Below are 56846 nucleotides of genomic sequence, written 5' to 3' on the forward strand. Positions count from 1 at the left end.
TCAGCGCCCGGGCGACCTGCGTCCGGCCCGCCCCGACCGCCGCCCGGTGCAGCCGGGCCCCGACGCCCTCCAGCCGGTCCGGGTCCGCCGGTGCGAGCTCGGCCCGCCCCTCCTCGCCCACGGCGCCGCGGCCGACGTAGTCACCGGCCGCGGCGAAGGTCCCGTACGAGCCGAAGGCCACGAAGAGCCCGCCTCCGCATGCCGGGCAGTCGAGTTCGTACTCCTCGTCGCACACGCCTTCCAGCTCCCGCGACCACACGGGAACGCCCTCGAAGGCGAGGACAGAGCCAAGGGCCTCAAGGCCGGCATCTACCTGCCCGCCGGGCTGGAGAAGGAGGCGTACGGCGCCGGCCAGGTGCCGATCTGGAACGCCGACGGCTGCACGACCGCCGACATCGTCTACGGCGACCTGCGCACCACCAACGGCTGGGACAGCTCGTACAAGCTCGACTTCTCCCAACCCTGCACCCAGAAGTACACCGACTCCCAGGCACAGCTGCTCGCCGGCTGGGGCTACGACTTCCTCAAGCTCGACGGCGTCGGCGTCGGCCCCGGTTCCGGCAAGAGCGGCGACCAGTACGACAACGTTGCCGACGTGGCCGCCTGGAACAAGGCGATCGCCGGCACCGGCCGCCCGATCCACCTCCAACTGTCCTGGTCCCTCCGGTCACGCTGAAGGCGGGCAGCAACTCGGTCACCTTCGACAGCGGTACGGGCTACGCCCCGACATCGACCGCATGGACGTCCCGAAGCCGTCCTGACCGCGTGCGAGTTCTGGGAGGCGGACACGTGGCGTACGGTGACAAGGTCTGGACCGTGAGTCTGAAGCCGGGGGAGTCCGTAGCGTTGGAAGGACCTCACACGGTGACGGGCCGCCTCGCGCGTGCGGGCCGCGCAGCCGTCGTCCTGCTGCTGGCCTCCGCCTGCCAGTCCGCGTCCACGCCGGCCAAGGTCTTCGACGTCCCGGCCGGGACGGTCACCTGGGCAGCGAGTGCCGACCGCTTCGGCGAGGCCGCCGCCGACCGCGGCTACCGGCTGGTCGTGCACACCAGCGTCGGGGGCCGCGATCCGCGGATCCGGCTCTCCAACGCCTTCGGGGACCGGCCGGTGACCTTCGGCAGCGTGTACGCCGGCCTCCAGAAGGAGGGCGCCGAACTCGTCCGCGGCAGCAACCGGAGGCTGACCTTCGGCCGGGCTCGCTCGGTCACCGTCCCCGCCGGCGAGACCGTGCTGAGCGACCCGCTGCCGGGCAGGCTGCCCGCCGAGAGCAACCTGGTCGTCAGCATCCACACCTCCGACGCGGCGGGCCCGGCGACCGGGCACTGGATGGCCATGCAGACGTCCTACGCCACCCGGGGCGACCACACCGTCGAGGAGAGCGCCGCGAACTGGACGCAGACCAGCGGTTCGTGGTTCTACCTGGACGCGGTGTCCGTACGGGCCGGGGCGGGCACCGGAGCCGTCGTCGCCCTCGGCGACTCCGTCACCGACGGCTGGCAGTCCACCAGGGACCGGAACCGCCGCTGGCCCGACCACCTCGCCCGCCGCCTCCAACGGGCGGACACCTCCGTCAAGGGCGTCGCCAACGAGGGCATCGCCGGCAACAAGGTCCTCGCCGACGGTGCCGGACACAGCGCCCTGAACCGGCTGGACCGGGACGTGCTCTCCCAGCCCGGCCTGCGCACCGTGTTCCTCTTCGAGGGCGTCAACGACATCAAGGCCCACACGGGCGTCACCGCGGACGACCTGATCGAGGGCTACCGCGAGATCGTCGACCGGGTGCATGCGGCCGGCAAATGCGTCGCCGCGGCCACCGTCGGCCCCTTCAAGGGCTGGTCCGAATGGGACCCGGACGCCGAGGCCGTACGCCGGGACGTCAACGACTTCATCCGCACGAGCGGCGAGTTCGACACCGTCACCGACTTCGACCGCATCCTCCGCAGCCCCTCCGACCCCGAGCGCATCCACTCCGCCTTCGACGGCGGCGACCACCTCCACCCCAACGACAAGGGGATGCAGGCGATGGCCGACGCCGTCGACCTCAGGAGCCTGGACTGCGCCGACCCGCTGCCGTAGCTCAGGAAGAGGGTCCGCGGCCCGATCCACTCGGCTCCGGAGTGATCAGGCCCTCCCGGTAGGCGACGGCCACCGCCTCCGTACGGCTCGCCGCGCCCAGCTTGGCGAGGATGTTGGAGACATGGACGCTCGCCGTCTTGCCGCTGATGAACAGCTCCTCGCCGATCTGCCGGTTGCTGCGGCCGAGGGCCAGGAGCCGCAGTACGTCCTGCTCGCGGGCGGTCAGGATCGCGGCACGGTCGGCCGCGGACGGGGTGTCCGACAGACGGCCGCGGCGGATCAGGGAGTCCAGCTGCGCGAGCAGCGGGGCCGCACCGAAACGGACGGCCGTGTCCCGGGCCGCGCGGGCCTGCACGGCCGCCTCCTCACGCCGGTCGGCCGCCAACAGGGCCTCCGCGAGGCGCACCTGGCAGCGCGCCCGCTCGTACACGTCGCCGAAGTCGAACGCCTCGACCGCCATCGCCCAGGCCGCCACGTCCGGCCCGGACTCGGCCCGCGCCCACTCCGCCTCCGCGCGGGCCAGCCACGCCTGCCCCTCCGGCCCCTGCGGTGTGCCGTCGCCGCGTACAACCGTGACGCGGGCCAGATCGCGGAGTTCGGTAGCCGTGGCCACCCAGCCGCGCGCCCCTGCCTCGTCCCCGGAGCGGCGGAGCGCGACGGCCCGGTCGGCCACCGCGGAGAGCGCGAGGGCGGCCAGCCGGACCGTGACGTCCGGAAGGCTGCCCGCGTCGTCGGTGAGGGCCGCGACGGTGGACCGCATCCGCTCCACGGCCGCCTCCGGCTGCCCCCGCTGCGCCGCCGCGTCGGTCAGTACGATGCCCGCGACGAGCATGCCCATCCAGTCGAACGGCCCCTCCAACAGGGCGCCGGCGCGGTCGACGGCCTTCAGGTCACCGCGCGCCAGCGCCACGTACAGGGCGGGGCCGACGGTGTATCCCGCGGCCGCCGGCAGCACCTCGGCGTCCGAGGCGGCCGCGCCGGCGCACTGGTCCCAGCGGCCCAGCGTGTACAGCACCAGCAGCCGGAGATAGCGCATCTCCAGCGGATACGGCGACGACAGCAGCCCCGCGCGCCGGGCCCGGTCCAGCCCCTCGGTCAGCCACGGCAGACACTCGTCGAGGTCACCCGACTCGAAGCAGCCGACGGCGAGGTTGAACAGGGCGCGCATCTCCACCGGCGCGTTGCCCGAGCCACGCGCGAGGTCCCGGGCCTCCCGCAGCCGCTTCCGGCCCTCCGGGGTGCGGCGGCCGCCCCCTTCGAGACCGGCCAGGGAGACGAGCAGGTCGGCCCGGGCGTCCGTCACGTCCAGTTGCTCGGCGATGGCCAGGGCCTGCCGGGCGACCCGCAACGCGGTCTCGTTCGCACCGACCTGACGCGCCGCCATGACGTGCGTGGCCGCCGCCCACACCCAGGTGCGGGACGGAGGATCGGCGGGGATCAGGGCGAGCGCCTCGCTGCTGTAGGCGAACGCGGCGGTCAGATTGTCGACGGTGATCAGGTTTCCGGCGAGCGTGTACCGCACCCGGGCGGCCAGCTCGGAGTCCGCGTCCTGGCCGATGCCGGCGAGCGCGGCGCGGGTCAGGGAGACCGCCCGGTGTGCCTCACCGGCGTGCGCGGCCGCCGCGGAGGCCCGCAGGGTGAGGGTCACCTGGTCGACGCCCTCGCCGGTGGGCCGTGCCGTCGCTTCCACCGCCGACCACAGGTTCAGGGCCGCTTCGAGGTGCCGTAGCTCCTCGGCGGGCGCGCCGACCCGCTGGGCGTGGTCCGCGGCCTCCAGCGAGGCGGCGAGCGCCTCGGGCAGGTCGTGGCTCTCCCGGTAGTGGTGGGCGCGCTCGGCGGCGCTCTCGGCCCGGCGGCCCCGACCGGCGAGCAGCCGGGCGAACGCGCCGTGCAACCGGGACCGTTCACCCGGGAGCAGATCCGCGTACACCGCCTCGCGGGCCAGGGCGTGCCGGAAGGCGTACGTGTCGCCGTCCCCGGGAATCAGCAGCTGCCGCCCCAGGGCCTCGCGCAGCGCCGACTCCAGCTCGTCCTCGGGGAGCCTCACGGCCTCCCGCAACAGGTCGTGCTCGACGCGGCGCCCGGCGACCGCGGCCGTGCGCAGCACCTGCTGGGCGGTGTCGGACAGTTGCTCGAAGCGGATGAGGAGGACGTCGGCGAGACCGCTGGGAACCCCGCCGGCGTCCGTCTCCGTGGCCGCGACCAGCTCCTCCGCGTAGAAGGCGTTGCCCTCGGCGCGTTCGACGATCCGGCGGACCGTGGCGTCCGGCAGCGGACGGTCCTGCACCGCGCGCACCAGCCGCGCCACCTCGGCATCCGCCATGGGCCGCAGTTCCAGCCGCTCGACGGCGGGCAGCCGCACCAGCTCCGCCAGCAGCGGACGCAAGGGATGGCGGCGGTGCAGGTCATCGGCGCGATAGGAGGCCAACACCGCCAGCCGGTGCGTGGGCGAGCCGCCCGCCGCCCGCTGGAGGATGCCCCGGCTGAGCAGGAACCGCAGCAGGTCCCGGGAGGACTGGTCGGCCCAGTGCAGGTCCTCCAGGACGAGCAGCAGGGGAGCGATGTCCGCGAGGTCGGCCAACAGCCCCGCGATGCCCTCGAACAGCCGCAGCCGTCCACCCACGTCCCGCACGGCGTCCGTGCCGCCGCCCAGCAGCCGGTCGACCACCGCATGCCCGGCGAGAGCGCCCGCGAACCGCTCGTCGCCCGCGAGCACCCCCAGGATCTCGGTGAACGGCAGATACGGCAGACCGACGTCACCGAGGTCGACGCAGTGCCCGGTGAGCACCGTCATCCCGGCCCGGGCGGCCTGCCCTGACACCTCGTCCAGCATCCGCGTCTTGCCGACACCGGCGTCCCCGGCGATCAGCACCGCCCGCGCCTCACCACCCCGGGCACGCTCCAGCAGGCCGAAGAGGCGGGAGAGTTCTTCTTCCCGGCCGATGAGCGGTGTGATGAACGAGGTCTGCGACACGCATCCATCCTGGCACGCGGAACCGACAACGCCCCTGCCCAGCAGGGGTGGGACTCAGCGCAACGTCTCCGCCCAGTTCGCCGGCACCCGTCCCGCGGGCCCCGGCACCGGCTGGTCGGCGGGATGGCCGGCCGGCGGCGCGAGTTCCGGCCCGGCCTCGTACAGTTCGTTCGTCGCGAAGTTCCAGTACCAGCCCTCACCCGGCTCGAAGCTCTGCACCAGCGGATGACCGGTCTCCCGGAAGTGCCCGGTGGCGTGCTTACCCGGCGACGAGTCGCAGCAGCCGACATGGCCGCACTGGGCACAGCGCCGCAGATGGAACCACCAGCCACCGGCCGCGTCGCACTCCACGCACCCGGCACCGCTCGGCGGAACGCCGGGCTCTACTCCGTCGATCGCGTTGTCGCTGGTCATGCCGGCTCCTCGGGTGCGGTGTCGGACTCCGCGGCGGCGAGCGGGAGAAGGACCTGGAAACGGGTGTCGCCCGGCTCGGACTCGACCTGGAGCGTGCCGTGGTGCTTGTTGACGACGATCCGCCAGGAGATGTCCAGGCCGAGCCCGGTGCCCTCGCCCACCGGTTTGGTGGTGAAGAACGGGTCGAAGATCCGGCCGCGGACGTCCTTGGGGATCCCGGGGCCGGTGTCGCGGAACTCCACCAGCAACCGGTCGTTGTCGAGGGCCGTCCGCACGGTCAACGTGCCCTCCCCGCCGGTGCCGTTGATGGCGTGGACCGCGTTGTCGATCAGGTTCGTCCACACCTGGTTGAGTTCCGCCGGGTACGCCGGGATCCGCGGAACCTCACGGTCGTACTCCTTGACGACCTTGATCCGTGATCCGATCTTGCCCGACAGCATCAGCAGGGTGCTGTCGAGGAGTTCGTGGACGTCGGCGACCTGGTACGGGGCCCGGTCGAGCTGGGAGTACTGCTTGGCGGCGCCGACCAGATGGGAGATCCGGGTGGTGGAGTCCTCGATCTCGTCCAGCAACAGCTCGGTCTCGACCGTGTAGTTGAGCCACCCGATCGCGCTCGGCAGGATGTCCTCGTCCACGGCCGCCGCGACCTGGTCCAGCCAGTCGGTGTCGAGCCCGGCCTGGACGAAGGTGGGGGCGATCTGCCAGCCCTCGGGGATCTCGTGGTCGTCGAGCCAGTCGGTGAGGACGTCCTCGCGGTCCGAGGCCTCCAGGGGGCTCAACGACGGTGCCTTGGCGACGCGTTCGGCCGTGCGTTCCTGGATGTCGATGAGGTTCGCCAGAGCCTCCGGCGAGAACGAGCCCGCGGAGATCACCCGCAGCTTGTGCCGCATCTTGCCCACGCGCTCGCGCAGTGTCGCGGTCGCCCGGACGGCCGCCGCCGCCGGGTTGTTGAGCTCGTGGGTGAGTCCGGCGGACAAGGAGCCCAGCGCCAGCAGCCGTTCGCGCTGCCCGATGGCCCGTTGCGTGCTCTTCGCCCCGAAGAACAGCCCCTCCAGCAGATGCACCGCCATCGGGAACCACTCCCTCATGAAGCTCGCGAACCTGTCCGCGGGCAGCACGAAGAAGCGCGTCGGTTCCGTGACGCGCATCGAGTTGACGTACCTCTGCTGCACCCGGTCACCCAGATACGCCTGCATCGACCCCGAGTACACCCCGCGCTGGGAGGTCCGGTTGACCTCCACGTCGTCGCCGCCGACCCGGCGGGAGAGCACGACCGTGCCCTCGATCATGACGTAGAAGCACGTGGCGGGCTCGCCCTCGGTGTAGACGGGGCCCGGCTCGAACCTCTCTATCCGCCCTTCGCTGCACAGCCTCCCGATCTGCTCGGGGGACAGCTCCTCGAACAGGAACAGCGAGCCGACCTCCTGCGGGCTGCACGGCATCACCTGCCCGCTCACGACTGCTCCAGATACCGGTGGACGAGCATCACGGCCATGGCTCCCTCTCCGACGGCGGACGCGACCCGCTTCGCGGACTCGGCACGGGCGTCGCCCGCGACGAACACGCCGGGGATGCTGGTCTCCAGGTGGTACGGCGGCCGGTCCAGTTCCCAGCCGGCCGGCGGCCGTCCGTCGGCGGTCAGGTCGGGCCCGGTCAGGATGAACCCTCGCTCGTCGCGCAGCACCGTGCCGTCGAGCCAGTCGGTCAGCGGGGCCGCGCCGATGAACACGAACACCCACTGGGCGTCGACCAGTTCGGTCCGCCCGCTGTCGACGTCGCGCAGCGTCAGCTGCTCCAGGCGCCCGGAGCCGTGCGCGGCCTCCACGACCGTGCGGCAGCGCACCGAGATGTTCGGCGACTCCTCGATCTGCTGGATCAGGTAGTGCGACATCGACGCCGTCAGCGACTCCCCGCGCACCAGCAGGGTCACCGACTTGGCGCCCCGGGCCAGGTACATCGCCGCCTGCCCCGCGGAGTTGGCGCCGCCGACGATGTACACGTCCTGGCCCTGGCAGGAGGCCGCCTCGGTCAGCGCCGAGCCGTAGAAGACCCCGCAGCCCGTCAGGTCGGTCGTGCCGGGCGCCTCGAGCTGACGGTAGGACACGCCGGTCGCCAGGATCACGCTGTGCGCGGCGATGGCCGACCCGTCCGAGAACCGTACGATGCGCGAGGCGCCGTTGATCTCCAGTCCCGTCACCTCGCGCGCGCTGAGGATCTCGGCGCCGAACTTCGTCGCCTGCCGCCGGGCCCGGTCGGTGAGCTGGGCTCCCGACACGCCGTCGGGGAAGCCGAGGTAGTTCTCGATGCGTGAGCTCTGCCCGGCCTGCCCGCCGGTCGCCGACCGTTCCACGAGCACGGTCCGCAGCCCCTCGGAGGCCCCGTACACCGCCGAGCCGAGCCCGGCCGGGCCGCCGCCGATGACGACGAGGTCGTAGAAGTCGTCCGCGGGCGTCGTGGCCAGCCCCACCCGCGCGGCCAGCTCGGGGGCCTCCGGCTCGACCAGGGCCGTGCCGTCCGGGGTGATGACCAGCGGCAGCCGCTGCGCGTCCTGCCCGGCCGCCGCCAGCAGGCGCTGCCCCTCGGGCTCGTCCGCCGAGTACCAGCGGTACGGCACCTGGTTGCGGGCCAGGAACTCCCGTACGTCCGAGGAGCGCGCCGACCAGCGGTGTCCGACCACCTTGGTGGCCGGCACCGGCCGGTAGTCGCTGCTCCGCCATGCCTCCAGGAGGTCGTCCAGGACCGGGTACAGCTTCTCCTCGGGCGGGTCCCACGGCTTGAGGAGGTAGTGGTCGAGGTCCACGACGTTGATCGCGTCGATCGCCGCGTTCGTGTCCGCGTACGCGGTCAGCAGCACCCGCCGGGCGCCCGGATACACGTCGAGGGCCTGTTCCAGGAACTCGATGCCGTTCATCTGCGGCATCCGGTAGTCCGCCAGGATCACGGCCACCAGGTCTCCCCGCAGCTTCAGCTCACGCAGTGCCTCAAGTGCCGACTCGCCGGACTCGGCGCGCACGATCCGGTACGACTCGCCGTAGCGCCGTCGCAGATCCCGTGCGACGGCGCGGGACACTCCCGGGTCGTCGTCCACGGTCAAGATGACGGTCCGCGCTGCGTCCGCGGCCTGTGTCATACGTCTCCCACCCCGAGGTCGGACTCACGGCACGGTGAACCCAAGGTTGTGCGGCCACCTGGCCGGTTCCCGCCCATCGTATGTTCGATCGTGCCGCTTCACTCACGTATGCGGGTGCCGGCCGGGAGGTCAGCCCCGGCGTGGCCCGAGCACGCAGAACTCATTGCCCTCGGGGTCCATGAGGGTCACCCACGGCTGCTCGCCCTGGCCGACGTCCGCGTGCCGCGCGCCGAGGGCGAGAAGGCGAGCCACCTCCGCCTCCTGGTCGTCCGGCCGGAAGTCGGGATGGAGGCGGTTCTTGACCGTCTTGCCCTCCGGTACCTGTGCGAAGAGGAGTCCGGGGAGGCGGTCCTTCTCGGGCCGGATCTCGAACTCGTCGGGAAGGTCGCCCACGACCACCCATCCCAGCGCCTCGGCCCACCAGCGGCCCAGAGCCGCCGGATCGGCCGCGTCCACGACAACCTGCTCCCATTCCAAGGTCATGGCGGCCAGCCTAGGGAAAACTGGGTACCGGGCAAGAGGATCACGACACTGGGAGGCCGACAGCATGAAGCGCCCGATCACGGCAGGGGTCGACGGAACCGAGGAGAGCCTGGCAGCGCTGGCCTGGGCGGCGCGGGAGGCGGTCCGGCGGGACCTGGCGCTGCGGGTGGTGCATGCCTGGCGGTACGAGCCGCACGAGGTGGTGGAGGCGGCGGACCCCGAGGTGCAGGCCGGATGGGCCAAGGAGGCGGTGGGCGAGGCCGCCCGCACGGTCACCGAGCGGCACCCCGGCCTCGAGGTGTCCACGGACGTGGTGGCGGGCGCCGACGTGGACGCGCTGGTCGCCGCGGCGGCGGAGGCCGAGATGCTGGTGCTCGGCTCACGCGGGCACGGCCGGGTGGTCGGCTTCCTGGTCGGCTCGGTAGGCCAGCAGGTGATCGTGGAGGCGGCACGGCCGGTCGTCCTGGTGCGGGCGGGCGACGCCCCCTCCGGCGAGGCCGTCGGGCGTGAGATCGTCGTGGGCCAGCAGGGTGACCCGCAGGACAGCGCCGAGGTGCTGCGGTTCGCGTTCGAGGCGGCCGCGGCGCGCGGCGCGACCGTGCGCGCGGTACGGGCCTGGACCCTGCCGCCCGTCTTCGCCTACAGCCCGGGTTCGCTCAAGCTCCTCGACGAGGCCGGCGGCCTCGAGCCGTACGAGAAGAAGGCCCTGTCCACGGCACTGCAGCCGGTGCGGGACCGCTTCCCCGACGTGCCGGTCGTCGAGCACGTGGAGATGGGCAGCGCCGGGCAGGTGCTGCTGTCGGTGGCCGGAGACGCCCAGCTGGTGGTCGTGGGGCGCCGCGCCCACCGTACGGCCGTCGGCGCCCGCATCGGCTCGGTCGCCCATGGCGTCCTGCATCACGCGGGCTGCCCGGTGGCCGTGGTGCCGCACGTCTGAGTCAGTCGGCGGAGGGGGTGGGCAGGAGCGTCTCGCGCGCGGTGGGAAGGATGTTGTTGATGTAGTCCTGGACGACGGTGTCCAGCCCGATGTCGTGCTGGGCCCGCTCGGACAGGTACCAACGGTGTTCCAGCAGCTCGTGGTAGATCTCGGCCGGGTCCATGGAGCCGCGCAGTTCGAGGGGCACGGCCCGCACGGTGGGGCGGAAGACGTCCCGCACCCAGCGGTGGGCGAGCACCTCCGGGCGGGCCGCCAGCGGGTCGCCCGGGGCGTAGTCGTCCTGGGTGGCCATCCAGGACTCCAGGTCGCCCAGGAGCCGGCGGGCCTGGTTCTCCTCGGTGTCCAGGCCGGTCAGCCGCAGGAGCTGGCGCTGGTGGTGGCCGGCGTCCACGACCTTCGGTACGAAGGTGACGGTGTCGCCGTTGGAGGAGTGCTCGATCTGCATCTCGGCCACGTCGAAACCGAGCTCGTTCAGACGGCGGATACGGCGCTCGATGTAGTGGTACTTGCCCGCAGGGTAGACGGACGTGCGGGTCAGCTCCTCCCACAGGCCCCCGTAGCGCGCGCAGATCTCCATGCCGAACTCGATCGGGTCCACGGAGGGGTGCAGGGCCCCGGACGCCTCCAGGTCGAGCAGCTCGCCGCTGATGTTCACCCGGGCCAGGTCCAGGTCGTAGTCGCGCTGCCCGGGGCTGAGCTGCGGGTGCAGGTCACCGGTCTCCGCGTCCACCAGGTACGCGGCGTACGCGCCGGCGTCGCGCCGGAAGAGCGTGTTGGACAGCGAGCAGTCGCCCCAGGCGAAGCCGGACAGGTGCAGCCGCACCAGCAGCACCGCCAGCGCGTCCATCAGCCGGTGCATGGTCGCGGGCCGCATCGTCGTCTCGAACATCGACCGGTACGGCATCGAGCCGCCCAGGTGCCGGGTGATCAGCACCGGCTCCAGCGGCGCGTCCCCCGCGGCGGTGCGCCCGGTGACCACGGCCAGCGGATCGACCGCGGGGATGCCGAGCCGGTCCAGGTCGCGCAGCAGCTCGTACTCGCGCAGAGCCGGGCGCTCGGCGAGCTCCTTGACGGCGATCACCTCGTCGCCGGCGCGGGCGTAGCGAACGACGTGGCGGGAGATGCCGCGCGGCAGAGGCACCAGGTACTCGTCGGGCCACTCCTCCAGGGGGAGGTGCCACGGCAGTTCGAGCAGGAGCGCGGGGTGCTCCGGGTTGGTCGCGCTGATCTGCAGTGCCATGGGCCGTGTGTCCTTGTCTTGCGTCGCGTACTGCCTCGCCGGTGATCGTCACCTCACCTTAGAGCGCGCGCTCTAAGGCCTGAAGTGCCGCTTCACGGACCGGACCGCGGTGCGCGGGCCCGTGCCCGGGCAGCAGCAGGTCACCGGCCAGTCCTTCGAGCACGTCCAGCGAGGCCACGGCACGGGCCCGCTGGTGGTGGAACATGTCAGGCAGCAGCTGCGGACCCTTGGTCCGCGAGGTGGGGTGACCGCTCACCAGGGCGTCGCCCGAGATCACCACCCCGGAGTCCGGGAGGTGGAAGGCGGCGTGTCCGTCGGTGTGGCCGGGCGTGTGCACCGGGACGGGCCGCCCGGGCAGGTCGAGCGGTCCGGCCGCCGGGAACGACTCGGGCGAGGCGACCGGGACGGGGACGGTGCCGCCCGAGCGGATCGCGTGCACGGCCCACGGCAGGACACCGGGCCGCCAGCCGTTCCACAGGACCGTCCCGACACTCACCTGGTGCAGGAACTCCCGCCGGGCGTGCGGCACTTCGGCCTCGTGCAGGTAGACGGGCATGCCGTACGAGGCGCGCAGGTACTCGGCGGAGCCCAGATGGTCGTTGTGGGCGTGCGTGATCAGCACGGCCGTGACCGCCTCCGGTGAACTGCCCACCTCCGCAAGGGAGGTGAGGAGCTGCTCCCGGTCGCCGGGGTAGCCGGTGTCGACCAGGGTGGCGGAGTCGCCCTCCGTGAGGATCACCCAGTTCGTGTTGCTGCCGTGCACCAGATAGGTGCCGTCGGCCACGTGCTGCACGTCCGCCCGCATGGATCGTCCCCGCCCGGTGAGGTACCTGCTCGACGGGGACAGCCAAGCAGATGATCACCGGGGCGGAATCGGCGGGTCCGGGGACTGGGCGCGCCCCGCTCGGAGGAACGAGGCTGCCTCCGGCACCGTCCGCCGGAGGCAGCCCCCGCGCGCGCCTTCGAAGCGGCCGCCTCTCCGCCCCGGCGCACGCCGCCCTCGGTTGTCACTGCACGTCGTGCGGGCGGAACTGGATGCTGATGCGCGGTCCCGTGGCGCGCGTGGACTTGGGGATGGAGTGCTCCCAGGTCCGCTGGCAGGAGCCGCCCATCACGATCAGGTCGCCGTGCCCCAGTGGCCGCCGGACCGTGTCCCCGCCGCGTGCCGGACGCAGCAGCAGGTCACGGGGGGTGCCCACCGAGAGGATCGCGACCATCGTGTCCTGGTGGGCACCCCGCCCGATCCGGTCGCCGTGCCAGGCCACGCTGTCCCGGCCGTCGCGGTAGTAGCACAGCCCGGCCGTGGTGAAGGGCTCGCCCAATTCCTCGGCGTAGCGCGTGGACAGCGCCTCGCGGGCGTCCGTCAGCAGGGGGTGCGGCAGTGCGTCGTCCGCCCCGTAGAACGCGAGCAGTCGCGGTACGTCGACCACGTGGTCGTACATCTTCCGGCGCTCCGCCCGCCACGGCACCTCGGCGGCCAGCTGTTCGAACAGTTCGTCCGAACCGCTCAGCCAGCCCGGCAGCACGTCGATCCAGGCGCCGAGGCCGAGCACGGTACGGCGGACCCCGTCGAGGGGGCCGAGGCGGAGCTCGTCGGTCTGGTCGAAGAGGGAGCCCTGGAGGTGCCTGGTCATGAAATCCAGCGTACCTCTTAATCGAAAAGATGTTCTAGATGAGGCTGCGGCACGGCCGGGTTCGGCGGAGACCTTTCGATACGTTGGTGTATCGGATACATTCCCGTATCGAACGGAGGTCGAACGTGGTGGTGGAGGAGGAGACGACCAGGCGTGTCACCAAGCGCCGCGTCCGCACGCGGGCCAACCTGCTGGACGCCGCCTTCGCGGTGTTCGCCGCCAAGGGCTTCGGGCGGGTCTCGATCGAGGAGGTCTGCGAGGCCGCCGGCTACAGCCGGGGCGCCTTCTACTCGAACTTCGACAGCCTGGACGAGCTGTTCTTCGCCCTGTACCGGCAGCGAGCCGACCTGATCGCCGCCCAGGTCGCCGAGGCCCTGGCCCTGGACGGACCCGAACTCGACGTACCGGCGTCCGTGGACCGGGTCACCGAGGTGCTCCTGCTCGACGTCGACTGGCTGCTGGTGAAGACGGACTTCCTGGTGCACGCCGCACGAGACCCGGCCGTCGCTCACTCCCTGCTGCAGCACCGCGAGCGGCTGCGACGGGCCATCGAGGACCGGCTCGCCCGGGCCACCGGACACACCCCACTGCCCGCCGCGCTCGGCGGCATCGACGGCGCCGCCCGCGCCGTCGTCGCCGCGTACGACGGAGTCACCACCCAACTGCTGCTGGACAAGGACGTCGAACGCGCCCGGGTCTGGCTGGGGCAGTTGCTCACCGCCCTGCTGACCGACGGCAGCGGCACACCCGAACGAGACTCACTCAGACCCCAATGAGAAGGGCAGCGGTCGCCATGGATGCGGACGTCATCGTCGTCGGAGCCGGACTCGCGGGCCTGGTCGCCGCGCACGAACTGACCAGCCGGGGCCGCAGGGTCGCGCTGGTCGACCAGGAGAACGCCGCCAACCTCGGCGGACAGGCGTTCTGGTCCTTCGGGGGGCTGTTCATCGTCGACTCCCCGGAACAGCGGCGCCTCGGCATCAAGGACTCCTTCGAGCTCGCCTGGAACGACTGGCAGGGCAGCGCACAGTTCGACCGGACCGACGACGAGGACTCCTGGGCGGTGCTCTGGGCGCGCGCCTACGTCGAGTTCGCGGCGGGCGAGAAGCGGTCCTGGCTGGAAGGGCACGGCATCAAGTTCCTGCCGACCGTCGGCTGGGCCGAGCGCGGCGACCTGACGGCCCACGGACACGGCAACTCCGTACCCCGCTTCCACATCGCGTGGGGCACCGGCACCGGGGTCGTGGAGCCGTTCGTCGAGTACGCCAAGCAGGCCGCGCGCGACGGGCTGCTCACCTTCCACCACCGCCACCAGGTCGACGAACTGGTCGTCGAGGAGGGCGTGGCGCACGGCGTCCGCGGCACCGTGCTGGCCGAGGACAACTCCCCTCGCGGTGTCGCCTCCAACCGCGACCGCCTGGGCGACTTCGAGCTCACCGCCCGGGCGGTCGTCGTCACCACCGGCGGCATCGGCGCCAACCACGACATCGTGCGCCGCTACTGGCCGGAGCGGCTCGGCACCCCGCCCGCCGAGATGGTCACCGGAGTGCCCGCCTATGTCGACGGCCGGATGCTCGACATCAGCGCGAACGCCGGCGCCCGCCTGGTCAACCGCGACCGCATGTGGCACTACACCGAGGGACTGCAGAACTGGGACCCGATCTGGCCCGGCCACGGCATCCGCATCCTGCCCGGGCCGTCCTCGATGTGGTTCGACGCCCTCGGCCGCCGCCTGCCCGAGCCGTGCCTGCCCGGCTACGACACCCTCAGCACGCTCAAGTACCTGCGCACCACCGAGGACATCGCGGACCACGACCACTCCTGGTTCATCCTCACTCAGAAGATCATCGAGAAGGAGTTCGCGCTGTCGGGCTCCGAGCAGAACCCCGACATCACCGCCAAGGACCGGGCCGGCTTCCTGCGCACGCGGGTGCTCGGAAAGGGAGCCCCCGGCCCCGTGGACGCCTTCCTGCGCAAGGGCGCCGACTTCGTGTCCGCCCCGAACCTGGAGCAGCTCGTCGAGAAGATGAACGCATTGACCGACAAGGCGCTGCTGGACGCCGCCGGGATCCGGCGCCAGATCGAGGCCCGCGATCTCCAGATCGCCAACTCCTACAGCAAGGACGCCCAGGTGCAGGGCATCCGCAACGCCCGCCGCTACATCGGCGACCGCCTCGGCCGCGTCGCGACCCCGCACCGCATCCTCGACCCGGCCGCCGGGCCCCTCATCGGCGTCAAGCTGCACACCCTCACCCGCAAGACGCTCGGCGGCATCCAGACCGACCTCGACTCACGCGCCCTCGGCACCGACGGCAAGCCCCTGGACGGCCTGTACGCGGCGGGCGAGGTCGCCGGCTTCGGCGGTGGCGGCGTCCACGGGTACAACGCGCTGGAGGGCACCTTCCTCGGCGGCTGCCTCTTCTCCGGACGGGCGGCAGGGCGGGCCGCCGCCCGGCAGACGGCCTGACCTGACCGCGACGGCCCGCCTCCCTAACCCTGGAGGAGGCGGGCCAGCACGGCGGCGTGACTCTGCTCGGGGGACTTGGCGGCGGTCAGCAGGGTGACGGCGCCCTTGGCGGCCAACCCCCGCACCCGGTCGAGCAGTTCGATCGCCTCCGGGGCGGCCAGCTCGGCCTCGTAGCGCCGGCCGAACTCCTCGTACGACCCCTCGCCCGCGTGGTACCAGCGGCGCAGCTCGGTAGACGGGGTGAGGGCCTTGGGCCACTCGTCGACACGCGCCGCGTCCTTCGACAGACCCCGCGGCCACAGCCGGTCGACCAGGACACGCACGCCGTCCTCGGGCTCGGGCGGTTCGTAGACGCGGCGCACGCGCACACTCACGGGCGGGCCTTTCTCCGGTGGGCCAAGGTGCCGGGAGCGTATCGCCGTGCTCCGCCGTGTCCGGGTCACGCAACGCGGATACTCCGGAACGGGAGTGCGGGAAGGACCTGGGCGAACCCGTTCCAGACCTGGCTGCGTACGGAGGGCAAGCCGGGGCAGGCCGTAGCACCGGCCGGGCGGTGCCGGCCCAACACGTTCCGGAACCTGACGAGTTCCTCACAAGTATCGGTCAAGGTCGATCCGTGACCGGACACCGACCTTCCGCCGCGCTGCTCGCCGCGTCGCTGCTGCTGACCGGATGCGGCGGCGCGGCGGCGATCTCGGACCACCGGCCCGAGGCCGCCCCGACGACGAGCACGCCCGCGCCCTCCCCGGCGATCTCCGTCGAGGCGGCACCGCGGCACCTGCCCGGCCTGGGGCCGAAGACCCTCGCGCAGGTCCCGTCCCGCGCCCGGCAGGCCGTCGTGGTGACCGGCCGCGGGAAGGACTCCCCGAACTCCACGGTCGTGCTGTACGAGCGCACCGCGGCCGGCTGGCAGGCCGCCTGGGAGAGCCGGCCCGCGCACAACGCGCTCAAAGGCTGGACCGACCATCACCGCGCCGGTGACCTGCGCTCGCCCATCGGGGTCTACACCCTCACCGACGCCGGCGGCCGGCTCCGCGACCCCGGCACCCGGCTGCCGTACGACCGCGGCAGCGGGTTCACCGCGACCGGAACGGGGTTCGAGGGGGAGCCGCTGGCCGGATCCTTCGACTACGTGATCGCCGTCAACTACAACCGCAGGCCCGGGACTTCACCCCTGGACTGGACCCGCCCGCTCGGCGCCGGCCGCGGCGGCGGCATCTGGCTGCACGTCGACCACGACGGCCCCACACAGGGCTGTGTCAGCATCGCCAAGAAGCACATGAGGGAACTTCTGCTGGCGCTCGACCCCGACCTCCACCCCGTCGTCGTCATGGGCGACGCCAAGTCCCTGGCCCGCTGAGCCCGCAGAGGTCTCCCGAACCGCTCAGGATCCGCCGCGTGTGCGCACATGTGCTGGTCGCCGAGGACGACGAGATGCAGGCCGAACTCATACGCCGCTCCCTGCTGGCGGAGGGTCACACCGCCACGGTCGTCCACGACGGACGGGCCGCCCTGGACGCCGACCCGCTGCGGATGCGGCAGGCGCTGGGCAACCTGGTGTCCAACGCCCTGCGCCACACGCCCGCGGGCGGCAGCGTCACGCTGGGCGCGCGCCGCGACGGCGACTTCGTCCTGCTGGAGGTCACCGACGACGGCAGCGGCATAGCACCGGACGATCTGCCGAACCTCTTCGACCGGTTCTGGCGCGCGGAGAAGTCCCGCAGCCGTCGCACCGGCGGCAGCGGCCTCGGCCTGCCGATCGTCCGCCACCTCGTCGCCGCCCACGGCGGAACGGCCGACGCGGCCAGTGAGCCCGGTGCCGGCAGCGTCTTCACGCTGCGGCTGCCGGGCGCGGCCGGGCAGGACGGGGCACCGGGGGAACCGTCCGCGTCCGTCGCTCCGGCGCCGTAGCGGTCGCTCCGATTCCGCTCGCGTTGAACGGGTACCCCGTCTCCGCGACGGCAAAGAGGGAGGTCAGGACATGAGCACAGCGGACGACCTGCCAGTCGTGAAGACACTCGAGGAAGTCGCCGATCTGGTCGAGCGGCACCACGGCCTCTACGTCCGCTGGTCCCGCGGCCCCGAGGTCGACCTCGCCGACGCCTCCAGCACGGACGACCTGACGGGCGTACGCATGTCGGGGCTGTCGGCGAACCCGCTCGACGTCGAGGAGTGGTGGGACGGGCGGCCCGTGGAGGTGTGGGTCGCCCGCCGTCTGTACGACTACTCGCATCTGCCGCACGAGAAGGGCCCCGGGGTGTACCCGTGGGTCCTCAGGGGCCGGGAGACGGGCCGGGGGCCCGACAACGAGCCGCTGGTCGCGAACGTCCGGCCGATGTGCCGGCTCGCCGCAAGGACGATCGACGAGGCGCGCGACACAGTGGACCGCCAGGACACTTCCTGGGGTCCACTGCGCCGCCCCGGCCGCTGACGCGGCCCCGTCTCACCCGGAGTTCCTCCGGGAGCCCGCGCGCCGCCTCAGCGCACGGCGTTCGTTCTCGCTCGTCCCGCCCCAGACACCCAGGGTCTGCCCGGTGTCCAGCGCCCACTGCAGGCACTGCTCCCGGACCGGGCAGCGCCGGCAGACGGCCTTCGCCTGCTCCTGCTGCACCAGCGCCGGGCCGGTGCTGCCGATCGGGAAGAAGAGATCGGGGTCCTCCTGGCGGCACGCGGCATGGTCTCGCCAGTTGTCCATGAAATGTCACCTGCGATCGAAAGTCGTGTGCCCTCGGGATTTCCTTACTCGTTTCCGGGTCACCTGTCGATGCGTGGGTGAAACAACCGAGTCCTGTGCGACGCGAGGCCGGTGCGGCACGAACGCGGTGAAAAGCGGCCGAAGGGCGCGGTCGAAAGACGTGGCCGGGAGGCGCGCTCACTGCTCGCGGACGCCCCACGGGGAGTCGTAGGCGGTCAGCAGATCCAGGAAGGGCCGGGCCGGGAAGGCCTCCGGGCCGAGGACGCCCGCGCCGGTCCAGGCGCCGGTGGCGAGGAGTTCCAGGGCGACGACCGGATTGACGGCGGTCTGCCAGACCACCGCCTGACAGCCGTACTCCGCCATGGACCACTGGTTGTCGACCACGTGGTACAGGTACACCTCGCGCGGCGCCCCGTCCTTGACGCCCCGCACCCAGGTGCCCGCGCAGGTCTTGCCCCGCATCCGCTCACCCAGCCTCGCCGGGTCCGGCAGACACGCGGCCACGACGTCCCGCGGCGAGACGGCGACCGGACCGGCGGCGCTCGGCACGGTCACCGGGTCGGTGCGGTCCAGGCCCAGCAGGTGCAGCGTCCGGAGCGTTTCGATGAACTCCCGGCCCAGCCCGTACTTGAAGGTGACGCGGCGCGCGCCGACCCAGCGCGGCACGAGCAGCACCTCCTCGTGCTCCACGTTCACGCACTCCACCGGACCGATGCCCTCGGGGAAGTCGAAGACCTCGGGCTCGCTGAACGGTTCCGTGGTGAACCACCCCCGGTCGGCTTCGTAGACGACCGGCGGGTTGAGACATTCCTCGATGGTGGTCCAGATGCTGAAGGAGGGCGCGAAGCCGTAGCCGTCGACCGTCAGGTTCGCGCCGTCGCGGATACCGATCTCCTCGATCTCGTCGAAGAGTTCGTCGGCCGCGTACCGGGCGAAGACGTCCGACAGACCCGGTTCCACCCCCATGCCGACGAGCGCCAGAACGCCCGCCTTCTCCCACTCCTGCGCCTGCGCGAACTGGTCGTCGCCGAGCTTCACCCCGCACTCCTGGTACGGCCGCTCGGCGTGCGGGCGAGACAGCGACATCGCCATGTCCAGATAGGTGGCGCCCGCCGTGCGGGCGGCCCGGAACAGCGGCATCACGAAGCGCGGGTCGGTGGCGTTCAGGAGGACGTCGCAGCCGTGCCGCCCAAGCAGCGCCGCCACGGCCGCCTCGTCGCCGGCGTCCACGCGCTCGGCCAGGAAGCGGCTCCCGTCGTCGCCGAGGGCCGCTACGGCCGCCTCGGCGCGGGCCGGGTCGTAGTCGGCGACCACCATCGTGTCGAAGAACGGACGCCGGGCCGCGATCCGGGTGATGGCGGTGCCCACACCACCGGCTCCCACGAGCAGTACACGCATGACAAGAACTCCATCGGTCGAGGTCGACGAGTGGTCGAGAGAGCGGGCCCGGAAGCGATCCAACGCCGTCGGCCCGCGTAAGGTCAATGGCGTTGGCATAAGGCCGCGGGAGGAGACGACAGCCGTGCCGAAACCAGTGGTTTCCGAGGAGAAGCGGCGCCGGCGCCGGCCCACCCGGAGCGGCACCGTGCTGTCCGAGGCGCTGATCGTGGAGACCGCGCTGCGCATGCTGCGCGAGCACGGCAGCGCGGGCCTCACCGCCCGCCGCCTCGGCCTCGCCCTGGACGCCGACCCGTCCACGCTCTACCGGTACTTCCGCGGGATGGACGACCTGACCCTCGCCATCGGCGACGCGCTCCTCGGCCAGGCGCTCGAGGGCTGGCGGCCGACGGGGGAGTGGCGGGCGGATCTGCGCGCCGTCGGACTGCGCATCCACGCCGAGTACGTCGCCCACCCGCAGGCCGCGCTGCTGACCACCAGCCGGGTCACCGGCCGCGCCAACGAACTGGCCGCCGACGAGGCGGTCCTGGACCTCCTGCGCCGGGCCGGGTTCCCGCTGCCGGACACCGTGCGGATCTACCACGCCTTCATCGACCAGACCCTGGCCTTCGCCGCCCTCGACGCCGCCTCGCTCGCCCTGCCGAGCGACTCGCTCCACGCCGACGAGGACGTGTGGCGCTCGACCTACGCCCGCCTGCCCCGCACCACGCATCCCCGCATCGCCGAGGCGGCACCTCTGCTGGCCACCCGCATGGTGACCAGCGCCTATCCGACGGCCCTGGACATGCTCCTGGACAGTGCCGAGGCCCAGCTCCAGCGGTACGCCGAGGGCCTGTCCGGCGGATCAGGTCGCAGGAAATGCGCGGCGCCTCGTCGACGCAGGTGAGCGGGGCCTGGTGCGTCGAGCTGCAGGGCGGAGGAGGGCGTCGACGCGATGGGGGTCCCCCCGCTCGAGCGAGGTCGAGAGTGGGGGAGTCGGCAACCGACGACAACGCCGCAGATCGGCGTGCCAGGCCCCGCGTCTGCGGCATGATCCGCCGGACAGGCCCTAGCTGCGCAGCGTCTCGGCGGCGGCCGCCACCACCGCCTCGGCCACGGCGGCCAGCGCCGGTGAGTCCAGCTTCCACTGCTGCCAGTACAGCGGTACGTCGACCGGGCGGTCCGGCGCCAGGGGCACGAGGCGGCCCTCGCGCAGCAGCCGGTCCGCCTGCACCTCGGGCACCAGACCCCAGCCCAGGCCCGCGGCGACGGCTTCCACGAAGCCCTCCGAGGTGGGCACGGAGTGCCGTACCGCGCTCGCCCCGCCCCTGCCCCGCCGCAGCCGCCGGACGAACGCGTCCTGGAGGTCGTCGGACCGGTCGAAGGTCATCACGGGCGCATGCGCCAGGGCTTCCCGCAGCGGTCCTGCGAGATGCCGCTCGGCGAACTCCGGGCTGGCCGCCGCGATGTACCGCATGCGCCCCAGGGGCCTTACGGAGCACCCCGCCACGGCGTCGGGCGACGAGGTCACCGCGGCCATCACCCGGCCCTCCCGCAACAGCTCCGCCGTGCGCGTCTCGTCCTCGCGGCGCAGCTCGAAACAGAGCCGCGGTTCCTGCGGGACGCGGCTCAGCGCGCCCAGAAACCACGTCGACAGGGAGTCCGCGTTCACCGCCACCGACACCAGGGTCGGCTCGTCGTCCCCGCGCATGCCGAGCTCGGCCCGCGCGTCGCGCTCCAGCCGGGCCAGCTGCCGGGCGAACCGCACCACGACCTCGCCGGACTCCGTCGGCCGCACCGGTTTGGTGCGCACCAGCAGCACCCGCCCCGTGCGCTGCTCCAGCGCCTTCACCCGCTGACTCACCGCGGACGGCGTCACGTGCAGGGCGGCCGCCGCCGCGTCGAACGTGCCCTCGTCGACCACCGCGAGCAGGGTCCGCACCTGATCCAGCGGAAGTTCGGTCATCATCACGACAGCTAATGGTACGTAAGAATCTTTAGCTGTACAGGCACTGATCGTTTCCCTAGCGTCGACGTCATGACCGCCTCCCTGACCGCCGCGGCCGCCGGCTTCGGCACCGGCCTCTCCCTCATCGTCGCCATCGGCGCCCAGAACGCCTTCGTCCTGCGCCAGGGGATCCGCCGGCACGCGGTCCTCGCCGTCGTCGGCATCTGCGCCCTGTCCGACGCCTTGCTCATCGCCCTGGGCGTCGGCGGCGTCGGTGCCGTGGTGACGGCGTGGCCGGGGGCGCTGACCGCGGTCGGCTGGGTCGGCGGCGCGTTCCTGCTCGGCTACGGCGCCCTCGCCGCCCGTCGCGCGTTCCGGCCGGGCGACGCCCTGCACACCGAGGGCGAGGCGGAGGGGTCGGTCCGGCGAGCCGTGCTGACCTGTCTGGCGATGACGTGGCTCAACCCGCACGTCTACCTCGACACCGTGTTCCTGCTCGGCTCCGTCGCCGCCGACCGCGGTCCGCTGCGCTGGACGTTCGGACTCGGCGCGGTGCTCGCCAGTCTGTGCTGGTTCACCGCGCTCGGCTTCGGCGCCCGGCTGCTCGGCCGTTTCCTGACCAGGCCGGCCGCCTGGCGGGTCCTGGACGGCCTGGTCGCCGCCACCATGATCGCCATGGGCCTCATGCTCGTCATCGGAGCCTGAAGGGCCAGAGGAGCATGACAGGCCGGACAGGCCGGACAGGCCTGCGGCGGAACTGAGCATGCGGATCCCGGACGCCCGGCCGGTGCTGCGATAGTGATCCCCGGTCCGAAAGATGTAACGAGCAACCAGGAAGTCCGTGGACACCAGCGAGAGCAGCAGCGAACCCCAGACGGCGCCGGACGAGGGCAAGCAGAGCGCCCGGCGCGGCTGGCGCCGCTGGGCCATGGACACCCGCCCCCTGCGCCGGCCCGCCTACCGCCGCCTGTGGTCGTCGACGATCGTCACGGCCGTCGGCAGCCAGCTCACCGCCGTCGCCGTGCCCAAGCAGATCTACGACATCACCGGCTCGTCGGCCTGGGTCGGCGCCGCCGCCCTCGCCGGGCTGCTGCCCCTGATCGTGTTCGCGCTGTGGGGCGGGGCGATCGCCGACAGCATGGACCGGCGCAAACTGCTCCTGATCACCAACAGCGGCATAGCCGTGACGTCCGTCCTGTTCTGGCTCCAGGCCGCCACCGGGCTGGACTCGGTGGCCGTCCTGATGGTCCTGCTCGCCGTCCAGCAGGCGTTCTGGGGTCTGAACGCACCGGCGCGCACCGCGTCCATCGCCCGCCTGGTCCCCGAGCAGGAGATGGCCGCCGCGAACGCCCTGGGCTCGACCGTCATGCAGACGGGGCAGGTGGTGGGCCCGCTGCTCGCCGGCGTCCTCATCCCCGTCATCGGCCTGCCCGAGCTGTACCTCATCGACGCCCTCGCGCTGTGCGTCACGGTCTGGGCGGTCCACCGGCTGCCTCCGCTGCCGCCCCTCGCCGCCACCGGGCCGGGCCCGCGCCGGGCGGGCGTGCGGGAGATCGCGGCCGGCTTCCGCTACATCTCCCTGCACAAGGTGCTGCTGCTGTCCTTCCTCGCCGACATCATCGCGATGGTCTTCGGCATGCCCCGCGCCCTGTTCCCGCAGCTCGCCTCCGAGACGTACGCCCCCTACGGCGAAGGACTCGCCCTCGGTCTGCTCTTCGCGGCGATCCCCATCGGCGCGGTGATCGGCGGCCTGTTCTCCGGCACGTTCTCCCGTGCCCGCAGGCACGGCTGGATGGTCATCGGCGCGGTCGTCGCCTGGGGCGCCGCCATCACCGGGTTCGGCCTCAGCGACAGCCTGTGGCTCGCCGTGGTCTTCCTCGCCCTGGCCGGGGTCGCCGACATGGTCTCCATGGTCTTCCGCGGGGCGATCCTGCTGTCCGCCGCGACCGACGAGATGCGCGGCCGTATGCAGGGCGTCTTCACGGTCGTGGTCGCGGGCGGCCCCCGCCTCGCCGACGTCCTGCACGGCTCGGCGGGCTCCGTCTTCGGCGCCCGCACGGCGGTCGCGGGAGGCGGGATCCTGGTGATGGTCGTGATGCTGAGTCTGGCCTTCGCGGTGCCGGCCCTGCGCCGGTACCGCATCTGACGTCCTACAGGGCGCTCCGCCTGCCCGTCGTGTACTGCTCCATGAGCTTTCCCCGGGTCGTCTCCAGCCGGTGCGCGAGGATCTCGGCGACGGACCGCACCAGGATCATGCCGAGCTGCGCGTCCTCCTCGCACAGCCCGAGCACCGCCGCCGCGTCGAACTCGTGTGCGCGGACCGGGCTGAAGGCCTCCGCGCCGAAGTCCCACCGGTACGGCGGGAACAGCCAGGACCAGCCGAGCAGGTCGCCCGCGCCGAGGCCGGCGACGGTCACCCGCCGCTGCGCCGTCACCTGCTGGGTGAGGGAGACCGCCCCCGAGCGGATGACCCAGAAGCGGTCGGCCGTGCCGCCCGCCTCGAAGATCCGGGCGTCCTCGGGGAAGGCGACCTCCTTCGCGAGCGACATCAGGCGCTGGCGCTGGGGTGACGGAAGGGCGGTGAGCAGTTTGATCGCTTTGGTCATGACGCGGGGCTCCTCGCCGGCGATGGATTCCGGTTTTTCCCTACGCCCATTTCAGCGGCTGCCGCCGCCCCGGGCACCTCGGAGGACCGAGGAATCGCACCGGGGAAGCCGCTGGGCCCTGCGTGCCATGGGGTGCCGAGGACAGAAAAAAGCCCTGGCTGGACGGGGGAGACCAGCCAGGGCCGTTCAGGGTGGCGCTCGGAGGACGGTGACGTTCGACTCCGCGACCACGTATGAATGAACCGTAAACCATCCCTGGGCCCTGTGCGCAACCCGATTCGGGTCACGTGACCTGTTTCACTCTGTCTTCACGCGAAGTCCCGTGCCGCGACCCTGATCGTCTCCAGCCGGGAGTCGGCGGCGTCCGGAAGGTTCATGCCCGCCTCCAGGCCGGTGACCAGATAGCGCAGCACGGGCTCCGTCAGCCGCTCGCCCGGCAGGACGGCGGGAATCCCCGGCGGATACGGCGTGATCATCTCCGCCGCGACCCGGCCGGCGGCCTCGGACACCGGCACGTTCTCGGCCGGGCCGAAGAACGCGTCCCTCGGCAGACAGGCCTGTGTCATCCGCAGCTCGGGCGGCGAGGGCACCTCCACGCGCGGGGCCGGGCGCAGTTCCGTCGCGGCGTCGGCCAGGTCCTTGAGCGCGGCGAGCAGCTGGCCGGCCGTCTCTCTGTCGTCGGCGTGGGTGAGCTGCGCGCCGATGCGACGATGGTCCGTCAGGTGCATGTCGATGTCGCGGTGTTCGCGCAGCCAGTCGGCCGCCTGGTACCCGGTGATACCGAGCGCGTCGATGTCGATGACGCAGGGCAACGGGTCCATGTCCATGGCCAGCCCCGCTCCGCAGAAGTCGTCGCGGTCGTTGACGTGCATCCCGTCGATCCCCTCGACGGCGGCCCGCACCTCGGCGGCCACCTCCAGCGCGCCGCCCATCAGCTCCCGGCCGTGCAGGGCCATCTGGCGCCGCCAGCCGTCGAGCCCGGCGTACAGCAGCACCGACGGGCTGGTGGTGCCCAGCAGGTCGGAGCGCATCTGCAACAGGTCCGCCGGGACGAGATCGCCCTGCAGATGGAAGACCGACCCCTGCTCCAGCCCGCTGCCCATCTTGTGGATGCTGGTCACGCAGATGTCGGCGCCCGCGTCCATGGCCCAGGACGGCAGATCGGGATGGAAGGGCAGATGCGCCCCCCACGCCTCGTCCACGATCAGCGGGACCGAACGGCGGTGACAGAGCTCGGCGACCGCCCCCAGGTCCGCGCAGGTGCCGTACGGCGTCGGACTGGTGATCAGAGCGCCCTTCGCGTCGGGATGGGCCTCGAACGCCTCCTCGAAGGCCGCGGCGGACGGCGGATGAGCCAGATGCCGCTCCGCGTCCCATCGGGGTTCGACCCAGACCGGCTCGATCCCGGACAGGATCAGCCCCGACACGACCGACTTGTGGGCGTCCCGCCCGATCAGCAGCTTCTCGTGCGGGCCCGCCACGGCCAGCATCGCCGCCTTGACGGACAGCGAGCTCCCGCAGGTCGTGAAGAACGTGCGGTCGGCGTGCACCGCATCGGCCATGAGCTCCTCGGCCCGTTCCAGCACGCGCCCCCGGGTGAGCCGGTCGTCCAGGCCGCCCGTCGCCAGCACGTCGCCGAGGAACACCGCGTCACCGAGCACCTCACGCACCGCGGGATCGGCGCCCCGGGCCTGCTTGTGACCCGGGGGCGTGAACGACATCCGCTCCTTGCGGTGGTAGTCGGCCAGGGCTTCCAGAACAGGTGCGCGCGTGTGATCAGCTGACATGCGCCACGGGTTCCCGACCCCGCGGCCGTCAATCCGCCGGCTCCGCAGGGCCGCTCACCCCTGCGCCGCGTGCCGGCCCGGCGTCAGGATCTCGTCGAGCACCCTGACCACGGTCTCGTACGCCAGAGTCCGCACGGCCGCGTCATGGGCGGCCTTGTCGTCCTGGTCCGCCCGGCGCAGGTCGTCGCTGCGGGTGCGCCAGTTCCGTTCCTCCTCCGCCGCACAGGCCCGGGCGCGTTGGATGCGTCGCAGCAGTTCGTCTGAGTCCACCACATCGGTCATGCCTTCCGCGTACCCGCTCCGGGCGCGGCAATGGCCCCAGTTCCCGTCGGCACGAGAGGTTTGGCATGCCGGGGAGAGGTGAGCCGGAAGAGAGAGACCTGCGGAATGTCACGCAGCGTGACGCGGAATCCGCTGCGGCCGGATCGGCCGACCGCCGGTCGAGCGATGTGCCCGCAAAGTGTCCGCGCCCGTCCGCCGGACCGCGGGCGGCACCGGGCGCGGCTTCGTTTCTTCAGTGATCCAGGGAGCTACAGGGATGTGCGAGGAGCACAGGATCGAATTCGTCCTCCAGTCATCGTCCGTGGCGGACCGGCGCGGGCGCCAGCGGCCGTGCAAACCGGCCGAGGCGCGCAGGGCGGTCGAGCGGGCCGTGACCGAACGCTGCCGCGCCACCCACACGCCGTGCGACGCGGACACACTGTCCGATGCCCTGCTCGTCGCCTCGGAACTCGCCACCAACGCGATTCTGCACGGTGGCGGCATCACGGACTTCCACGTCGACGTGGTGGGGCCCGGCGTGCGCGTGTCGGTGAGCGACCGCAGTGACGAACTGCCGGTGGTCAGGGCGCCGGTGGACCCGCGCGGGCGCCGACGCGTCGGCGGCCACGGCTGGCCGATCGTCTGCCGGCTGTCCCGCGACGTCCGGGTGACCGACCTGCCCTCGGGCGGGAAGTGCATCACCGCCGTGGTGCCCCTGTTCTGAAGACTTTTTCGGAACCGGAGTTTGCACCAAGGGGGGCAGGGCAGACGCAATTTCGTGCTTCGGACCGGAGGCGCGCCAGCGGGAGCGGTATGGCTGCTCCGGGGCCCTTCCAGGTCATCCGGGCAGCGCCTTTCCCTCCCGCGGTAATGACCTGAGACGACCGTTCAGGAGCGATTCCGCATGCTCATCGACATGTCGACAAACCGTCCCGGCGCCCCCACTCGGCAGACCGCTCCCCCCCGGCGCCGACACGACGACGCCCCCGACACGACCACCCTCTTCACCCGGCTGGCCGCCCTGGACGACGGCCCCGAGCGCGACGCCATCCGCGACGAGCTCGTCAACGCCTGGCTGCCCATGGCCCACCGGATCGCCGGACGGTTCCGCGACCGCGGGGAGTCGATCGAGGACCTGCGCCAGGTGGCCGCCCTCGGTCTGGTGAAGGCGATCGACCGGTTCGAGCCGGAACGGGGTGCCTTCGAGAGCTACGCCGTGCCGACCATCACCGGAGAGGTCAAGCGGCACTTCCGGGACCGGATGTGGGCGCTGAGGGTGCCCCGCCGGGTCCAGGAACTGCGCAACAAGGTGCGAGTGGCCCGCCGCGAGCTGACCCAGAGCCCCGGTTCGGCCGAGCCGTCGGCCGCCGACATCGCCGCCCACACCGGACTGACCGAGGACGAGGTCACCGCGGGGATGGAAGCGCTCGAAAGCTTCAGCACCCTGTCGCTGGACGCCGAGCTCTCCGCAGGCGACGACGGCTACAGCCTCGCCGACACCCTGGGCTCGTCCGACGCCTCGTACGACGTGGTCGTCGACCGCGAGTCCGCCAAGGAGGGCCTGCGCCGACTGCCCGAACGGGAGCGGGCCATCCTCTACATGCGCTTCTTCGAGGACATGACCCAAAGCCGCATCGCCGACCAGCTCGGCATCTCCCAGATGCACGTCTCCCGGCTGATCAGCCGAAGCTGCGCCCGGGTGCGCGACGAGGCGCTGGGCCGGCGGACGAACCTGCGCGGCCCCGGTGGCCGGGCGGTCTGAGGGAACGAGGGTGAGAGGGATGCTCACGCCTCATCCGGCCTTTCTGCGCCGGCTCGTCGAGGAGTACGAGTCGCTGCGGGCCCAGGAGGCCGCACGCGGCCCGGCGCCGCCGAGCCCGCGGTCCCTCGACCTCGCCTACACGCTGTGCGTGTCGACCGGCACGCGGGACGTGCGGCTGGCACTGGACGCGGCACGCCGCGTGCTGGGGGCGGTACCGGAGTCCGGGTCCGGACCACTGACCGAATGACAACGCTGACCGAATGACAACGCCCGCATGACGTCGCACCGCCGGACGGTGGTGCGCGTGCGGAGCGCGAAGAACTGATCAAAGCGGCTGCGGGACGCCACGCGCGACCCGCAGCCGCTCGGTCGCGGCAGACGTGACCGAGGGGATACGGCGGTCGTGATCCACGACCGCGCGCCGTGGAACACCACGTGACGCGCCGGGTGTGTCCACCCGCGACCAGGGCATGCGGATTTCAGGAGGACTGACATGAGCACGAGTGCCACAGCGCGAACCGCCCGGACGGACGCCCGCCGGGTCGCGAACGGCTCGGCGCGGGAAGGAGCCGCGCGCGCGGGACTGACCGCGCGGGGGGTGATCTACCTGCTGGTCGGTCTCCTGGCCCTGCAGATCGCCTTCGGCGAGGGCGAGCGGCAGGCCGACCGCGGCGGTGCGCTGGCGGAGCTCGCCGACAAGCCGTTCGGCGCGGTGCTGCTGTGGGCGCTGGGTATCGGCCTGGTCGGCATGGCGCTGTGGCGGCTGTCCGAGGTCCTGTTCGGTGCGGTCGGGCCGGACGGCCGCAAGGCGAAGAAACGACTGCTGTCCGCTGCGCGGTGCGTCTTCTACACGTTCGTCGCCTACTCCGTGCTGTCCTTCGCCGCCGGATCGGGCGGCGAAGGATCCAGCGACAAGCAGTCCAAGGACGTCACCGCCCGGCTGCTGGAGGTCCCCGGCGGGCAGTGGCTGGTGGGCGCGGCCGGCGCCGGGATCGCCGTCGCCGGTGTGTGGATCGCCGCGCGGGCGTTGATGCGCAAGTACCACGACAAGCTCAAGTTCGGCGCGATGACCCGGCGGACCCGACGGCTGGTCGACATCACGGGCATGGGCGGCGGCGCGGCGCGTGGCGCGGTGTTCGCCGCGGCGGGTGCCTTCGCCGTGCGTGCCGCGGTCGACTACGAGCCCGACAAGGCGAAGGGCCTCGACGACACTCTCCGCTCGTTCGCCGACACCCCGCTCGGGCCGTGGCTGCTGGTCTGCGTGGCGGCCGGGCTCGTACTTTTCGGACTGTTCTCCTTCGCGATGGCCCGCTGGCGCCGGGTCTGAGGAGCGCCACCGGGTTCCGGGACGCGGCACGGGGTCTGAGATCCGGCACACGGGGAACACGGACCGGATGAACGAACCCGAGCTTCCGCCCGACGGCCGGCCCGTGGACGTCTACCTCGACCTGCTGCGTGTCCGCATGGACACGGAGGACTACCGCCTCCTGCTCAGCGTGGTCGAACCAGTTCTGCGGGCGATAGAGGAACAACGCCTGCCCGCGCTCGACTTCGCCCTTGACGAGGCGCACGCGGAAGGGCTCCCCCAGGAGGTTCGCGACGAGGCCGCGCTGGTCATCGCCACCGCGGTCACGGGCCGACTGGACAACGAGGTGATCGAGCTGAACATCGAGGACACCGGCCCGGTCCGCGTGGTCACCGACGCGGTCACCGCGTCCGACCCGGTGCGCCTCGGCGAGATCGCCGACTACATCCGCGAACGACAGCAGATGAACGACGAACTGCGCGGCATCGCCGCGGTGAGCGACCTGCCGACGGACATCTGACCCGGCGCCCCGCCGTCACCGCCGGGGCGCCGCGACAGGCGCCTTCAGCGGCCGGGCCAGGCCCGTCACCGACTCGTCCAGGCGTTGCAGATGACGTAGCACGCGATCGGTGACCCTGCCGTACCGGGGCGTGCCCGGCACGTCCGGCTCCAGGAGCGAGGCGATGCTGGAGCCGGTGATCTCGATCTCGACGGCGGCCTGCGGGTCGGCGACGTGCGCGGCGATCGCCCCGATGTTGTGCGCGATGCGCCGCCCGGCCCGGCGCAGCCTCGGGTCCGCCGCGATCGAGGGATGGGTCGGCAGGAGCTCGGCCGTCGCCGCCAGCGACCGCGCGTGGTAGGCGCAGGTCTCGAGCAGCGCGACGACGTAACGAGCCGTGTCCCGGCGGGCCCGCAGCGGCGTGACCGGGTGGGTGAGCGGCTGGGTGGCGGCGCGCAGGTCGGCCAGCGCCTGGTCGAGGTCGCGTGCCTTGTCCAGCAGGTCGGCCGCCGGGCCGCCGCTGAGCTGGTCCACGGCCGCCTCGGTGACGTCGGCCAGCCGGTCCAGGACGGTGACCAGCAGGTCGTTGGTACGGCGGTCCGTGCGCACCGGCAGCACGAACGCCGCCGCGACGATTCCGCAGGCCGCGCCGAGCGCCGTCTCCGCGACCCGCAGCAACAGCACCGAGGGGCTGTAGGTGTGCAGGAGGGTGTAGAGCACGCCCAGCGCCGCGGTGACGAAGAAGGACATCAGCGTGTACGAGAAGGGCGCGGTGTAGAACATCGCGAACACGCACAGCAGCACCAGCGCGAACGCCGTCCACGTGTGCTGCCCGACCAGCCCCGCCAGCACGATGCCGGCCACCACGCCGAACACGGTGCCCAGCAGTCGCCGGTAGCCCTTGACCATGATCTCGCCCGTGGACGCGGTGTTGAGGAACACGATCCAGCAGGCCAGCACCGCCCAGTACCAGCGCTGGCTGGAAAGGAACTCCCCGCCGACGATGGCCAGCGAGGACCCCACGGAGACCTGCACCGCGGCCCGGGTGGTCGGCCGCCGCAGCCCGGTGGGTTCCTCCTCGTCGCTGTCGTCCTCGCCGGCGTCGATGGCGGCGTCCTCGGCGTCCAGCTCCTCGCGCGAACGGGCCGTGGACGGAGTGTCGTCCGAGTCGTCCTGGGGTCCCTCCAGCGCGATCCGCAGGCCCAGCACCGCCCGGGCGGCCTCGCCGATGCCCCGGAAGACGTCCTGGACGGCGGCCGAGGCGGGCGGCAGGTTCTCCTCGTCGCGGTACCCGAGGAGCCGGTTGCGCACATGGGACAGGGCCGTGCCGGACCCTTCGGCGACGGGCCGCAGCACGAGCATCCGCAGCGCCTGGAGATCGCGGCCCAGGGTGGCGGTCGCCTCGTCCCGCACCGGCAGATGGCCGCCTGCCGGGACGGGGGCGCCCGGCAGATGCAGGGTCAGGGTGGACGCCCGCTCCGCGCTGCGCGCGGTCAGCAGCAACAGGCCCAGCCGCTCGGCGGCGATCTCGGCGTCCGCGACACGGCGCTGTACCAGCCGGGCCGTGGCCTCGTCCGAGGTGCCCTCCTCCAGCCGGCCCTGGATCATCATCGCCGTCTCGTGCAGGCGGGCGGTGCCGCTGCGCACGTCCTCCAGCGCCTTCTCCACCTCGTCCGGCCCGGCGTCGAGCAGTTCGAGCTGCGCGGACACCAGCTGGGCCAGCCGGGCGCGGAAGGCCTCGCGCAGCCGCCCCAGCAGGTGCGCCGGCGTCTCGGGCACGAGCACGAAGCGCACCAGGCCGCTGCTGAGGAAGGCGACGAGGATGGCGCCGTACAGCTCGGGTAGTCCGGAGACGGTGGCGCCGACGAACAGGGACAGGAAGTAGACCTGGAACCCGATCAGCCCGAGCGCGGTGCCGCGGTCGCCGAACCGGCGGCCGTAGACGGCGCTGAAGATGAGGGCGACGAAGAAGAGGTCGCCGGCCACCACATGCGAGCTGAGAAGCGCGCCGAGCGTCACCGACGTCAGCGCCACCGGCAGGCCCAGCGCGAGCGTCACGGCCTGCGGCCCGCGCTGCTTCTCGCGGATGGCGAAGGTCGCGACCATCGCCGCCATGGCCCCCGCCACCAGACGCGTGACGTCGACGTCCAGGAAGCTGAGCACGGCCAGCGTGAGGGCGATCGCGCCCACGGTCCGCAGACCGGCGGTCAGTCTCAGCAGGCCCGGATCGGACGCGGCGACGCCGTCCCGCAGCCGTGCCCACACCGAACGTCCCGCTGCCTTCACGCCGCCGTACTCACTCCCGTGTCACGTCATGATCTCCGCCCTCAGCATGACACGGAGGGGTGAGGCTCACCGGTCCCGGGTCTCGGCGAGCGTGTGCGCCACCAGGGCGTTGGCGTGGCCGTGCCCCAGGCCGTGCTCGGTCTTGAGCCAGGTGACCAGTTCCCTGTGCCGGGTCAGCGGCGAGGAGCGGATGATCTCCAGCCACTCGGCGACCGGCCGGCCGTACTTCTTCTCTATCGAGGGGAAGTAGCTCGCGGGGCCCTTCACGGTCTCGGCCATGGCGGTGTCGTCCTTTCACTGTGACGTCGTGCTGTCCCTCCTGTGACCGCCGACCGGTCGGAAACTGATCGGCGGTCAGGAGTGAAGCACGTCACACGCGCACCGGTGTCACCGGTCCTGCCGCTCGGTCCCCTCCACGTGCGCCCGCACCTGTTCCGGCGTCAGATACGCGTTCGTGTACTCGAAGTCCTTCAGCTTGGCGGCCTTGCGGGCCTGGAAGCCGGTACGGACGAAGTCGTCCCCGGCGACGGCGTTCAGCACCCAGTTCGTCATCACGCGCGTCTTGGCGACGTTGGTGCGCAGCGCCGACCAGTGATAGCCGCGGGCCACGGCCTGGGCGGGCAGACCACGCAGCTCGATGCCGAGCGGCTTGGACACGGCGTCCTTGCCGCCGAGGTCGACGACCAGGCCGAGGTCCTTGTGCACGTACGGCTTCGTCGTGCCGCCGCGCAGCGTGGCGATGACGTTGTCGGCCACGTGCTTGCCCTGCCGCAGGGCGTGCTGGGCCGTGGGCGGGCACACCGCGCCGTCCTCGCCCTTGGCCTCGTCGGGCACCGCGGCGGCGTCGCCGAGCGCGAACACACCGTCGTGGCCCGGCAGGTTCATGTCGGCGGTGACCGCGAGCCGGCCCCGGACCGTCTCCGCGCCGAGCGTGGCGATGAGCGGGCTGGCGACCACGCCGGCGGTCCAGATCAGGGTCCGGGTGGGCACCACCCGGCCGTCGGTGAACGTGACCTCCTCGGGGCCCGCCTTGGCGATGGAGACCCCGAGCGAGATCTCGATGCCCCGCCTGCGCAGGATCTCCTGGGCGCTGCGGCCCAGCTTGTCGCCCAGCTCCGGCATCAGCTTCGGCGCGATGTCGATCAGGTGCCACTTGATGAGCCCCGGGTCCAGCCGCGGGTAGCGCTTGACGGCGGCGTGCGTGAGGCGTTGCAGACAGGCCGCGGTCTCGGTGCCGGCGTAACCGCCGCCGACCACCACGAACTGCAGCCGCGAGGCCCGCTCCGCCGGATCCTCACTGGCGTCGGCGAGGTCCAGCTGGGAGATCACGTGGTCACGGACGTAGGCGGCCTCGGCCAGCGTCTTCATGCCGAAGGCGTGGTCGGTGAGGCCCGGGATGTCGAAGGTGCGGGTGATGCTGCCGGGAGCCAGCACGATGTAGTCGTACGGCTCGTCGACGATCTCGTCGGTGATGGTGCGGATGACGCAGACCTTGGACTTCAGGTCCACGCCGATCGCGCCGCCCGGAATGATCCGGGTGCGGTACTTCTTGCTGCGCCGCAGGGAGACGGCGATCGACTGCGGCGTCAGCACGCCGGAGGCGACCTGGGGGAGCAGCGGAAGGTAGAGCTGGTAGGCGAACGGCGTCACCAGCGTGACGTCGGCTTCGTCCGGGGAGAGCTTGCGTTCCAGACGGCGGACGCACTCCACTCCGGCGAAGCCTGCACCAACCACCAGGATCCTGGGTCGTGTCACGGTGTTCATCCCTTTCTGCGGCTCCAGGCGGTCTGCCTCGAACGCCATTCGCCTGCCCATGGATCGCTGCTTCGCACCTCATCGATCCCATCGCGGTGCCGTCCCGCCCGCCGGGCGCGGCGAACAGACGAACGCGTCGAGGACCACCATGCCCGCCCGGCCGCCGAAGCGCATCGGGGCGATCGTGAAGATCGTGGGACGGAGCCGCGGACCGGGCTTCAGGCAGCCAGATGACACAGCAGCAGGCACACGTCGTCGTCCCGCTCGGAGTCGCTCAGCAGCGGGGTGAGGATCCGGTCCGCCGAACCGTCCAGGTCGGCCTCCAGCTCCGCGGAACCGAACGACCCGAGCGCCTGGGCCAGGCGCTCGATGCCCGGGTCTATGCCCAGGGCACGCCGCTCCACCAGACCGTCGGTGTACAGCGCCAGCGTGGAGCCGGGCTCGAGCGGCGCGGTGTGGTCGTGGATCACCTGCCGCAGCGGGATGCCCAGCATGGCCCCGGGTTTGGCGTCCAGCGTCCGCACCCGTCCGTCGGGAGTGCGCAGCACCGGCGGCGGATGGCCCGCGGCGGCCCAGGTGAGCGTCGGATCGCCGGGGCGGAAGCGCGCGATGACCGCGGTGGCGTACAGATCCGGCTGGAGATGGTGCAGGAACATGTGCAGCCGCGTCAGCAACTGCCCGGGGCTGCCGCCGTCGACGGCGTACGCTCGCAGCGCGGTCCGCAGCTGACTCATCATCACGGCCGCGTGCAGACCGTGCCCGGTCACGTCGCCGATGACGGTGATCAGACTGCCGTCGGGCTGCCGGAAGGCGTCGTACCAGTCGCCGCCGATGTTCAGCCCGTACGTGGCCGGCAGATAGCGGGCGGCCAGGCTCAGGCCCGGTGTGGTGGGCAGGTCCGTGAGCAGGGCGCGCTGGAGCGTCTCGGCGATGTCCCGGTTGTGCTCGAAGCGCCGGGCGTTGTCGATGGCGATGCTGGCCCGCCGGGTGAGCTCGATCAGCATCACCGCGTCGTCCGGGTCCCAGCGCTTGCCGGGCGGCGACAGCGTCAGCACGCCCAGCGGGGCGCGCCGCGTGGGCAGCGGGATGCACAGCAGCGGCCGGGCGGGATCCAGCGCCGAGGGCGGCTGGTCGGAGACGCCGGGCAGGCCTCCCGGATGGTCGGCGGCGTACTGCGGGCGCCCGGTGCGGGCGGCGAGCACGGCGGCGGCCGGGTGCGGGGCGGGCGGCTGCCGGTCGCCGTCGCCGTCGAAGAGCCAGACGTCGACGCTGCGGGCGTACTCGGGCACCAGCAGATCCGGCAGCCGGCGCACGATCTCGTGGTGGTTCAGCGACGCCGTCAGTACGGCACTGGCGTCCGCCAGGAACGTCAGTCTGCGGCGGGCGCTCTCCGCCTCGGTGCGCGCCTTGCGCTCGGCGGCGAACGCGTCGCGCTGGGCCCGTCCGGCGGCGTCCAGTTCGGCGTGCAGGGCCAGCACGCCCTGATTGGTCTGGTGCAGTTCCTCCCGGTGGAAGGCGACCAGCTCCTCCTGCTCGTCGAGCCTCTCCAGCACCAGAGCGGTGTCCTCGTCGGCGCCCAGCAGGGCCTCCGCCAGGATCGCCGGGTCGTCCGCCACCGCGGCGGCGCCGGCCGGGTCCGCCGTCTCGGGACAGCGGACCGTCGTCCGCCACGGCGGCTGCGCGGCGGTGGCACCCGTGTCCTGCAAGGGGGTCACCACCACGTGCAGCAGCCCCTCCTCGGCGGGCGCCGCCGTGGCTTCCAGGCTGAGCCGCCACGTGCCGCCCTTGGTGAGGCACTGCCGCAGATGGGCGCTGAGCGCGGTGGTCAGACGCGTGCGGTCGAGGGCGGGCACACCGTACGCGGCCGCCAGCCGGGCGGTCGCGATCCGGGCCCGCGCCGCGTCGACGACGTCGGTGATCTGCAAACTGCGCGTCATGGACCCTCCGCGGTCGGAGACAGCACCACCACAGCCGTGTCGTCCCGCACCGGCCGCGCGGAACTGCTCGCGTCACGCACCGTCAAGGCGGCCACGAGGGCCGGGTCGGCGGACAGCAGGTCCGGGTCGGACGGCGCCGTCCAGCGGCTGGGCAGGCCGTCGCTGTGCAGGATCAGCAGCTGGTCCGCCGCCCAGGGCATACGGTCCTCACGCAGTGTCGCGTGCCGGTGGACGCCCACGATCCCGGGCCGGGACAGCAGGGAACGCCAGCCGTCGCCCTGACGCAGCCGGGCGCCTATGTTGCCGACGCCCGCGAACCGCAACAGCCCGGCACGCGGCTCCACCTGGGCGACGGCGACGGCCGCGCCCCTGGTGCCGCGCAACGCCGTGTCGAGGTGCACCAGCGCTTCGGCGGGCGGCAGATGGGCGGCGCCGTTCAGGGCCTCCACCGCCGCCGTCGAGGCGCGGGCCGCCTCCGGGCCGTGCCCCAGCCCGTCGGCCAGCATCAGGGTCAGCCGGTCGCCGGACCGGGCCCACGCCCAGGCGTCGCCGGAGTAGTCCGCACCGGCGAGCGGGATGTTCACCCCGCCGGCCCGCACCGCGGCGACCGGCGCCGCGGCCTTCGGGTGGGCACCGACCCGGGCCAGCGCCACCGTGCCCCGCCCCGGCGCGCTGTGCAGGCCGAAGTCGTCGGCTATACGGCGACACGTGCCGAGCCCGGCGCCGAGGGAACGGGTGGTGGAGAAGCCGTCGCGCAGGGCGGCGGCGACGTCGCTCATGCCCGGCCCGTGGTCGATCGCGGCGATCTGCACCAGGCAGGCACCGCCGCCCGTCGGCGTGGGCGGCGCGACGACCTCGATGAGGATCAGACCGCCCCCGGCGTGCTTGAGCAGGTTGGTGGCCAGCTCGGTCGCCACCAGAGCGGCGGCCGCCGTACGCGGCTCGTCGAGCCGTGCCGAGGTGGCCGCGTTCACCGCGGCCACCCTGGCATCACGGACCCGGGTCGAGTCGTGGACCGGGACCTCCCACACGCGCGGCATCAGAACTCCCCGCGCGGGTGCGGTGGCCGGGCCGCCCAGGAGATCACCGTGATCTTGGTGCCGACGCCCGGAGTGCTGTCGACGGCGAACTCGTGCACGAGGCGGCGCGCACCGCCCAGGCCCATCCCCAGACCGTCCCCGGAGGTGTAGCCGTCGCTCAGCGCCCGCTCCAGGTCCGGGATGCCCGGCCCTTCGTCGGAGAACGTCAGGCGCAGCCCGTGCACGCGCCCGTTGTCGACGCGTGCCGACTCCATCTGTCCGCCCCCGCCGTGCACGAGGGTGTTGCGGGCCAGCTCACTGGCCGCGGTGACCAGTTTGGTCTGGTCCACCAGGCCGAAACCCAGCAGACCGGCGGCCTGCCGTACGTGCTGGCGCACCCACACCAGATCCATGTCCGAACGGATCGGCAGGCAGGCGTCGACGCCCGCGGCTGTCTGCATCACCGGCTCTCCTGGCGCGGTCCGCCGGAGCGGGTGGCCGGATGCGGGCCCGCGAGCAGATCCATGGCGGCCTCCGCGGTGAGCGCGGTGCGCAGCCCCGGAAGCGTCAGTCCGAGCTCCACCAGCGTGATCGCGACGGCCGGCCGCATGCCGGCCACGACGGTACGGGCGGCCAGCAGAGTGGCCTGCGCGGCGATCTCGGCCAGAACACGACCGAGGAAGGAGTCGACCATCTCGACCCCGGAGATGTCGATGACCAGGCCGGTCACCCCCGTGCCGACGATGGTCTCGCCGATGTCCTGCTGGAGCTGCTGGGCCGTGCTGTCGTGCAGGTCTCCCTGGAGGGTGACCAGGAGGACGTCGCCGAGCTTGAGCACCGGCACGTGCCCCGTGACGGGGCCGGAGGAGAAGTCGTGGTTCACCGGGTACCCGCCACACCGCCGGGCGTCGCGTTGATGATGTTGGCTCCCAGCTTGTGCAGGGCGTACGCCAGGGCGTCGGCCAGGCTCGCCCGGGTGATCACGGTGCCCAGGTCCAGGCCCAGGTGGACGATGGTCTGCGCGATCGCCGGACGGATGCCGGAGACGACGCACTCCGCGCCCATCAGCCGGGCGGCCGCGACCGTCTTCATCAGGTGCTGGGCGACCAGGGAGTCGACCGTCGGCACCCCGGTGATGTCGAGGATCGCGAACCGGGCGTGCTGGTCTACGACGGCCTCCAGCAGCGTCTCCATCACGACCTGGCTGCGGGCGCTGTCGAGCGTCCCGATCAGCGGGACCGCCACGATGCCGTCCCAGAGCTTGATGACCGGCGTGGCCACTTCCATCAGCTGCAGCCGCTGCCGCTCGATCAGGGCCTGCCCCTCGCTCAGCGCCGTCTCCAGCACGACCAGCCGCAGGGTGCCCATCAGCACGGTCAGGGCAGTCGTGCAGTCCCGGACCAGCTCGGTCGACTCTTCGGGGAGGTCGGCGATCAGGAGGTTCTCGACGGGCGGGCGCAGCGCGTCCACGTCGTTCGAGACCTGCGCGGTGGTGAAGCCGGCCCGGGAGCGGGCCGCGCCCATCCGCGCCAACTGCTCGCGCACCACGGTGAATCCGGCGGCGTCGGGGTCGTGCACCTGGTCCGTGTCGGCGACCTGGGCCAGCGCGTCGACGACGATCTTGCCCGCTTCCACCGCCTCGTCCCGCGAGACGGTGAACACCGTGCGGAACAGGGGCTCGTCGGCCCACCGCCCGGCGATCTGCTCGGCGCGGCGGCGCAGGAAGTCCCCGACCTCCCGTGCCGGCGATTCGTGCTGGCCTACCGTTTCGTGCTCCGGCACCTGTACTACTCCTCAGCGTCCTCTTCGGGGTTTCGTCGCACCGGACCCGTTGGAGGCAACGAGACGGCGATGTGACCCTGCCGGGCGACCACTGTAACCATGGCTCCACGGTGTGGGGCACCGCGTCCCGGACGAACGATCACGTGGTGCGGGAAGCCCTTCGACGGCTCGTGGACGGCCCGCCGGATCAGGTCTGTCGGCCGTCCTGAGCGACCTGCTCGACCTGCCCGGTCTCAGGCGCGTCGACGCGGGCCAGCGCCTCGTCCAGGCTCTCCGACACCGGGACCGTGATGCTCACGCCCGTCAGGTCCAGGATCCGCCGCACCGCAGGTGTGGGGGAGATGATGTGCACGCTGCCCGGTATGTCGCGTGCCTCCTGGTAGACCCTCAGGATGATGTTCATGCCCGACGAGTCCATGAACGGGACGGACGAGAGGTCCAGCAGGAAGTGCCGCCGGCCGTGGTGGAGCTGGTTGGCCAGGTGATGCTGGAACTCCGTTGCGGTGTCTACGTCCAAGTAGCCCTCGACCGAGATCAGAGCGACGTCCTCCCGGGGCAGGGTGACCTCGACGGACAAGGGGTTCTGGGCAATGGACACGAATACCTCCACAAGTCTTACGGCCAGGGCTGGTTACCCCTGTGGGCGACTTCGATGCACGCCGATTCCGGCAGTGCTCCGTGATCAAGATCTCATCGGTCCGGGGGGTGCTGAGCGGCTCCGTTCCCCGCCGGGCAGCACGTCCCGCGTCTACCGAATCCCATCTTGTGCGCCTTCCCGTCGCCGGTCTTCATCTGTCACCGCGCCCCGCGTTTACCCGCGAACGAACGAGGTATGTCACCCGACCCGGATGCCGACGAGACAGGTGTCGTCGTCCGTGTCCGATTTGCTGTACGTCAGCAGACGGTCCAGCTGCAGGTCGAGTGTCCGGGGAGCCGTGCGCGCCGTGGTCAGCAGCTGCTTCAAAGACTCCTCCACGGAGCGGTCCCGGCGCTCGATCAGCCCGTCGGTGTACATCAACAGGGTGTCCCCGGCCGCCAGTTGGACCTCGGCCTCCTCGTACTGCGCCTCCGGTACGGCACCGAGCAGCATGCCCCTGACCAGAGGCAGCGGCGTGGCCTCGGCGCCGCGCACGAGCACGGGCGGGAGATGGCCCCCTCGCGCCCAGCGCAGTGTGTGCCGGTCCGGGTCGTACAGTCCGCAGACCGCGGTGGCGGTGACGGCACCGTTGAGGTGGTGCGCCACGATGTTGAGCCAGGAGAGCAGTTGGCCCGGCCCGGCGCCGGTGACGGCCAGTCCGCGCAGCGCGTTGCGCAGCACGACCATGCTGGTGGCCGCCTCCATCCCGTGCCCCGCCACGTCGCCGACGCACAGCAGCACCATCCCGGACGGCAGTACGACGGCGTCGTACCAGTCGCCGCCCACGAGTTGCTCCATCTCGGCGGGCCGGTAGCGGACGGCCACCTGGAGGTCGGGGACCTGGAGCGGGGCCTGGGTGGGCGGCATGATGGCGTGCTGCAACTGCAGGGTGAGCCGGTTGCGTTCGGTGGCCTGCTGCTCGGTGTGCGCGAGCTGGTCGCGGGTGGCCGCGAGGGCGACCTCGGTCCAGTGCTGGGCCGAGATGTCCTGGTAGGCGCCGCGGACGGCGAACAGCCGGCCGTCCGTGTCGAGCACCGGTTCGGCGACGATCCGGATGTGCCGGGTCACCCCGTCGGGCCGTTGCAGCCGGAACGCCGTCGACGCGGGACGCCGCTGGTGCAGCAGGGTGCGCAGGAACCGGCGGATGGCGTCGGTGTCGTCGGCGTGGGCATGGGCGGTCAGTTCCTCGAGCGGGACCGGGGTGCCCGACGGGGAACGGCCGTACAGGTCGAACAGCTGCCCGTTCCAGGTGATCTCGCCGGTCAGCAGGTTCTCCTCGAACCCGCCGATCCGCCCGAGCCGCTGGGCGTGCTGCAACAGGCTCGCCAGCCGTGCGGTCTCGTCCTCGATCCGCCACAGCAGCAGGACGCCGCTTCCGTGCCGGCTGATGCTGATGTCGGCGATCGCCGAGAGCGGGACCTGGTCGACCAGGGCGGTGAGGTTCATCCGGCGCGCACGGAACGGCTCGCCGGTCGCGTAGACCCGCTCGACGCGCTGGAACAGCTCGCTCTCCCCGGCGGCCATCGGATAGGCCTCCAGGAGCAGGGCCCCGTTGACGACGGCGCGCGGCCGGCCCGCGGGATCGAGGAACCGGCTGTTCACATGCTGGATACGGAAGTCCACCAGGTGGCCGGAGTCGTCGAGGTGCGGCACCAGGACCAGAGCGGGGTCGTGCAGCCCGTCGGCCAGGTCCATGAGCTCCGCCGCGTCCGGCAGCACACGGGGTTCCGGCACGGAGTCGTGCACCAGCGAGTACGTCTCCAGGGTGTGGGCGCACAGCTCCGCCAGGGCCTCCACCTGACGGATGATCCGCGGCGGCTGCGGGGCCAGCGGCTCGGCCCAGACGATCTCCAGGACGCCGTGCACCCGCCCGCCGGTACCCGCGGGCAGCGCGGCCCGGCCGCCGTCCGGATGCTGGTGCCGGCCGATGCTGGGCAGTCCGGTGCGGGCCAGGGAGGTGATCCACTGACCGTCGCGCTCGGTCAGGCCGCGCCGCGCCACCGTCACCACGTCCGGCGGCACATAGCGCCAGCGCGCCGCCTCGACCGGGGAGAACCCGGCGCTGCCCGCCAGGGACAGCGAGCCGTCGGGGCCCGCCGCCCAGATGGCCACGGCCACCGCCCCGAGCGGCTGCAGGGCCTGCTGCAACAGGGAGTCCGCGACCGCCTGGGTGTCGTCCGCGGCCAGCGCACCGCTCTCGGCGGCCCGCAGCCGTACGGCCGCGGCGTCGACCACCGACTCCGCGGTCTCGGACGTGGCGGCGAGGAAGGCCTCCGTGACCTCGGACATCTTGTCCCGGGCGGCCTGGTTGATGACCTCGACCGCGAACTCCAGAGGAGTCATTTTCGCCTGCTCGGCCAGCTCCGCGAGCTGCCGGGCGGCCTGCGCGGGACCGCACTGCAGACGTTCGACCAGGATGCCCTTGGCGAGTTCGATCAGCGCACGCCCCTCGGCCTCCGCCTGGGCCGCACGCACCTCGCGGCGCAACCGCTCGACCGTCGCGGCCAGCCTGCCCACGGGGGAGGCGGAGGGTACGGGCGCGCCGTCGGGTTCGGGGCCCGGGCCGGCCGTGGGAGAGGCGGACGCGAAGGGTCCCCCCGCGTCGCCGTGCGCGTGCGGACGGTCGGAACTCGGCGGCCTCATGCGGGCAGCCAGCTTCGGACGCAGGCCATCAGATCCTGGGTGTCGACGGGCTTGGTGACGTAGTCGCTGGCGCCCGAGGCGAGGGACTTCTCGCGGTCGCCGGGCATCGCCTTCGCGGTGACCGCGATGATGGGCAGGTCGGCGTACTGCGGCATCCTGCGGATCTCCGCCGTGGCCGTGTACCCGTCCATCTCGGGCATCATCACGTCCATCAGCACGAGGGCCACGTCCGGGTTGTCGACCAGCGTCTCGATGCCCTTGCGGCCGTTGTCGGCGTGCAGCACCCGGAAGCCGTGGAGTTCGAGGATCCCGCTGAGTGCGAAGAGGTTGCGCGCGTCGTCGTCGACGACGAGGACCGTACGGCCGGCGAACGACTCGTCGACCGGCTGTGGCGTGACCGGCTGTGGTTCCTCGGGGCGCACCAGGGAGAGCACGTCTCCGGGTTCCTCCGCCGACAGGTGCAGGGCGATGCGTTCGCGCAGCTCGTCCAGGCTGGACAGGAACTCCAGCGACCCGGCCTGCGCGCGCGACCGCAGCGACTCCTCCAGGGCGAGGTCGGCGCGGTGACCGCTGTGCACCAGCACCGGAACGCTCGCCAGCGCGGAGTCGCCCCGCAGGGCCTCCAGGAACCGGGAGGCCTCACCGTCCGGCATGCCCAGTTCGAGTACGACGCAGTGGCACGGTTCGTCGGCCAGGGCGCCCGCGGCCTCCTGGGCGCCGGCGGCGGTGATGACGTCGACATCCGCCCCCTGGCCGCTTCCGCCCCGGCCGTGGGCCACGTCGGCGACCACGCTCTCGGCGACCAGGGTCAGCAGCCCGCGAGCGCGCTCCTCCACCACCAGCAGACGCCGCCGCCGCTGCCCGACCCCGGCCGGCAGACCGATCGCCGTCGGACGGCTTCCCACGGCGTCGAGGGCGAGCGCCATGTCCGGCGCCCTCTCGGGGGGCAGGCCGCTGCTCAGCAGTTCCTCGAAGTCTGGACGGGCCACCGGCAGGAACAGCGTGAACGTGCTGCCCTGGTCGGGTGTGCTGTCCACGGTGACCGCGCCGCCGAGCAGATGGGCGATCTCCCGGGTGATGGACAGACCGAGCCCGGTGCCGCCGTACTTGCGGCTCGTCGTGCCGTCCGCCTGCTGGAACGCCCCGAAGATCGTCTCCAGTTGCTGCTCCGGAATGCCGATCCCGGTGTCCTTCACACGGAAGGCCACGATGGTGCTGCTGCGCAGCACGCCCTGGGGCACCTCGTCGTCGGAAGCGGGTTCGATACGCAGTTCCACACTGCCCTGTTCGGTGAACTTGACCGCGTTGGACAGCAGGTTGCGCAGCACCTGGCGCAGGCGGGACTCGTCGGTCAGCAGGTCGGCCGGGGCGCCGGGGGTGGTGGTCACCTCGAAGTCCAGGCTCTTCTGCGTCGTCATCGGCCGGAAGGTGGCCTCCACGTAGTCGATGAGCTGGCGCAGGGACACGACCTCCGGCGCGACGTCCATCTTTCCGGCCTCCACCTTCGACAGGTCGAGGATGTCGTTGATCAGCTGGAGCAGGTCCGACCCGGCGGAGTGGATGATGCCCGCGTACTCGACCTGCTTCGGGGTGAGGTTGCGCGAGGGGTTCTGGGCGAGCAACTGGGCGAGAATCAGCAGGCTGTTGAGCGGGGTGCGCAGCTCGTGGCTCATGTTCGCCAGGAACTCCGACTTGTACTTGGAGGCCAGCGACAGCTGCTGGGCGCGCGCCTCCAGTTCCTGCCGGGCCTGTTCGATCTGGAGGTTCTTCGCCTCGATGTCGCGGTTCTGGGCGACCAGCAGCGAGGCCTTCTCCTCCAGTTCCTCGTTGGAGTGCTGCAGCTCCTCCTGCTGGGCCTGCAACTCGGCCGACCGGGCCTGGAGTTCGGCCGTGAGACGCTGTGACTCGCCCAGCAGTTCGTCGGTCCGGGCGTTGGCCACGATGGTGTTCAGGTTGACGCCGATGGTCTCCATCAGCTGTTCCAGGAAGTCCTGGTGGATCTGCGTGAAGGCGGTGACCGAGGCCAGCTCGATCACGCCGAGGACCTGGCCCTCCACCACGATGGGCAGCAGCACCAGCGCGCGCGGCACCACCTGGCCGAGCCCCGAGGAGATGGTCACGTAGTCCGTCGGCAGCTCGTCCACCGTGATGGTGCGCCGGCTGCGCGCCGCCTGGCCGACCAGGGTGCGCCCGAAGGCGATCCGAGCGGGCCGGCTGTCGTCGTCGGGACGGCCGTAGGAGCCGACCAGCCGCAGTTCGGGGCCGTCGTCCCCGTCCTCGGCGAGGTAGAACGCGCCGTACTGGGCCGAGACCAGCGGTACCAGCTCGTCCATGATCAGCTCGGCCACGACGGGCAGGTCCCGGTGCCCCTGCATCAGGCCGGAGATCCGGGCGAGGTTGGTCTTGAGCCAGTCCTGCTCCTGGTTGGCCCGGGTGGTCTCGCGCAGGGAGCCGACCATGGAGTTGATGTTGTCCTTGAGCTCGGCGACCTCGCCGGAGGCCTCCACCGTGATCGAGCGCGTCAGGTCGCCCTCCGCGACCGCGCTCGCCACCTCGGCGATCGCGCGCACCTGCCGGGTCAGGTTGCCCGCGAGTTCGTTCACGTTCTCGGTGAGGCGCTTCCAGGTGCCCGAGACGCCCTCCACCTCGGCCTGTCCGCCGAGCCGTCCCTCGGTGCCGACCTCGCGGGCGACGCGGGTGACCTCGTCGGCGAAGGCGGAGAGCTGGTCGACCATGGTGTTGATCGTCGTCTTGAGTTCCAGGATCTCGCCGCGGGCGTCGACGTCGATCTTCTTCGACAGGTCGCCCTTGGCCACCGCGGTCGTCACCAGAGCGATGTTGCGCACCTGACCGGTGAGGTTGTTCGCCATCGAGTTGACGTTGTCGGTCAGGTCCTTCCACGTGCCGGCCACGTTCGGCACATGGGCCTGTCCGCCGAGCCGCCCTTCGGTGCCGACCTCGCGGGCGACGCGGGTGACCTCGTCGGCGAACGCGGACAGGGTGTCGACCATGGTGTTGATGACGTCGGCCAGGGCCGCGACCTCACCCTTGGCCTCGACGGTGATCTTCTGCGACAGATCGCCCCGGGCCACGGCGGTCGCCACCTGGGCGATGGAGCGGACCTGGCCGGTCAGGTTCGACGCCATCACGTTGACGTTGTCCGTGAGGTCCTTCCAGGTGCCCGAGACCCCCCGGACCTGCGCCTGACCGCCGAGGTTCCCGGCGGTGCCGACCTCGCGGGCGACGCGGGTGACCTCGTCGGCGAAGGCGGAGAGCTGGTCGACCATCGTGTTGATGGTGTTCTTCAGCTCCAGGATCTCGCCGCGGGCGTCGACGGTGATCTTCTGCGACAGGTCGCCCTGGGCGACGGCTGTCGTCACCTGGGCGATGTTGCGGACCTGGCCGGTCAGGTTGCCCGCCATGCCGTTCACCGAGTCGGTGAGGTCACGCCAGACGCCGGCGACCCCCGGCACCTGAGCCTGTCCGCCGAGCCGCCCCTCGCTGCCGACCTCGCGTGCCACACGCGTCACTTCGTCGGCGAAGGCGGAGAGCTGGTCGACCATCGTGTTGACGGTCTCCTTCAGCTGGAGGATCTCGCCGCGCGCGGGGACGTCGATCTTCTGGGAGAGGTCCCCCTTCGCCACCGCCGTGGCCACCTGCGCGATGTCGCGCACCTGGGTCGTCAGGTTGCCCGCCATGGCGTTGACGGAGTCCGTCAGGTCGGCCCAGGTGCCCGAGACGCCCGGTACCTCCGCCTGCCCTCCGAGCGTTCCCTCGGTGCCGACCTCGCGGGCCACGCGGGTGACCTCGGAGGTGAACACGGACAGCTGGTCGACCATGCCGTTGAACACGGTGGCGATGTCACCCAGGAGGCCCTGTCCGTCGTCCGGGAGGCGGGTGCCGAAGTCCCCGTCCCGTACCGCCGTGAGCCCGGCCAGGAGCTGCCGCAGCTCGTGGTCCCCCGGGACCGCATCGCTGACCTCGATGGTGTTGCTGGTCATGCGTACCCTCGTTCCGCTCCCCAAGAGTCCCCGGGGACGGGGACTCGGAACCAAAGCCGGGCCGGGCGGCCCTCGCAAGTTGTGCGTGCGTTTCCGCAGTTCACGGATCTGCGTGATGAAAGACGACGTAGGCTAACCCAGCTGCCGAGTGCCGGACAAAGTGTCGCGCGAACTTCTGCCCGAGGTGCGGAAAACAGGTGGTGAGTGTGCATGCCCGGACTCGACGGGGGTACTGGGAGCGGTTTCTTCCGCGGCCCGTGAGGGTGCCCCGGCCGTTGTGGCGCGCTGTTCAGAATGCGAATGCCGCCGGCGGGTAACTGCTGCTGTGGAGCAGGCGGCCGCAGCTGGGTCCGCAGGCTCATGACACGGCATCGGCGCGGGGAGGAAGGAGCGGCGTGGCCATCGACGGAATCTGGTCGTACGCACGGGACAGCGGTCATGTGGAGGGACAGGAGCTCACGGGCTACACCGTGGAGGCGACCGACGGCACGATCGGCCATGTTGACCGGCAGGCCGATCACTTCGGGATGCGGCACCTGGTCGTGGACACCGGCGTCTGGGTCTTCGGCCGGAGTGTCCTGGTTCCGGTCGGCGTGATGACGGGCGTCGACAGCGAGAGCCGGACGATAACGCTGTCGTGCACGAGGGGTGAGGTGAAGGGGGCTCCCCGGTTCCATACGGACAGCGAAACCATGGACCGGGCGTACCTGGCGAGCGTGGGCGAGTACTACCATCGGCTGCCGCCGAGCGAGACGCCCACCACGTGAGCGCGGACGCCGAGGCGCAGGCTGCCGACGTCGAACCGACGGGCGGCGGCCGCGCCGGTTCCGCCACGGTGAACGGGCCCACCTGAGGGGAAAAGGCTGATTGAGGTGACAGGAACGGCGGGGTTCCTCGTCCTGGTCGATACCGGCCGAGGCGCGACGGAAGGCCCCCGGGCAGTGACGCGGTCGTGAGCGCGGCCGAGCGTATCGAGGAGACCCGGAGGGCTCTCCCGGTGACGACCGCGGCAGCGGCACGCGCCCATGTCCGGGCGGTGGTGCGCGAGGAATGGGGCTCGGGATCCCGCGCCGTTCGGGAGGAGGACGTCATCGACCTGGTCCTCGTGGTCTCGGAGCTGGTCACCAACGCCATCCGGCACGGTGCAGGACTGGCCGGGTTCGACGTCCTGCCCACACGCTGGGGGATCCGGCTCGCCGTCCACGACAACAGTCAGGTCGTGCCCGACGCCGCGTACGGATCCGGTGCCCTGCCCGTCGCGCACCACGGCAACGGGTACGGCTGGCCGCTGATCATTCGCCTGGCCCGGGAGATCGCCATCGAACCGCGTCCCGGAGGCGGCAAGACGATCAGCGTGTTCGTGCCGCTGCGCGAGGCGTCCGCCTGAGGTCCGCCCACGTCCGGCCGGCCTCACCAGGGCAGGAAGACGTGGATCTCCTTGCCGCTCTCTCCGGTGACCACGCTGACCTGGTCGCACAACGTGTGGATCAGGTGCCAGCCGATGCCTCCGCCACCGCGGCTGGGGTGGAAGGGCCGGGGCGCGGGCGGAGTGGTGTTGGTGTCCTGCATGACCACGTGCACGCCGTCGAACGTCCGGCGCATGCACAGTTCGAAAGGACCCGGAGCGTACTGGACCGCGTTCGCGGCCAGCTCCGTGACCACCAGGAGAATGTCGTCCCAGTACTCCGGCGTGGCCGGCGGAGAGGTGCGTGCCAGGTCATAGAGGAATTTCTCCGCTTCAAGGCGCGCACCTGTCACATTGCGCAGCTCCCCTGGGAAGCGTGTGCTGCGGCTGGGCATCTCTTTGGAAGCCAGTGTGTCGTCCCTATGCGGCTCGGCTGCCATCTCGCCTTCCCGGCCCGGCGTCAGCAGGGCTGTAGTGCTTTCCCTTGCGCCCCCTCCGTCTGCAGAGTTCCCAGGCGGACAGAGCTTACGCGCCCGCGTGCGATCAGACCGGCGGACCGCGGGGGTCCTCCTGTCTGCTGTCGCGGATCCGGGGCATGGGGACTTCGTAGGTGGATACGGACGGAGGGTGACTCGTGCTCGCCATTGCTGCGGCAGTTCTGTTCTTCATCGCGTTTCTGATCAACGCCGCCGAGATCTCGACCAACGACGTCTTCACGTCGACGAACGTCATGCTGCTCGGCCTGATGGTGCTGGCCCTGCATCTCGCGGGCGTGGGCAGTTCCTGGGCGGCTCGCGGTCGACGGCGCTGACCGTGCGAAAAGCGGAATGGACAATTTCGGAAATTCCCTGACGGCACATCAATTATTCGGTATGTGCGGCATTTTGGAGGGAACTCGCCGGATATCCAAGCACCCGACACCGGGAGAATGTGATGACGAGTTACGGCGGCACCCCTGCCGCGTCCTCCAGGTCACGCACCAATGGTCTGGCCATCGCGAGCCTCATCTGCGGAATCATCGGACTGATCTTCTTCAACGTGATTCTCGGTCCGGTGGCGATAGTGCTGGGCGCCGTGGGCATGCGCCAGGCACCTGCCAAGGGCGGGGCGGGGATGGCCAAGGCCGGTATCGTCCTCGGCATCGTCGACCTGGTCATCTTCGCGGCGCTCTTCGCGGTGGCCGCGGCGAACGGCGGCTTCACCTGGTACGTCGGCGGCTGACCCAAGGCCCCTGACCGAAGCCCCCGACCTGGATCGAAGGGCGCATGCGCACCACGGCATGCGCCCTTCGGCATGCTCCGGGCAGGCCTCGCGTGCCCCTCCCCACAGTCACGCCCTCACCGGAACACGTTGTCCGCCTCGTCCCAGCTCGCCGAATCGTCCGGCACGCTCTGCCGCCCGCCGCGTGAGCGCGCCTGGTACATCGCGTCGATCTCGAACGCGTACGTCCGCACGATCAGGTCCCGGCGCAGCTTCATCGAGGGTGTCATCAGCCCGCTGGCCAGGTCGAACGGCTCCGGAAGAACCCGGAAGACCCGGATGGACTCCGAGCGCGAGACGGCACTGTTGGCCGCCGCCACGGCCCGCGTGATCTCCTCCCGCAGCGCGTTCTCCTCACGCGCCTCCCGGTTTCCCGCGTCACTCTGCCAGGCCAGTCCCGCCCGCCAGTGCGCCAGGAACTCCGGGTCCAGGGTGATCAGTGCCCCCACGCAGGGCCGGTTGTCGCCGACGATCACCGCCTGGTGGATGAGCGGATGCATCCGCAGCCGGTGCTCCAGGGCGGCCGGGGCGACGCTCTTGCCGCTGTTGGTGATGATGACGTCCTTCTTGCGCCCGGTGATCGTCAGATAGCCCTCGGGGTCCAGCCGCCCGATGTCCCCCGTGGCCAGCCAGCCGCCGGGCAGCAGTGCGGCCCGGGTCGCCGCCTCGTCGCTCACGTACCCCTGGAACACCGACGGCCCGCGCACCAGGATCTCCCCGTCGTCGGCCACCCGGATGTCCGTGCCCGGCAGGACCTGCCCCACCGTGCCGGACTTCTCCCGGCCCAGCGGCTGCATCGTGATCCCGCCGCTGGTCTCCGTGAGCCCGTACCCGTCGTGGACGTAGACGCCGATGCCCTCGTAGAACAGGCTCAGATCGCGGTTGAGGGGTGAGCCGCCCGAGGTGGCGCGCCGGGCCCTGCCGCCGAGCGCGGCCCGCAGCTTGCGGTACACCGTGCGTTCGTACAGGGCGTGCTGGAGCCGCAGATCGAGGCCGGGGCCGGGCCCGGCGTCCAGCCGCTGCCGCTCGCACGCCGCGGCGAAGTCCCGTGCGGTCTCGGCCGCCCGCTCGAACAGCGCGCCGCGGCCCGCCTGTTGGGCGGTGCGCAGGAAGGTCTTGTAGATCTTCTCGAAGACCGACGGTACGGCGTAGAAGTAGGTGGGGCGGAAGGAGCGCAGTGCCGACGACAGCGCCTCCCCGCTCAGGTCGGGTTCATGGGCCATGAGCAGACCGCCGCGCAGGCACATGCCCTGGATCATGAGGCCGTACACGTGGGAGAACGGCAGGAACGCGAGGACGGACGCCTGTTGTCCGGCCGGCGCGGCCGTGTGTCCCCAGCCCGCGAGCAGGGTGTCGCAGGGGCTCGCGAGGCCACGGTGACTGAGCGCGCAGCCGAGCGGGTGCCCGGTCGTGCCGGAGGTGTAGGCGACGACGGCGGTGGAGTCCGGCAGCACGATGCGGCGCAGCGAGTCCACGGTGGCGAACGGGATGAACTCGCCCCGCTCGACGAGATCCCGAAGGGCCCCCGAGTCAAGTTGCCAGACATGGCGCAGCCGAGGCAGCGTCGCGCACACGGAGCCCACCGTCATGACGCTCTGCTCGTCCTCGACGGCCACGGCCACGCAGCCGGCGTCGCGCAGGATCCACTCGACCTGTTCCCGCGAGGACGTCGGATGGATCGGCACCACCTCGGCGCCCACCGCCCACAGCGCGTAGCCGAGGACCGTCCACTCGTACCGGGTACGCGCCATGATCGCCACACGGGACCCCGGGGAGATCCCGCAGGCGACCAGGCCCTTGGCCAGATCCACCACCTCGTCCCGCAGTTCCACGGCGGTCACCTCCTCCCAGACGGAGGAGGCGGCGCCGGAACGACGGGCGACCATCGGCAGGGTGGGGTTGCGGGCCGCCGTCTCGAAGACGCTGTCGGCGAGCCCTCCGGTCAGGGGTCGGGTGGCCGGGGGAGCGAGGGCGAGGTCGCGCATGCGCTGCTCCTGTTGTGTACGGGGTGTGACTCCGCCGACGTGCACGGTTATCTTGCGGTGCTCGAATCTAGCCCAGGTGCGGGCGCTCGGTGCCGGGATCGGAGAACTGGCCCCGGGGCCGATGATCTCGGCGGGTTCGGGGGACTCGGACGGCATGAGTTACACGAACCCCGACCCCGATCCCGAACGCACCACCGGCCTGGAACCGGGCGGCGGCGTGCCTCCCGGCGAGACCCCGCCGGCCGAGAGCAGCCTGCCCGAGGCGGGCCCCAGGGAGACGCACAATCCGCACAAGGGCTGGGCCAAGGCGCCACTGACGCTGATCCTGGGCCTCGCCGTCCTGATCGCGGCGTTCTTCCTGGTGTACGCCATCATCCTCATGCTGTGAGAACAGGCGGAGAGAATCAGGCGGTGAGAGGACACCGCGAGAGGAGGCCGCAGGACAGGTCGTGAGAGCAAACGAGGAGACGGTCGCGAGACCAGGCCGAGAACGCGGCCGCCAGACGGTCACGGACGCACGGACGGCCGCGTCACGCCTGCGTGATGCGCACGCACTCGGTGACGACGTCCCTGAGGCTTCCGGTCCGCTCCATCAGCGCGCGTTGCACCCCGGCGCCGCTGCCGAGCCGCAGCAGCTCGGCGCACGTGTCGCGGGCCCGGTCGAGGTCGCCGGTCTCGGCGAGGGCGTCCCCGACGTGGTCCAGCAGGGCCCGCACCACCGCCTCAGCCGGCATGCGCCGCATGGTCGCGGGGTGGAGCAGTTCCTCGGTCAGACCGGACCGCGCCGCCCGCCAGGCCGCCAGCCGCAGCAGGCTCACGCTGTGGCCCAGCGGCTCCCGGCCCGCCCGCCACTCGCGCGCGGCGGTCTCGACGAGACCGCGGGCCAGGGTGGCGACGAGCACGGCGGTGCTCGCGTGCAGACAGACGTCGGAGACCCGGATCTCCACGGTCGGGTAGCGCCGGGACAGCCGGGCGTCGAAGTAGATCATCCCCTCGTCGAGGATCACACCGGTGGCCACCATGTCCGCGACCCTGCGGTGATAGCGCTCGGCCGAACGGAAGGGCTCGGTCGGTCCGGCCGACGGCCACCGCTGCCACACCCGGCTGCGGTAGCTGCTGTAGAACGTGTCCTTTCCCTGCCAGAAAGGGGAGTTGGCGCTCAGCGCGGACAGCACCGTCAGCCAGGGCTGGATCCGGTCGATGACGGCGACGCCCTCCTCGTCGGACTCCACCGACACGTGCACATGGCAGCCCATGACGAGCTGTTCCTGGGTGGCGATCCCGTACTGCTCGGCCATCCACTGGTAGCGGCGGCCCACGCCGACGGAGGGGCTGACGGGCAGCGGTGAGGTGGCGAGCGCGGCGACCGTGCAGCCGATCTCCCCGGCGTGCCGGGCGGCCTCCTTGCGGCAGCGGACGATCTCCGCCCGCAACTCCTCCATCCCCGACTGCGGATGCGTCGCGAACTCCAGCATCTGGTTGTGCAGTTCCTTCTCGAAGACGTCCCTGTCCGCGCCGTCCTGCGCGGCGCGGGCGAGGACCGCGGCGGACAGCGCCTGCGGCTCACCCGTCTCGGGATCGACCAGGAGGAGTTCCTCCTCCACTCCGACGGTGCGCACCTGATGCAGCCCTCCTGTGGCTTCTCTGCGGCGACGAGACTGTTCGCTCGTGTACGACCCCGACTGCCCCCCCGGGGCCGTTCGAACACCTGGTGTCGCCGCGGGTACCTCAGCCGGGCTGCGGAACCAGCCACACCGTCGCGAGCGGCGGCAGCGTCAGCCTGAGCACCCCGTCCTCCGGCTTGACCGGGTCGGGCCGGGTGAGGTCGCTGCCCCCGTACCGAGCCGCGTCGGTGTTGAGGGCTTCCTGCCAGGCGGGCACGGAGCCGGGCACATGAAGGACGTAGTCGTGCCGGACGACGGGGGAGAAGTTGGAGACTGCCAGCAACGGGGTGCCCTCGGCGTCGTACCTGACGAACGCGAAGACGTTGTCCTCGGCCGCGTCCCCGACCACCCACCGGAACCCGCCGGGGTCGGTGTCGCGCTGCCACAAGGAGGGGCAGTCGCGGTAGACGGTGTTGAGATCGCGGACCAGGTCCCGCACCCCGCGGTGGTCCGGCTCCGCGCTGTAGGCGGGGTCGAGCAGCCACCAGTCCGGGCCATGGGGCTCGGACCACTCGGCTCCCTGCGCGAACTCCTGCCCCATGAAGAGGAGTTGCTTGCCGGGATGGGCCCACATGAACCCCAGGTACGCGCGGTGGTTGGCGCGCTGCTGCCACCAGTCGCCGGGCATCTTCGAGACCAGGGCCTGCTTGCCGTGCACCACCTCGTCGTGCGAGATCGGCAGGACGTAGTTCTCGCTGTACGCGTACATCATCGAGAAGGTCATCTCGTTGTGGTGGTACTTGCGGTGGACCGGCTCGTGGCTGATGTAGCCGAGCGAGTCGTGCATCCAGCCCATGTTCCACTTCAGGCCGAAGCCCAGGCCGCCGCTGTCGGTGGGCCGGGTCACCCCGCCCCAGGCCGTCGACTCCTCGGCGATCGTCACCACGCCGGGCGCCCGCCGGTACACGGTCGCGTTCATCTCCTGGAGGAACGCCATCGCGTCCAGGTCCTCGCGGCCGCCGAAGACGTTGGGCGACCACTGGCCCGAGTCACGGGAGTAGTCGAGGTAGAGCATCGAGGCGACGGCGTCCACGCGCAGGCCGTCGATGTGGAACTCCTCGCACCAGTACACCGCGTTGGCGACCAGGAAGTTGCGCACCTCGACCCGCCCGAAGTCGAACTCGTACGTGCCCCAGTCCGGGTGCTCGGCCCGCCGGTCGTCTCCCGGCTCGTACAGCGGGTCCCCGTCGAAGCGGGCCAGCGCCCAGTCGTCCTTCGGGAAGTGCGCCGGCACCCAGTCCATGATCACGCCGATGCCCGCCCGGTGCAGGGCGTCGACCAGGTACCTGAAGTCGTCCGGTGTGCCGAGCCGTGCCATCGGCGCGTAGAAGCCGGTGACCTGGTAGCCCCAGGAGCCGCTGAAGGGGTGCTGCGCGACCGGCATGAGCTCCACGTGGGTGAAGCCGAGGTCCTTGACGTACGCCGGGAGTTCGTCGGCCAGCTGACGATACGTCAGTCCTGGTCGCCAGGACGGTAGATGGACCTCGTACACCGAGAACGGGGCCTCGTGCACCGGCACGTCCCCGCGCCGGGCCATCCACTCCCGGTCGCTCCACTCGTACCGCGAGGAGGTCACGACGGACGCCGTGTCGGGCGGCACCTCGCTGCGCCGGGCCATCGGGTCGGCCTTGAGGAACCGGCCGCCGTACCGGGAGGTGATCTCGAACTTGTACCGCGTGCCCTCGCCGATGCCCGGCAGGAACAGCTCCCAGACACCGGACGCACCGAGCGACCGCATCGGGAAGGCCTGCCCGTCCCAGAAGGTGAACTCCCCGGCGACCCGCACACCCCGGGCGTTGGGTGCCCAGACCGTGAACCGGGTGCCGGTCACGCCCTCGTGCGTCATCGGCTCCGCGCCGAGCGCCTTCCACAGCTGCTCGTGCCGTCCCTCACGGATGAGGTGCAGGTCGGTCTCGCCGAGAGCGGGCAGGAAGCGGTACGGGTCGTGCACCTCCTGCTCCCCTTCGGCGTACGCCACCAGCAGCGTGTACGCGGGGATCGCGTCGAGTGGGAGTACGCCGGAGAAGAGCCCGTCGCCCTCCGAGGCGAGCGGGCTGCGCTCGCCGTCGACCACGACGCTCACCGAACGGGCGAACGGCCGCAGGGCCCGGAACACGATCCCCTCCGGCACCGGGTGGGCGCCCAGCAGCGCGTGCGGATCGTGGTGAGCGCCGGACAGCAGGCGGTCGCGGTCGCCGGGGTCGAGCGGTGGGGCCGCACCGCACCGGGCGGGTCCGGAGGGCTCGGGCACCGAAGGGTCGTCGCGCAGGGCCACGGGTCAGTCTCCTCTCACGGCGAGACGTTCGATCGCCGCCATGGGTACGGGGAGCCAGTCCGGGCGGTGTCTGGCTTCATACAGGACCTCGTAAACCGCCCGGTCCGTCTCGTAGGCACGCAACAGGCCGTGCTTCTTGCGCGGGTCCCATCCGGCGCGGGACGCGTAGCCCGCGCAGAACGCTTCCCGACAACGGCGCGCCCACTCCGGACGCCAGGGGCGGCGCTGCCGGGCGGCGTAGTCGAAGGAGCGGAGCATCCCGGCGATGTCCCGCACCGGGGAGTGGGCGCTGCGCCGCTCGGCGAGCGGGCGGGACGGTTCGCCCTCGAAGTCGATGACGAACCACTCCCGCCCCGCCCGGAGCACCTGCCCCAGGTGGAGGTCGCCGTGGATGCGCTGGGCCGGCGGCCCGGCATCGCAGGTCGCGAGGGCCCCGAAGGCGGCCCGCAGGCCGGGCACGAACGGCTTGAGCGCCGGCACGCAGTGGGCGGCGGAGTCGAGCCGTTCGGTCATCGCCGCCGCGGTACGGCCGCTCTCGCTGTGGGTGCCGGCCGGGAAGGCCGAGGCCAGCGCGAGGTGCACCTCCGCCGTGGCCTGCCCCAGCTCGTGCGCCTGCGCGGTGAAGTCGTCCCCGCGGCCGAGCGCGCGCAGTGCCAGCGTCCAGCCGTCGGACGCGTCGCGCAGATACGGCTGGAGCACGCCCAGCGTCGCCTCCTGCGGATGCGCCGTCCGGAACCAGGCCACGGGCGCGGGCACCCGGCGGCAGCCCTGCCCGGCCAGCGCGCCCGGCACTTCCAGGTCCGGGTTGACGCCGGGCTGGATGCGCCGGAAGAGCTTCAGGATGAACTCGTCGCCGTACACCAGGGAGGAGTTGGACTGCTCGGCGTCCAGCAGCCGCGGCGGCAGCCCGGCCGGCACCGGCACGGACGGGTCGCACTCGAAGCGCAGCGGACCGGCCGTCCCCGGATGCCGCAGCCGCTCCAGGAGCAGCTGCGCCGACCGGGGGTCGTGCAGCGCGTCGTACACCGTCATTCCGGCGAACGGGCCCTGCTCCGCACGGCCGATGAGCGCCCGCCCGAGCCGCGGCGACAGATGCTGTCGTACGCCCAGCAGCAGCTGGTAGCAGTCTCCCGCCGGGGTGCCGCCGCCGAGGGCCGGCACGGGCGCGTGACTGGCCTGCACCAGCAGGTGCAGACAGCCTGGGAACAGCTCGGTCATCGACAGCAGGGCGAGGTCCGTGATGGGCCGGTCCTTGCCCGCGAACCAGCGCTGCCTGGGCAGCCAGTCGCGCAGCAGGCCGCCGAGCGAGACCATCGGGTCGGCGACGACCGTACGTCTGGGGCGGAGGAATGCGGTCTTCGGCATGGTGACGCGTCCTTTCGTCGGCACACGCTCAAAGTCGTCGACCGATGCGGGATGCGACTCGGGAGAGCCGGAACCAGTAGAAGCCGTGTCCGCCGAGGGTCAGCAGATACGGCAGTTCACCGATGGCCGGGAAGCGGACCCCGCCGAACAGCTCGACCGGGTATCGCCCTGCGAACTCACGCAGATCGAGTTCCGTCGGCTGCGCGAACCGGGCGAAGTTGTTCACGCACAGGACGAGGTCGTCCTCGTACTCCCGCAGAAACGCCAGCACCGCCGGATTGGAGGACTGGAGCTCGGTGAAGGAACCGAGGCCGAAGGCGTGGTTCTGCTTGCGGATCTCGATCATGCGGCGGGTCCAGTGCAGCAGCGAGGACGGGGAGGCCATCGACGCCTCGACGTTGGTGACCTGATGGCCGTAGACCGGGTCCATGATGGTCGGCAGGAACAGGCGGCCGGGATCGGCCGTGGAGAACCCGGCGTTGCGGTCGGGCGTCCACTGCATGGGGGTGCGTACGGCGTCGCGGTCGCCGAGCCAGATGTTGTCGCCCATGCCGATCTCGTCGCCGTAGTAGAGGATCGGCGAGCCCGGCAGGGACAGCAGCAGGGCGGTGAACAGCTCGATGGTGTCGCGGTCGTTGTCCAGCAGGGGCGCGAGACGGCGGCGGATGCCGATGTTGGCGCGCATGCGGGGGTCCTTGGCGTATTCCTCCCACATGTAGTCGCGCTCTTCGTCGGTGACCATTTCGAGGGTCAGCTCGTCGTGGTTGCGCAGGAAGATGCCCCACTGGCAGTTCGACGGAATGGCCGGGGTCTTGGCGAGGATTTCCGAGACGGGATACCTCGATTCCCTGCGCACCGCCATGAAGATGCGCGGCATGACCGGGAAGTGAAAGGCCATGTGGCATTCGTCGCCGCCGCTTCGGTAGTCGCCGAAGTAGTCGACGACGTCCTCCGGCCACTGGTTCGCCTCCGCCAGCAGCACCGTGTCCGGATACATGGCGTCGATCTCGCGGCGTACCCGCTTGAGGAAGGCGTGCGCGGCGGGCAGGTTCTCGCAGTTGGTGCCCTCCTCCGCGTACAGGTAGGGCACGGCGTCGAGCCGGAAGCCGTCGATGCCCAGATCCAGCCAGAAGCGGAGGGCGGCCAGAATCTCCTCCTGCACCGCCGGGTTCTCGTAGTTGAGGTCCGGCTGGTGGGAGAAGAAGCGGTGGAAGAAGTACTGCTGCCGCACCGGGT

Annotated in this window: 52 protein-coding genes and 2 pseudogenes (2 of these 54 only partly in view); 21 read left to right on the plus strand and 33 right to left on the minus strand. The window is 71.7% G+C overall.

Annotated features, from left to right (window positions below):
* A protein-coding gene (locus tag KUM49_RS44845; protein ID WP_217242797.1) for a hypothetical protein crosses the window boundary here: on the minus strand, positions 1–259 show its 5' portion. The gene continues 77 nt to the left of window position 1, outside the view; only the first 259 of its 336 coding nucleotides appear in the window; the start codon lies at positions 257–259; its stop codon lies beyond the left edge, outside the window.
* A gap of 24 nt (positions 260–283) precedes the next feature.
* On the opposite strand from KUM49_RS44845, the pseudogene KUM49_RS44850 reads away from it, so the two are divergent.
* Positions 284–664 (plus strand): annotated as a pseudogene (locus KUM49_RS44850) (carbohydrate-binding protein); the annotation flags it as partial.
* A gap of 200 nt (positions 665–864) precedes the next feature.
* Positions 865–2076, plus strand: coding sequence for an SGNH/GDSL hydrolase family protein (locus KUM49_RS44855; RefSeq protein ID WP_217242731.1), 1212 nt, complete (start codon positions 865–867; stop codon positions 2074–2076).
* A gap of 1 nt (position 2077) precedes the next feature.
* On the opposite strand, the gene KUM49_RS44860 is transcribed toward KUM49_RS44855, so the two are convergent.
* The 5 genes from KUM49_RS44860 to KUM49_RS44880 form a co-directional block, all read right to left on the minus strand.
* Complete coding sequence (locus tag KUM49_RS44860) at positions 2078–5050, minus strand: helix-turn-helix transcriptional regulator (RefSeq protein ID WP_217242732.1); 2973 nt, start codon at positions 5048–5050, stop codon at positions 2078–2080.
* A 54-nt stretch (positions 5051–5104) separates the two neighbouring features.
* Positions 5105–5464, minus strand: a complete 360-nt coding sequence (locus KUM49_RS44865) for a UBP-type zinc finger domain-containing protein (protein ID WP_217242733.1) — start codon at positions 5462–5464, stop codon at positions 5105–5107.
* Positions 5461–6921 carry an ATP-binding protein gene (locus KUM49_RS50115; protein ID WP_217242734.1) on the minus strand — a complete coding sequence of 487 codons (1461 nt, stop codon included), beginning with the start codon at positions 6919–6921 and terminating at the stop codon, positions 5461–5463. Before KUM49_RS50115 ends, KUM49_RS44865 begins: the two co-directional genes overlap by 4 nt.
* Positions 6918–8594, minus strand: coding sequence for an FAD-dependent oxidoreductase (locus KUM49_RS44875; RefSeq protein ID WP_217242735.1), 1677 nt, complete (start codon positions 8592–8594; stop codon positions 6918–6920). The genes KUM49_RS50115 and KUM49_RS44875 overlap by 4 nt, the downstream gene beginning before the upstream one ends.
* Before the next feature lie 129 nt (positions 8595–8723).
* Entirely contained in the window at positions 8724–9077 is a 354-nt protein-coding gene (locus tag KUM49_RS44880) for a VOC family protein (protein WP_217242736.1), read from the minus strand.
* A gap of 64 nt (positions 9078–9141) precedes the next feature.
* On the opposite strand from KUM49_RS44880, the gene KUM49_RS44885 reads away from it, so the two are divergent.
* Positions 9142–10014 (plus strand): universal stress protein, encoded by an 873-nt coding sequence (locus KUM49_RS44885; RefSeq protein WP_217242737.1) that lies wholly within the window; start codon positions 9142–9144, stop codon positions 10012–10014.
* A gap of 1 nt (position 10015) precedes the next feature.
* On the opposite strand, the gene KUM49_RS44890 is transcribed toward KUM49_RS44885, so the two are convergent.
* From KUM49_RS44890 to KUM49_RS44900, 3 genes are all read right to left on the minus strand, one after another.
* Positions 10016–11254: a DUF4032 domain-containing protein gene (locus KUM49_RS44890; RefSeq protein ID WP_217242738.1), complete on the minus strand. Its 1239-nt coding sequence runs from the start codon at positions 11252–11254 to the stop codon at positions 10016–10018.
* A 58-nt stretch (positions 11255–11312) separates the two neighbouring features.
* On the minus strand, positions 11313–12059 hold the full coding sequence (locus KUM49_RS44895) for an MBL fold metallo-hydrolase (protein ID WP_217242739.1): 747 nt from the start codon (positions 12057–12059) through the stop codon (positions 11313–11315).
* 202 nt (positions 12060–12261) lie between these two features.
* Positions 12262–12888 (minus strand): alpha-ketoglutarate-dependent dioxygenase AlkB, encoded by a 627-nt coding sequence (locus tag KUM49_RS44900; protein ID WP_217242740.1) that lies wholly within the window; start codon positions 12886–12888, stop codon positions 12262–12264.
* A gap of 128 nt (positions 12889–13016) precedes the next feature.
* Here KUM49_RS44900 and KUM49_RS44905 point away from each other — a divergent pair, with 128 nt between their 5' ends.
* Both KUM49_RS44905 and KUM49_RS44910 read left to right on the plus strand, forming a co-directional pair.
* Positions 13017–13664, plus strand: a complete 648-nt coding sequence (locus KUM49_RS44905; RefSeq protein ID WP_217242793.1) for a TetR/AcrR family transcriptional regulator — start codon at positions 13017–13019, stop codon at positions 13662–13664.
* 17 nt (positions 13665–13681) lie between these two features.
* Positions 13682–15355 (plus strand): FAD-binding dehydrogenase, encoded by a 1674-nt coding sequence (locus tag KUM49_RS44910; protein WP_217242741.1) that lies wholly within the window; start codon positions 13682–13684, stop codon positions 15353–15355.
* Between the two features lie 23 nt (positions 15356–15378).
* On the opposite strand, the gene KUM49_RS44915 is transcribed toward KUM49_RS44910, so the two are convergent.
* Entirely contained in the window at positions 15379–15729 is a 351-nt protein-coding gene (locus KUM49_RS44915; protein ID WP_217242742.1) for a DUF488 domain-containing protein, read from the minus strand.
* Positions 15730–15971: 242 nt separating this feature from the next.
* Here KUM49_RS44915 and KUM49_RS44920 point away from each other — a divergent pair, with 242 nt between their 5' ends.
* From KUM49_RS44920 to KUM49_RS44930, 3 genes and pseudogenes are all read left to right on the plus strand, one after another.
* Positions 15972–16715: a hypothetical protein gene (locus tag KUM49_RS44920; protein WP_217242743.1), complete on the plus strand. Its 744-nt coding sequence runs from the start codon at positions 15972–15974 to the stop codon at positions 16713–16715.
* Between the two features lie 137 nt (positions 16716–16852).
* Positions 16853–17266, plus strand: a pseudogene (locus tag KUM49_RS44925) (sensor histidine kinase); the annotation flags it as partial.
* A 70-nt stretch (positions 17267–17336) separates the two neighbouring features.
* Positions 17337–17786 (plus strand): DUF6098 family protein, encoded by a 450-nt coding sequence (locus tag KUM49_RS44930; protein ID WP_217242744.1) that lies wholly within the window; start codon positions 17337–17339, stop codon positions 17784–17786.
* Between the two features lie 12 nt (positions 17787–17798).
* Here KUM49_RS44930 and KUM49_RS44935 read toward each other — a convergent pair whose 3' ends face one another.
* A complete protein-coding gene (locus KUM49_RS44935) occupies positions 17799–18050 on the minus strand; it encodes a WhiB family transcriptional regulator (RefSeq protein ID WP_217242745.1) in 252 nt (83 codons plus the stop codon).
* 177 nt (positions 18051–18227) lie between these two features.
* Positions 18228–19448 (minus strand): saccharopine dehydrogenase family protein, encoded by a 1221-nt coding sequence (locus tag KUM49_RS44940; protein WP_217242746.1) that lies wholly within the window; start codon positions 19446–19448, stop codon positions 18228–18230.
* Between the two features lie 124 nt (positions 19449–19572).
* On the opposite strand from KUM49_RS44940, the gene KUM49_RS44945 reads away from it, so the two are divergent.
* The gene (locus KUM49_RS44945; protein ID WP_308407011.1) at positions 19573–20334 is read left to right on the plus strand and encodes a TetR/AcrR family transcriptional regulator; all 762 of its coding nucleotides are present in this window, start codon (positions 19573–19575) and stop codon (positions 20332–20334) included.
* Between the two features lie 162 nt (positions 20335–20496).
* Here the strand turns inward: KUM49_RS44945 and KUM49_RS44950 are convergent, their stop codons facing one another.
* The gene (locus tag KUM49_RS44950) at positions 20497–21396 is read right to left on the minus strand and encodes a LysR family transcriptional regulator ArgP (RefSeq protein ID WP_217242794.1); all 900 of its coding nucleotides are present in this window, start codon (positions 21394–21396) and stop codon (positions 20497–20499) included.
* A gap of 69 nt (positions 21397–21465) precedes the next feature.
* On the opposite strand from KUM49_RS44950, the gene KUM49_RS44955 reads away from it, so the two are divergent.
* Both KUM49_RS44955 and KUM49_RS44960 read left to right on the plus strand, forming a co-directional pair.
* Entirely contained in the window at positions 21466–22080 is a 615-nt protein-coding gene (locus KUM49_RS44955; RefSeq protein ID WP_217242747.1) for a LysE/ArgO family amino acid transporter, read from the plus strand.
* A gap of 136 nt (positions 22081–22216) precedes the next feature.
* Positions 22217–23521: an MFS transporter gene (locus KUM49_RS44960; protein WP_217242748.1), complete on the plus strand. Its 1305-nt coding sequence runs from the start codon at positions 22217–22219 to the stop codon at positions 23519–23521.
* A gap of 4 nt (positions 23522–23525) precedes the next feature.
* On the opposite strand, the gene KUM49_RS44965 is transcribed toward KUM49_RS44960, so the two are convergent.
* The 3 genes from KUM49_RS44965 to KUM49_RS44975 all read right to left on the minus strand — a co-directional run bounded on the left by KUM49_RS44965 (position 23526) and on the right by KUM49_RS44975 (position 26050).
* Positions 23526–23981, minus strand: coding sequence for a cyclic nucleotide-binding domain-containing protein (locus KUM49_RS44965; protein ID WP_217242749.1), 456 nt, complete (start codon positions 23979–23981; stop codon positions 23526–23528).
* A 308-nt stretch (positions 23982–24289) separates the two neighbouring features.
* Entirely contained in the window at positions 24290–25768 is a 1479-nt protein-coding gene (locus KUM49_RS44970; protein ID WP_217242750.1) for an aminotransferase class I/II-fold pyridoxal phosphate-dependent enzyme, read from the minus strand.
* A 54-nt stretch (positions 25769–25822) separates the two neighbouring features.
* Positions 25823–26050, minus strand: coding sequence for a hypothetical protein (locus KUM49_RS44975; RefSeq protein ID WP_217242751.1), 228 nt, complete (start codon positions 26048–26050; stop codon positions 25823–25825).
* 256 nt (positions 26051–26306) lie between these two features.
* Here KUM49_RS44975 and KUM49_RS44980 point away from each other — a divergent pair, with 256 nt between their 5' ends.
* The 5 genes from KUM49_RS44980 (at position 26307) to KUM49_RS45000 (ending at position 29617) form a co-directional block, all read left to right on the plus strand.
* Complete coding sequence (locus KUM49_RS44980; protein ID WP_217242752.1) at positions 26307–26753, plus strand: ATP-binding protein; 447 nt, start codon at positions 26307–26309, stop codon at positions 26751–26753.
* A gap of 180 nt (positions 26754–26933) precedes the next feature.
* Positions 26934–27791, plus strand: coding sequence for a SigB/SigF/SigG family RNA polymerase sigma factor (locus KUM49_RS44985; RefSeq protein ID WP_217242753.1), 858 nt, complete (start codon positions 26934–26936; stop codon positions 27789–27791).
* Between the two features lie 19 nt (positions 27792–27810).
* Complete coding sequence (locus KUM49_RS44990; RefSeq protein WP_217242754.1) at positions 27811–28038, plus strand: DUF5133 domain-containing protein; 228 nt, start codon at positions 27811–27813, stop codon at positions 28036–28038.
* Positions 28039–28284: 246 nt separating this feature from the next.
* Positions 28285–29118 (plus strand): DUF1206 domain-containing protein, encoded by an 834-nt coding sequence (locus tag KUM49_RS44995; protein ID WP_217242755.1) that lies wholly within the window; start codon positions 28285–28287, stop codon positions 29116–29118.
* A gap of 67 nt (positions 29119–29185) precedes the next feature.
* Positions 29186–29617: a hypothetical protein gene (locus KUM49_RS45000; protein WP_217242756.1), complete on the plus strand. Its 432-nt coding sequence runs from the start codon at positions 29186–29188 to the stop codon at positions 29615–29617.
* A gap of 15 nt (positions 29618–29632) precedes the next feature.
* Here the strand turns inward: KUM49_RS45000 and KUM49_RS45005 are convergent, their stop codons facing one another.
* From KUM49_RS45005 to KUM49_RS45055, 11 genes are all read right to left on the minus strand, one after another.
* On the minus strand, positions 29633–31882 hold the full coding sequence (locus KUM49_RS45005; protein ID WP_217242757.1) for an FUSC family protein: 2250 nt from the start codon (positions 31880–31882) through the stop codon (positions 29633–29635).
* A gap of 66 nt (positions 31883–31948) precedes the next feature.
* Entirely contained in the window at positions 31949–32161 is a 213-nt protein-coding gene (locus KUM49_RS45010; protein ID WP_217242758.1) for a DUF4287 domain-containing protein, read from the minus strand.
* A 108-nt stretch (positions 32162–32269) separates the two neighbouring features.
* Positions 32270–33646: an NAD(P)/FAD-dependent oxidoreductase gene (locus KUM49_RS45015; RefSeq protein WP_217242795.1), complete on the minus strand. Its 1377-nt coding sequence runs from the start codon at positions 33644–33646 to the stop codon at positions 32270–32272.
* 209 nt (positions 33647–33855) lie between these two features.
* On the minus strand, positions 33856–35574 hold the full coding sequence (locus KUM49_RS45020; protein WP_217242759.1) for a PP2C family protein-serine/threonine phosphatase: 1719 nt from the start codon (positions 35572–35574) through the stop codon (positions 33856–33858).
* Positions 35571–36614 (minus strand): ATP-binding SpoIIE family protein phosphatase, encoded by a 1044-nt coding sequence (locus KUM49_RS45025; protein WP_217242760.1) that lies wholly within the window; start codon positions 36612–36614, stop codon positions 35571–35573. The genes KUM49_RS45020 and KUM49_RS45025 overlap by 4 nt, the downstream gene beginning before the upstream one ends.
* Positions 36614–37054 (minus strand): anti-sigma regulatory factor, encoded by a 441-nt coding sequence (locus KUM49_RS45030; protein ID WP_217242761.1) that lies wholly within the window; start codon positions 37052–37054, stop codon positions 36614–36616. The genes KUM49_RS45025 and KUM49_RS45030 overlap by 1 nt, the downstream gene beginning before the upstream one ends.
* On the minus strand, positions 37054–37476 hold the full coding sequence (locus tag KUM49_RS45035) for an STAS domain-containing protein (RefSeq protein WP_217242762.1): 423 nt from the start codon (positions 37474–37476) through the stop codon (positions 37054–37056). Before KUM49_RS45035 ends, KUM49_RS45030 begins: the two co-directional genes overlap by 1 nt.
* Positions 37473–38375: an STAS domain-containing protein gene (locus tag KUM49_RS45040; protein ID WP_217242763.1), complete on the minus strand. Its 903-nt coding sequence runs from the start codon at positions 38373–38375 to the stop codon at positions 37473–37475. Before KUM49_RS45040 ends, KUM49_RS45035 begins: the two co-directional genes overlap by 4 nt.
* Positions 38376–38562: 187 nt before the next feature.
* Positions 38563–38973, minus strand: a complete 411-nt coding sequence (locus KUM49_RS45045) for an STAS domain-containing protein (RefSeq protein ID WP_217242764.1) — start codon at positions 38971–38973, stop codon at positions 38563–38565.
* 237 nt (positions 38974–39210) lie between these two features.
* Complete coding sequence (locus KUM49_RS45050; RefSeq protein WP_217242765.1) at positions 39211–41655, minus strand: SpoIIE family protein phosphatase; 2445 nt, start codon at positions 41653–41655, stop codon at positions 39211–39213.
* Positions 41652–45656, minus strand: a complete 4005-nt coding sequence (locus KUM49_RS45055; RefSeq protein WP_217242766.1) for a HAMP domain-containing protein — start codon at positions 45654–45656, stop codon at positions 41652–41654. Before KUM49_RS45055 ends, KUM49_RS45050 begins: the two co-directional genes overlap by 4 nt.
* A gap of 395 nt (positions 45657–46051) precedes the next feature.
* Here KUM49_RS45055 and KUM49_RS45060 point away from each other — a divergent pair, with 395 nt between their 5' ends.
* Together KUM49_RS45060 and KUM49_RS45065 are read left to right on the plus strand one after the other, a co-directional pair.
* The gene (locus tag KUM49_RS45060; protein WP_217242767.1) at positions 46052–46423 is read left to right on the plus strand and encodes a PRC-barrel domain containing protein; all 372 of its coding nucleotides are present in this window, start codon (positions 46052–46054) and stop codon (positions 46421–46423) included.
* Positions 46424–46608: 185 nt separating this feature from the next.
* Positions 46609–47043 (plus strand): ATP-binding protein, encoded by a 435-nt coding sequence (locus tag KUM49_RS45065; protein WP_308407013.1) that lies wholly within the window; start codon positions 46609–46611, stop codon positions 47041–47043.
* 23 nt (positions 47044–47066) lie between these two features.
* Here KUM49_RS45065 and KUM49_RS45070 read toward each other — a convergent pair whose 3' ends face one another.
* Positions 47067–47501: an ATP-binding protein gene (locus tag KUM49_RS45070; RefSeq protein ID WP_217242768.1), complete on the minus strand. Its 435-nt coding sequence runs from the start codon at positions 47499–47501 to the stop codon at positions 47067–47069.
* A 194-nt stretch (positions 47502–47695) separates the two neighbouring features.
* On the opposite strand from KUM49_RS45070, the gene KUM49_RS45075 reads away from it, so the two are divergent.
* Complete coding sequence (locus KUM49_RS45075) at positions 47696–47872, plus strand: hypothetical protein (protein ID WP_217242769.1); 177 nt, start codon at positions 47696–47698, stop codon at positions 47870–47872.
* A 122-nt stretch (positions 47873–47994) separates the two neighbouring features.
* Positions 47995–48282 carry a DUF4190 domain-containing protein gene (locus KUM49_RS45080; RefSeq protein WP_217242770.1) on the plus strand — a complete coding sequence of 96 codons (288 nt, stop codon included), beginning with the start codon at positions 47995–47997 and terminating at the stop codon, positions 48280–48282.
* Between the two features lie 116 nt (positions 48283–48398).
* On the opposite strand, the gene KUM49_RS45085 is transcribed toward KUM49_RS45080, so the two are convergent.
* Positions 48399–50306, minus strand: coding sequence for a long-chain fatty acid--CoA ligase (locus tag KUM49_RS45085; RefSeq protein WP_217242771.1), 1908 nt, complete (start codon positions 50304–50306; stop codon positions 48399–48401).
* Positions 50307–50460: 154 nt separating this feature from the next.
* Here KUM49_RS45085 and KUM49_RS45090 point away from each other — a divergent pair, with 154 nt between their 5' ends.
* A complete protein-coding gene (locus KUM49_RS45090; RefSeq protein ID WP_217242772.1) occupies positions 50461–50694 on the plus strand; it encodes a DUF6480 family protein in 234 nt (77 codons plus the stop codon).
* 142 nt (positions 50695–50836) lie between these two features.
* Here the strand turns inward: KUM49_RS45090 and KUM49_RS45095 are convergent, their stop codons facing one another.
* The 4 genes from KUM49_RS45095 to treS form a co-directional block, all read right to left on the minus strand.
* Positions 50837–51925, minus strand: a complete 1089-nt coding sequence (locus KUM49_RS45095) for a glutamate--cysteine ligase (protein ID WP_217242773.1) — start codon at positions 51923–51925, stop codon at positions 50837–50839.
* Between the two features lie 109 nt (positions 51926–52034).
* Entirely contained in the window at positions 52035–54245 is a 2211-nt protein-coding gene (glgB, locus tag KUM49_RS45100; RefSeq protein WP_217242774.1) for a 1,4-alpha-glucan branching enzyme, read from the minus strand.
* 3 nt (positions 54246–54248) lie between these two features.
* On the minus strand, positions 54249–55610 hold the full coding sequence (locus KUM49_RS45105; RefSeq protein ID WP_217242775.1) for a maltokinase: 1362 nt from the start codon (positions 55608–55610) through the stop codon (positions 54249–54251).
* A 28-nt stretch (positions 55611–55638) separates the two neighbouring features.
* Positions 55639–56846: the 3' portion of a maltose alpha-D-glucosyltransferase gene (treS, locus tag KUM49_RS45110; RefSeq protein WP_217242776.1), read on the minus strand. It continues 511 nt past the right edge of the window; 1208 of the gene's 1719 nt are visible here — the last part of the coding sequence; its start codon lies off the right edge, out of view — the gene reads right to left on this strand; its stop codon occupies positions 55639–55641.

This window comes from Streptomyces sp. AC555_RSS877 (assembly GCF_019049245.1).
Classification (GTDB): Bacteria; Actinomycetota; Actinomycetes; order Streptomycetales; family Streptomycetaceae; genus Streptomyces.

Excerpts from the sequence above, each read along its gene's own strand:
- KUM49_RS44865 (WP_217242733.1), bottom strand. The coding sequence starts at position 5,464 with ATGACCAGCGACAACGCGATCGACGGAGTAGAGCCCGGCGTTCCGCCG.
- KUM49_RS44875 (WP_217242735.1), bottom strand. The coding sequence starts at position 8,594 with ATGACACAGGCCGCGGACGCAGCGCGGACCGTCATCTTGACCGTGGAC.
- KUM49_RS44880 (WP_217242736.1), bottom strand. The coding sequence starts at position 9,077 with ATGACCTTGGAATGGGAGCAGGTTGTCGTGGACGCGGCCGATCCGGCG.
- KUM49_RS44885 (WP_217242737.1), top strand. The coding sequence starts at position 9,142 with ATGAAGCGCCCGATCACGGCAGGGGTCGACGGAACCGAGGAGAGCCTG.
- KUM49_RS44890 (WP_217242738.1), bottom strand. The coding sequence starts at position 11,254 with ATGGCACTGCAGATCAGCGCGACCAACCCGGAGCACCCCGCGCTCCTG.
- KUM49_RS44895 (WP_217242739.1), bottom strand. The coding sequence starts at position 12,059 with ATGCGGGCGGACGTGCAGCACGTGGCCGACGGCACCTATCTGGTGCAC.
- KUM49_RS44900 (WP_217242740.1), bottom strand. The coding sequence starts at position 12,888 with ATGACCAGGCACCTCCAGGGCTCCCTCTTCGACCAGACCGACGAGCTC.
- KUM49_RS44910 (WP_217242741.1), top strand. The coding sequence starts at position 13,682 with ATGGATGCGGACGTCATCGTCGTCGGAGCCGGACTCGCGGGCCTGGTC.
- KUM49_RS44930 (WP_217242744.1), top strand. The coding sequence starts at position 17,337 with ATGAGCACAGCGGACGACCTGCCAGTCGTGAAGACACTCGAGGAAGTC.
- KUM49_RS44935 (WP_217242745.1), bottom strand. The coding sequence starts at position 18,050 with ATGGACAACTGGCGAGACCATGCCGCGTGCCGCCAGGAGGACCCCGAT.
- KUM49_RS44940 (WP_217242746.1), bottom strand. The coding sequence starts at position 19,448 with ATGCGTGTACTGCTCGTGGGAGCCGGTGGTGTGGGCACCGCCATCACC.
- KUM49_RS44950 (WP_217242794.1), bottom strand. The coding sequence starts at position 21,396 with ATGATGACCGAACTTCCGCTGGATCAGGTGCGGACCCTGCTCGCGGTG.
- KUM49_RS44955 (WP_217242747.1), top strand. The coding sequence starts at position 21,466 with ATGACCGCCTCCCTGACCGCCGCGGCCGCCGGCTTCGGCACCGGCCTC.
- KUM49_RS44965 (WP_217242749.1), bottom strand. The coding sequence starts at position 23,981 with ATGACCAAAGCGATCAAACTGCTCACCGCCCTTCCGTCACCCCAGCGC.
- KUM49_RS44970 (WP_217242750.1), bottom strand. The coding sequence starts at position 25,768 with ATGTCAGCTGATCACACGCGCGCACCTGTTCTGGAAGCCCTGGCCGAC.
- KUM49_RS44975 (WP_217242751.1), bottom strand. The coding sequence starts at position 26,050 with ATGACCGATGTGGTGGACTCAGACGAACTGCTGCGACGCATCCAACGC.
- KUM49_RS44980 (WP_217242752.1), top strand. The coding sequence starts at position 26,307 with ATGTGCGAGGAGCACAGGATCGAATTCGTCCTCCAGTCATCGTCCGTG.
- KUM49_RS44985 (WP_217242753.1), top strand. The coding sequence starts at position 26,934 with ATGCTCATCGACATGTCGACAAACCGTCCCGGCGCCCCCACTCGGCAG.
- KUM49_RS44990 (WP_217242754.1), top strand. The coding sequence starts at position 27,811 with ATGCTCACGCCTCATCCGGCCTTTCTGCGCCGGCTCGTCGAGGAGTAC.
- KUM49_RS44995 (WP_217242755.1), top strand. The coding sequence starts at position 28,285 with ATGAGCACGAGTGCCACAGCGCGAACCGCCCGGACGGACGCCCGCCGG.
- KUM49_RS45000 (WP_217242756.1), top strand. The coding sequence starts at position 29,186 with ATGAACGAACCCGAGCTTCCGCCCGACGGCCGGCCCGTGGACGTCTAC.
- KUM49_RS45010 (WP_217242758.1), bottom strand. The coding sequence starts at position 32,161 with ATGGCCGAGACCGTGAAGGGCCCCGCGAGCTACTTCCCCTCGATAGAG.
- KUM49_RS45015 (WP_217242795.1), bottom strand. The coding sequence starts at position 33,646 with ATGAACACCGTGACACGACCCAGGATCCTGGTGGTTGGTGCAGGCTTC.
- KUM49_RS45020 (WP_217242759.1), bottom strand. The coding sequence starts at position 35,574 with ATGACGCGCAGTTTGCAGATCACCGACGTCGTCGACGCGGCGCGGGCC.
- KUM49_RS45025 (WP_217242760.1), bottom strand. The coding sequence starts at position 36,614 with ATGCCGCGCGTGTGGGAGGTCCCGGTCCACGACTCGACCCGGGTCCGT.
- KUM49_RS45030 (WP_217242761.1), bottom strand. The coding sequence starts at position 37,054 with ATGCAGACAGCCGCGGGCGTCGACGCCTGCCTGCCGATCCGTTCGGAC.
- KUM49_RS45050 (WP_217242765.1), bottom strand. The coding sequence starts at position 41,655 with ATGAGGCCGCCGAGTTCCGACCGTCCGCACGCGCACGGCGACGCGGGG.
- KUM49_RS45055 (WP_217242766.1), bottom strand. The coding sequence starts at position 45,656 with ATGACCAGCAACACCATCGAGGTCAGCGATGCGGTCCCGGGGGACCAC.
- KUM49_RS45070 (WP_217242768.1), bottom strand. The coding sequence starts at position 47,501 with ATGGCAGCCGAGCCGCATAGGGACGACACACTGGCTTCCAAAGAGATG.
- KUM49_RS45080 (WP_217242770.1), top strand. The coding sequence starts at position 47,995 with ATGACGAGTTACGGCGGCACCCCTGCCGCGTCCTCCAGGTCACGCACC.
- KUM49_RS45085 (WP_217242771.1), bottom strand. The coding sequence starts at position 50,306 with ATGCGCGACCTCGCCCTCGCTCCCCCGGCCACCCGACCCCTGACCGGA.
- KUM49_RS45090 (WP_217242772.1), top strand. The coding sequence starts at position 50,461 with ATGAGTTACACGAACCCCGACCCCGATCCCGAACGCACCACCGGCCTG.
- KUM49_RS45105 (WP_217242775.1), bottom strand. The coding sequence starts at position 55,610 with ATGCCGAAGACCGCATTCCTCCGCCCCAGACGTACGGTCGTCGCCGAC.